The 57,671-nt window shown below is 31.7% G+C and carries 47 protein-coding genes and 5 tRNA genes (2 of these 52 cut by a window edge); 33 read left to right on the top strand and 19 right to left on the bottom strand.

All coding sequences use genetic code 11. From position 1 onward, the window contains the following. Positions 1-803, bottom strand: the 5' portion of a protein-coding gene (locus tag Q0873_RS11065; RefSeq protein ID WP_299107137.1) for a peroxiredoxin family protein. The gene continues 25 nt to the left of window position 1, outside the view; only the first 803 of its 828 coding nucleotides appear in the window; its start codon is at positions 801-803; its stop codon lies beyond the left edge, outside the window. Between the two features lie 130 nt (positions 804-933). Here Q0873_RS11065 and Q0873_RS11060 point away from each other — a divergent pair, with 130 nt between their 5' ends. Together Q0873_RS11060 and Q0873_RS11055 are read left to right on the top strand one after the other, a co-directional pair. After that, positions 934-2,208, top strand: coding sequence for a DUF2851 family protein (locus Q0873_RS11060; RefSeq protein WP_299107135.1), 1,275 nt, complete (start codon positions 934-936; stop codon positions 2,206-2,208). A gap of 52 nt (positions 2,209-2,260) precedes the next feature. Next, a complete protein-coding gene (locus Q0873_RS11055) occupies positions 2,261-3,025 on the top strand; it encodes an SH3 domain-containing protein (RefSeq protein ID WP_299107133.1) in 765 nt (254 codons plus the stop codon). A gap of 56 nt (positions 3,026-3,081) precedes the next feature. Here the strand turns inward: Q0873_RS11055 and Q0873_RS11050 are convergent, their stop codons facing one another. From Q0873_RS11050 to Q0873_RS10995, 12 genes are all read right to left on the bottom strand, one after another. Continuing rightward, positions 3,082-5,535: an alpha-ketoacid dehydrogenase subunit alpha/beta gene (locus Q0873_RS11050; protein ID WP_299107130.1), complete on the bottom strand. Its 2,454-nt coding sequence runs from the start codon at positions 5,533-5,535 to the stop codon at positions 3,082-3,084. A gap of 117 nt (positions 5,536-5,652) precedes the next feature. Next, on the bottom strand, positions 5,653-8,478 hold the full coding sequence (locus Q0873_RS11045; RefSeq protein ID WP_299107128.1) for an aminopeptidase: 2,826 nt from the start codon (positions 8,476-8,478) through the stop codon (positions 5,653-5,655). A 52-nt stretch (positions 8,479-8,530) separates the two neighbouring features. After that, positions 8,531-9,247, bottom strand: a complete 717-nt coding sequence (locus Q0873_RS11040; RefSeq protein ID WP_299107126.1) for a TIGR00730 family Rossman fold protein — start codon at positions 9,245-9,247, stop codon at positions 8,531-8,533. 93 nt (positions 9,248-9,340) lie between these two features. Then, on the bottom strand, positions 9,341-10,630 hold the full coding sequence (locus Q0873_RS11035; RefSeq protein ID WP_299107123.1) for an HlyD family efflux transporter periplasmic adaptor subunit: 1,290 nt from the start codon (positions 10,628-10,630) through the stop codon (positions 9,341-9,343). Positions 10,631-10,699: 69 nt separating this feature from the next. Continuing rightward, on the bottom strand, positions 10,700-10,873 hold the full coding sequence (locus tag Q0873_RS11030; protein WP_299107120.1) for a hypothetical protein: 174 nt from the start codon (positions 10,871-10,873) through the stop codon (positions 10,700-10,702). Positions 10,874-10,934: 61 nt separating this feature from the next. After that, a complete protein-coding gene (locus Q0873_RS11025; RefSeq protein WP_299107118.1) occupies positions 10,935-11,120 on the bottom strand; it encodes a hypothetical protein in 186 nt (61 codons plus the stop codon). Positions 11,121-11,130: 10 nt separating this feature from the next. Then, positions 11,131-11,325, bottom strand: a complete 195-nt coding sequence (locus Q0873_RS11020) for a hypothetical protein (RefSeq protein WP_299107115.1) — start codon at positions 11,323-11,325, stop codon at positions 11,131-11,133. Positions 11,326-11,337: 12 nt separating this feature from the next. Further along, on the bottom strand, positions 11,338-11,538 hold the full coding sequence (locus Q0873_RS11015; RefSeq protein ID WP_299107112.1) for a hypothetical protein: 201 nt from the start codon (positions 11,536-11,538) through the stop codon (positions 11,338-11,340). Between the two features lie 127 nt (positions 11,539-11,665). Beyond that, positions 11,666-13,852, bottom strand: coding sequence for a peptidase domain-containing ABC transporter (locus tag Q0873_RS11010; protein ID WP_299107110.1), 2,187 nt, complete (start codon positions 13,850-13,852; stop codon positions 11,666-11,668). A 91-nt stretch (positions 13,853-13,943) separates the two neighbouring features. After that, the gene (locus Q0873_RS11005; RefSeq protein ID WP_299107108.1) at positions 13,944-14,102 is read right to left on the bottom strand and encodes a hypothetical protein; all 159 of its coding nucleotides are present in this window, start codon (positions 14,100-14,102) and stop codon (positions 13,944-13,946) included. A gap of 75 nt (positions 14,103-14,177) precedes the next feature. Further along, positions 14,178-14,369, bottom strand: coding sequence for a hypothetical protein (locus tag Q0873_RS11000; RefSeq protein ID WP_299107105.1), 192 nt, complete (start codon positions 14,367-14,369; stop codon positions 14,178-14,180). A 135-nt stretch (positions 14,370-14,504) separates the two neighbouring features. Further along, positions 14,505-16,091 carry a vitamin K epoxide reductase family protein gene (locus tag Q0873_RS10995; protein WP_299107103.1) on the bottom strand — a complete coding sequence of 529 codons (1,587 nt, stop codon included), beginning with the start codon at positions 16,089-16,091 and terminating at the stop codon, positions 14,505-14,507. A gap of 253 nt (positions 16,092-16,344) precedes the next feature. Here Q0873_RS10995 and Q0873_RS10990 point away from each other — a divergent pair, with 253 nt between their 5' ends. From Q0873_RS10990 to Q0873_RS10980, 3 genes are all read left to right on the top strand, one after another. Next, the gene (locus Q0873_RS10990) at positions 16,345-18,198 is read left to right on the top strand and encodes a histidine kinase (RefSeq protein ID WP_299107101.1); all 1,854 of its coding nucleotides are present in this window, start codon (positions 16,345-16,347) and stop codon (positions 18,196-18,198) included. Positions 18,199-18,201: 3 nt separating this feature from the next. Continuing rightward, the gene (locus Q0873_RS10985; protein ID WP_299107099.1) at positions 18,202-18,936 is read left to right on the top strand and encodes a LytTR family DNA-binding domain-containing protein; all 735 of its coding nucleotides are present in this window, start codon (positions 18,202-18,204) and stop codon (positions 18,934-18,936) included. Between the two features lie 104 nt (positions 18,937-19,040). Next, positions 19,041-19,757, top strand: coding sequence for a hypothetical protein (locus tag Q0873_RS10980; RefSeq protein ID WP_299107096.1), 717 nt, complete (start codon positions 19,041-19,043; stop codon positions 19,755-19,757). A 322-nt stretch (positions 19,758-20,079) separates the two neighbouring features. Here the strand turns inward: Q0873_RS10980 and Q0873_RS10975 are convergent, their stop codons facing one another. From Q0873_RS10975 to Q0873_RS10960, 4 genes are all read right to left on the bottom strand, one after another. Further along, positions 20,080-22,677: a CHAT domain-containing protein gene (locus Q0873_RS10975; protein ID WP_299107094.1), complete on the bottom strand. Its 2,598-nt coding sequence runs from the start codon at positions 22,675-22,677 to the stop codon at positions 20,080-20,082. A 71-nt stretch (positions 22,678-22,748) separates the two neighbouring features. Continuing rightward, a complete protein-coding gene (locus Q0873_RS10970) occupies positions 22,749-23,231 on the bottom strand; it encodes a hypothetical protein (protein ID WP_299107092.1) in 483 nt (160 codons plus the stop codon). 133 nt (positions 23,232-23,364) lie between these two features. Continuing rightward, positions 23,365-26,094: a CHAT domain-containing protein gene (locus tag Q0873_RS10965; protein WP_299107090.1), complete on the bottom strand. Its 2,730-nt coding sequence runs from the start codon at positions 26,092-26,094 to the stop codon at positions 23,365-23,367. Between the two features lie 13 nt (positions 26,095-26,107). Further along, positions 26,108-26,659 (bottom strand): hypothetical protein, encoded by a 552-nt coding sequence (locus Q0873_RS10960; protein WP_299107088.1) that lies wholly within the window; start codon positions 26,657-26,659, stop codon positions 26,108-26,110. Positions 26,660-26,762: 103 nt separating this feature from the next. Here Q0873_RS10960 and Q0873_RS10955 point away from each other — a divergent pair, with 103 nt between their 5' ends. Both Q0873_RS10955 and Q0873_RS10950 read left to right on the top strand, forming a co-directional pair. Then, complete coding sequence (locus Q0873_RS10955; RefSeq protein ID WP_299107085.1) at positions 26,763-27,329, top strand: sigma-70 family RNA polymerase sigma factor; 567 nt, start codon at positions 26,763-26,765, stop codon at positions 27,327-27,329. Next, positions 27,320-28,114, top strand: coding sequence for a CDC27 family protein (locus Q0873_RS10950; RefSeq protein WP_299107082.1), 795 nt, complete (start codon positions 27,320-27,322; stop codon positions 28,112-28,114). Before Q0873_RS10955 ends, Q0873_RS10950 begins: the two co-directional genes overlap by 10 nt. Before the next feature lie 66 nt (positions 28,115-28,180). Here Q0873_RS10950 and uvrA read toward each other — a convergent pair whose 3' ends face one another. After that, the gene (uvrA, locus tag Q0873_RS10945; protein WP_299107079.1) at positions 28,181-31,006 is read right to left on the bottom strand and encodes an excinuclease ABC subunit UvrA; all 2,826 of its coding nucleotides are present in this window, start codon (positions 31,004-31,006) and stop codon (positions 28,181-28,183) included. Positions 31,007-31,117: 111 nt separating this feature from the next. Here uvrA and Q0873_RS10940 point away from each other — a divergent pair, with 111 nt between their 5' ends. The 25 genes from Q0873_RS10940 (at position 31,118) to Q0873_RS10820 (ending at position 53,849) form a co-directional block, all read left to right on the top strand. Then, entirely contained in the window at positions 31,118-31,345 is a 228-nt protein-coding gene (locus Q0873_RS10940) for a PspC domain-containing protein (RefSeq protein ID WP_299107076.1), read from the top strand. After that, on the top strand, positions 31,345-32,346 hold the full coding sequence (locus Q0873_RS10935; RefSeq protein WP_299107074.1) for a potassium channel protein: 1,002 nt from the start codon (positions 31,345-31,347) through the stop codon (positions 32,344-32,346). The genes Q0873_RS10940 and Q0873_RS10935 overlap by 1 nt, the downstream gene beginning before the upstream one ends. Beyond that, a complete protein-coding gene (locus Q0873_RS10930; protein ID WP_299107071.1) occupies positions 32,346-33,245 on the top strand; it encodes an SDR family oxidoreductase in 900 nt (299 codons plus the stop codon). The genes Q0873_RS10935 and Q0873_RS10930 overlap by 1 nt, the downstream gene beginning before the upstream one ends. A gap of 87 nt (positions 33,246-33,332) precedes the next feature. Continuing rightward, complete coding sequence (locus Q0873_RS10925; RefSeq protein WP_299107069.1) at positions 33,333-34,919, top strand: alanine/glycine:cation symporter family protein; 1,587 nt, start codon at positions 33,333-33,335, stop codon at positions 34,917-34,919. An 11-nt stretch (positions 34,920-34,930) separates the two neighbouring features. Then, positions 34,931-35,650, top strand: a complete 720-nt coding sequence (locus Q0873_RS10920) for a helix-hairpin-helix domain-containing protein (protein ID WP_299107067.1) — start codon at positions 34,931-34,933, stop codon at positions 35,648-35,650. A gap of 28 nt (positions 35,651-35,678) precedes the next feature. After that, positions 35,679-36,845 carry an acyl-CoA dehydrogenase family protein gene (locus tag Q0873_RS10915; RefSeq protein ID WP_299107064.1) on the top strand — a complete coding sequence of 389 codons (1,167 nt, stop codon included), beginning with the start codon at positions 35,679-35,681 and terminating at the stop codon, positions 36,843-36,845. A 359-nt stretch (positions 36,846-37,204) separates the two neighbouring features. After that, complete coding sequence (locus tag Q0873_RS10910) at positions 37,205-38,593, top strand: alpha-amylase (protein WP_299107062.1); 1,389 nt, start codon at positions 37,205-37,207, stop codon at positions 38,591-38,593. A gap of 120 nt (positions 38,594-38,713) precedes the next feature. Continuing rightward, positions 38,714-38,911: a 30S ribosomal protein S21 gene (gene rpsU, locus Q0873_RS10905; RefSeq protein ID WP_299107060.1), complete on the top strand. Its 198-nt coding sequence runs from the start codon at positions 38,714-38,716 to the stop codon at positions 38,909-38,911. Between the two features lie 92 nt (positions 38,912-39,003). Next, a complete protein-coding gene (locus tag Q0873_RS10900; protein WP_299107058.1) occupies positions 39,004-39,888 on the top strand; it encodes a tyrosine-type recombinase/integrase in 885 nt (294 codons plus the stop codon). Between the two features lie 13 nt (positions 39,889-39,901). Next, positions 39,902-40,210, top strand: a complete 309-nt coding sequence (raiA, locus tag Q0873_RS10895) for a ribosome-associated translation inhibitor RaiA (RefSeq protein WP_299107056.1) — start codon at positions 39,902-39,904, stop codon at positions 40,208-40,210. Between the two features lie 98 nt (positions 40,211-40,308). Then, positions 40,309-40,382, top strand: a tRNA-Thr gene (locus Q0873_RS10890). A 42-nt stretch (positions 40,383-40,424) separates the two neighbouring features. Beyond that, positions 40,425-40,507 (top strand) — tRNA-Tyr (locus Q0873_RS10885). Positions 40,508-40,528: 21 nt separating this feature from the next. Continuing rightward, positions 40,529-40,601: transfer RNA gene (locus Q0873_RS10880), tRNA-Gly, on the top strand. An 11-nt stretch (positions 40,602-40,612) separates the two neighbouring features. Continuing rightward, positions 40,613-40,685 (top strand) — tRNA-Thr (locus tag Q0873_RS10875). A 77-nt stretch (positions 40,686-40,762) separates the two neighbouring features. Next, on the top strand, positions 40,763-41,950 hold the full coding sequence (gene tuf / locus Q0873_RS10870; RefSeq protein ID WP_299107054.1) for an elongation factor Tu: 1,188 nt from the start codon (positions 40,763-40,765) through the stop codon (positions 41,948-41,950). A 61-nt stretch (positions 41,951-42,011) separates the two neighbouring features. After that, positions 42,012-42,084 (top strand) — tRNA-Trp (locus Q0873_RS10865). Between the two features lie 54 nt (positions 42,085-42,138). Then, positions 42,139-42,330, top strand: a complete 192-nt coding sequence (secE, locus tag Q0873_RS10860; RefSeq protein WP_299107051.1) for a preprotein translocase subunit SecE — start codon at positions 42,139-42,141, stop codon at positions 42,328-42,330. A gap of 2 nt (positions 42,331-42,332) precedes the next feature. Further along, a complete protein-coding gene (gene nusG, locus Q0873_RS10855; protein WP_299107835.1) occupies positions 42,333-42,881 on the top strand; it encodes a transcription termination/antitermination protein NusG in 549 nt (182 codons plus the stop codon). Positions 42,882-42,945: 64 nt separating this feature from the next. After that, complete coding sequence (gene rplK, locus Q0873_RS10850) at positions 42,946-43,386, top strand: 50S ribosomal protein L11 (RefSeq protein WP_086030475.1); 441 nt, start codon at positions 42,946-42,948, stop codon at positions 43,384-43,386. A 20-nt stretch (positions 43,387-43,406) separates the two neighbouring features. Next, positions 43,407-44,099, top strand: a complete 693-nt coding sequence (rplA, locus tag Q0873_RS10845) for a 50S ribosomal protein L1 (protein ID WP_299107048.1) — start codon at positions 43,407-43,409, stop codon at positions 44,097-44,099. Positions 44,100-44,120: 21 nt separating this feature from the next. Further along, positions 44,121-44,636 carry a 50S ribosomal protein L10 gene (gene rplJ, locus Q0873_RS10840; RefSeq protein ID WP_299107046.1) on the top strand — a complete coding sequence of 172 codons (516 nt, stop codon included), beginning with the start codon at positions 44,121-44,123 and terminating at the stop codon, positions 44,634-44,636. A gap of 50 nt (positions 44,637-44,686) precedes the next feature. Continuing rightward, positions 44,687-45,061 carry a 50S ribosomal protein L7/L12 gene (rplL, locus tag Q0873_RS10835; RefSeq protein WP_299107044.1) on the top strand — a complete coding sequence of 125 codons (375 nt, stop codon included), beginning with the start codon at positions 44,687-44,689 and terminating at the stop codon, positions 45,059-45,061. Between the two features lie 239 nt (positions 45,062-45,300). Beyond that, positions 45,301-49,110, top strand: a complete 3,810-nt coding sequence (rpoB, locus tag Q0873_RS10830; protein ID WP_299107043.1) for a DNA-directed RNA polymerase subunit beta — start codon at positions 45,301-45,303, stop codon at positions 49,108-49,110. Positions 49,111-49,208: 98 nt separating this feature from the next. Continuing rightward, complete coding sequence (gene rpoC, locus Q0873_RS10825) at positions 49,209-53,483, top strand: DNA-directed RNA polymerase subunit beta' (protein ID WP_299107042.1); 4,275 nt, start codon at positions 49,209-49,211, stop codon at positions 53,481-53,483. 57 nt (positions 53,484-53,540) lie between these two features. Then, positions 53,541-53,849 (top strand): DUF3467 domain-containing protein, encoded by a 309-nt coding sequence (locus Q0873_RS10820; protein ID WP_299107041.1) that lies wholly within the window; start codon positions 53,541-53,543, stop codon positions 53,847-53,849. Positions 53,850-53,925: 76 nt separating this feature from the next. Here Q0873_RS10820 and Q0873_RS10815 read toward each other — a convergent pair whose 3' ends face one another. After that, complete coding sequence (locus tag Q0873_RS10815) at positions 53,926-55,080, bottom strand: hypothetical protein (RefSeq protein WP_299107039.1); 1,155 nt, start codon at positions 55,078-55,080, stop codon at positions 53,926-53,928. Positions 55,081-55,340: 260 nt separating this feature from the next. Here Q0873_RS10815 and Q0873_RS10810 point away from each other — a divergent pair, with 260 nt between their 5' ends. After that, positions 55,341-57,671, top strand: partial view of a hypothetical protein gene (locus Q0873_RS10810; protein ID WP_299107037.1) — the 5' portion only. Its footprint extends 957 nt past the window's final position; only the first 2,331 of its 3,288 coding nucleotides appear in the window; its start codon is at positions 55,341-55,343; the stop codon falls past the right edge of the window.

Genomic DNA, 57,671 nt, shown 5'->3' with positions numbered 1-57,671 from the left:
CTTAGAAAAGTTGCCGGTTCTGGTCGTACACGATAGTTATCTGTTAGGTCAGCAAAGATTATTTTATCGTTTTTGTCAGTAATAATTACAGTAGGTAATACGACATCTGATTCATATCCTAATACTTGAAACCCTGCTGGAAGTCCGTTTTCATGAATAATTTTTAATTGCTTGGCAACTCTGTTATCGATATCTCTTAGAAAATGAAAGGGTACTTGGTGTTTTTTGGCTAAGCTCTTGGTAAATTTATGAGGCTGAGAACTTATTAATAACATATCTACCTTTCTTTTTTCAAGCTCTTTGTATTCACGTACTACTTCTTTTATTTGAGCCATACATAACGGGCACCAATTACCACGATAGAAGATGAAAATTTTAAAGTCACCTGTAAAAGAGTTACTGTTAACCATTTCGTTCTCTGTGTTTTCAAGTGAGAATTCTGGAAGTTTTTTTCCAAAGTCTAAAACAGACATATCTCTTGAGTTAAAAGTAGAGTACCAAGTTAAATAAGCTAACCAGCCTAAAGCAATTGAAAGCGGAATTAATAAAGAATCTCTATTGAAATCTAATAGGTTTAATACAAAACCAATACTTATTAAAGCTGAGTAAAAGGTTAATGTTTTGGTAGTTCTGGCAACTGGTTTTATAAAGAGCATTGAGAAAAATAATACTACTGCAATTGACGAAACAAGTACTCCAATATTATGCAATGAAAAGCTATTTGTTAGGAGTGTTTTGGTAAAAATAACCAAGGCATATACTGGAAATGCACTAATGAAGAGAGATTTAATGAAATTTTTCATAACTTAAAGGTCGACAAAAATTGAGTGAATTTACAAAAATATTCAAATGTTATGATGTGCTATGGTCATAACGTACTACCCATTTTTATGTTTTCTAGTGAATCGCATCTGATACTAAATACAAATACAGATGAAAGAGAACTTTTTACATTTTATATGGAAACAGCAACTGTTTGATTTTAAGAAGCTAACTACTGTTCAAGGTGAAAGAGTGAAAATATTGAAGCCTGGAACGTTGAATACCAATGCAGGTCCAGATTTTTTAAATGCACAAATAAAAATTAATGAGCTACTATGGGTTGGTACCGTAGAGATTCATGTAAAATCCTCCGATTGGTATGTACATCAACATGAAATAGATACGAATTATGACACAGTAGTTTTGCATGTGGTTTGGGAACATGATACCAATGTGTTTACAAAAAGCAATAGACCATTACCTACTTTAGTACTGAAAGATTTTATTGATAAAAGTGTATTACATAATTATTATAAGCTTTTTATTAAGAACGAAAATTGGATTCCTTGTGCATCGCAAATTACGGAAGTAGATTCTTTTATATTAAACAATTGGTTGGAACGATTGTATTTTGAACGTTTAGAACGTAAAGCTCTTTTTGTACAAAGCCTATTGGAAGAAATAAATAACGATTTTGAAGCTGTCTTTTTTCAATTGTTAGCAAAAAACTTTGGACTCAATGTAAATGGTGAAGCTTTTTTGAGTTTAGCGCAATCTTTTGAATTTTCATTAATAAGAAAAGTTAGACATGATAAAACAATATTGTCTGCTTTGCTTTTTGGCCAGGCAGGATTTTTAGAGGATGTTGGAGAAGAGCCTTATTTTTTAAAGTTAAAGACAGAATATCAATACCTCAAAAGAAAATTTCAATTGCGACCATTGTTTAACGGACAGTTTCAGTTCTTTAGAATGCGTCCATCTAATTTTCCAACTATCCGTTTGGCACAATTAATAGCCTTGTATCATAAATATGCTAATTTGTTTATTGATGTAATGAACATAAATAGTTTAGAGGAGCTATATACTTATTTTTCTGTGGAAGTAGATTTGTTTTGGAAAACACATTACACATTCGAAAATTCTTCTAAAAAATCGAATAAAAAACTCACAAAGTCATTCATAGATTTATTGATTATCAATACCATTATCCCATTAAAATTTATTTGGAAAAGAAGTAGAGGAGAAGCCTTAAATGAGGACTTGTTTGCCATTTTGAAAGAAATAAAGCGTGAGCAAAATACGATTATAACGAAATTTTCAGAAGTAAAGATTGTTGCTCAAAACGCCTTTGATACCCAAGGGTTACTGGAATTAAAGAGTCAGTATTGTAATTCAAAAAAATGTATGAAATGTGCAATTGGTAATTTTCTATTAAGGAAAGTATAATTAATGGTCTTGTGTAATTGTAAAAAATTATATTTGTTGAAAATTTATTAAAATGAAAAGAATATTTATTGCTATTATTTCAGTATCGTTTTTCTTTACAAGCTGTAAGGAAAATGGAAAGTCAAATGAAACTAAAGAAAATCTTGCGAAAGAGAATAAGGTTGAATTGCATGAAAAAGAAACAGAACAAGCTAATAACGCTATTTGCTTGATAGAAAAGTTGTCTATCAGAGAAACTCCAGAACCAAAAGGAAAATGGATTACTTCTATGAGTTTAGGTGAGAAAATTACCTTACTTGGAGAAGAAACTACCAACGAAAAGACAAAAAAGCTGTATTATAAAGTAAGACTTATTGATGGTAAAGAAGGATGGACTAGAGCAAGCCTTTTAGCTGTTAATGGTGAGGTAGGGGCATTTTTAGAAGATGCAATGGTTTATAAAAGACCTGATCTATTAACCAAAACAGATAAGAAATACAGTGTAATGGATATCGTTGCTACTATTGAAAATAGTGGAGATTGGATTAAGGTAAAGGGAAAAAGAGCTGACGGCGAATATATTGAAGAGGGATGGGTTAAATCATCGAATATATCGACAAATGCTGTAGATATAGCTTCTGCTAAGTATGCTTTGTTAGCTAATGAAAAAGCTACCATGACAGAAAGAATTCAGGCACTACAAGAAATCGTGGATAACTCAGATTTATCAGAATCTGTATTTATTGAAAATATAAAGAATAAAGTGAAAGATTATCAATCTAAGAATACAGAGATTGATGTTCAGGATGTAAAAGCTGAGGTTGAAAAATCAGAATAAACAATACTTATAAAATAAAAAAAAGCGACTTTCAAAAAAGTCGCTTTTTTTTGTGCTTAATATAAGCTTTTGAATTTTTGAGGATTAGCTTCATGCATAATCTCATATACTTTTTCAAAAATATCTTCAGCAGATGGTTTAGAGAAATAATCTCCATCGGTACCATATGCAGGTCTATGTGCTTTTGCAGTTAATGTTTGTGGTTTGCTATCTAAATGACGGTAACCATTTTGATTTTCTACAATTTCTTGTAATAAATAAGCAGAAGCTCCACCTGGTACATCCTCATCAACAACTAATAAACGGTTTGTTTTAGCAACCGATTGTACAGTGTCATGGTTAATGTCAAAAGGTAATAAACTTTGCGCATCTACAATTTCTACAGAAATTCCAACTTGCGCTAAATCTTTAGCAGCTTCTTCAACAATTCTTAGTGTAGAACCATAAGAAACAATGGTAATGTCGGTTCCTTCTTTAATAGTTTCTACTACTCCAATAGGTGTTTTAAATTCTCCTAAGTTTGTAGGTAGTTCTTCTTTTAAACGGTATCCATTTAAACATTCAACAATTAAAGCAGGATCATCACTTTCTAACATCGTGTTATAAAAACCAGCGGCTTTGGTCATGTTTCTAGGAACTAATACATGAATTCCACGAATGTTATTAATAATTCCACCCATTGGTGATCCCGAATGCCAGATTCCTTCTAATCTGTGTCCACGAGTACGAATAATTAACGGTGCCTTTTGCTTTCCAAAAGTACGGTAACGAAGTGTTGCTAAGTCGTCACTCATTATTTGTAAAGCATATAAAAGGTAATCTAAATATTGAATTTCAGCTATTGGACGTAATCCACGCATTGCCATTCCAATACCTTGTCCTAAAATTGTTGCTTCACGAATTCCTGTGTCTGAAACACGTAGTTCTCCGAATTTCTCTTGTAATCCTTCTAAGCCTTGGTTTACATCTCCAATATGACCAGCATCTTCACCAAAAACTAAAGCATCTGGGTGTTTTTCAAAGATGGCATCAAAATTATCTCGCATAATAATACGAGCATCTACCATGTTTTTTTCTGATGCATAGGTAGGTGCATTTGCAGAAATATTTTGAGCAGCTTTATCTGATTCACTTAATAAATGCGCTGAGTATTTAACAGCAGCATTATCAATAGCGCTTTTAATAAAATTTTGTAGTTCTATTTTTTCAGCAAAGTTTTCTTCTTTTAAATGACGTAAACTTTTACGTGCTGCAACTAAAATATCTTTTCTAATAGGTTCATCAATAGCCCCTAAATCGTTTTTGTATTTTGAAATAAACGTACCATTACTACTTTTTTGAGCAACTCTTTCTAATAAATCAATAGCACTAGATACTTCTGATTTTATTTCATTTGTAAAAGCTCCCCAAGCATCACGCTTTGCTTTGCTTACTTCTTTTTTAGCTGCTTTATCAATGGCAATTAACTCTTCTTCTGAATCAATAAATTTTAAAGTAGCTCCATTTTCATCTTCAAGTTCGAACTCTAAAATCCATTTTCTCATTTGAGCAATACAATCAAATTCTTGCTCCCATTGTAAGCGTTCTTTTGATTTATAACGTTCGTGAGAACCAGAAGTAGAGTGTCCTTGAGGTTGTGTTAATTCTTTTACATGAATTAAAACAGGTACATGCTCTTCTCTAGCTACTTTTGCAGCTTTATTATAAGTGTCGATTAATTCAACATAATTCCAACCATTAACAACAAAAATTTCATATCCGTTATTTTCATCGTCTCTTTGGAATCCTTTTAATATTTCTGAAATATTTTCTTTAGTAGTTTGGTGGCGTGCATGTACAGAGATTCCATATTCATCATCCCAAACACTCATAACCATTGGTACTTGTAAAACCCCAGCAGCATTGATGGTTTCAAAAAACAAACCTTCACTCGTACTTGCGTTACCTATCGTTCCCCAAGCAACTTCGTTTCCTTTATTAGAAAAGTTGGTGTGATTTTCTAAACCTTTTACATTTCTGTAGATTTTAGAAGCCTGTGCCAATCCTAACAAACGCGGCATTTGCCCTGCGGTTGGAGAGATATCTGCAGAAGAGTTTTTTTGCGCAGTAAGGTTTTTCCAGTCACCATTTTCATCTAAAGAATGAGTAGCGAAATGACCTCCCATTTGACGCCCAGCAGACATAGGTTCTATATTAATATCTGTATGTGCATATAATCCAGCAAAAAATTGTTGTGGATTTAATTCACCAATAGCCATCATAAAAGTTTGATCACGATAATACCCTGATCTAAAATCTCCATTTTTAAATGCTTTGGCCATTGCTAATTGAGGTACTTCTTTACCGTCACCAAAAATTCCGAATTTAGCTTTTCCTGTTAAAACTTCACGTCTTCCGAGTAAACTACATTCACGACTTATACGAGCAATGCGATAGTCGTTTAAAACTTCATTTTTAAAATCTTCAAAAGAAAGTTGTTGAGTGTTAGCTAGTTCGGTATTCTGCGTCATAATCTACTATTTTTGATACGCTTACAAAGATAGTTTTTTTAATTGATATTTAAAAATTTTAGTTATTATTGAGAATAATTCAAAAAAAAGCAAAAAAATAGATTTTTATTGAATGTTTTATAAAATTCCTCTTCGAATAAAATTATAAATCTGGTCTAGATTCGTTGTAATTATAAATTTAATCTTGGCTGGATATGCTTCTTTAGTGATATCAAAACCTTGATTTGTGTATATTGGGAAGTAAAATTCAAAGATATTTGGTACAAAATTTAGGCGAATTCCATTTTCATAAAAGAACTTTGCATTGTCACCTCTATTTTTTAATAAAGCAAAGTCATTATATACTTCTGCCCATTTCCATATACTCACACTTGTATTAACAGAAGCAATAAATTGATTGGCAAAGTATGGTTTGTCAAAATTAGATTTAAACCCACCATCTGCAACTACAAATTGTTGACTAAATATTCCAGAACTCTCAGATCTTCCAAATAAATTTTGTTCAAATAAATAATCTGTACCTCTGTTTAGACCAAAACTAAAATAGTCTCCCTCGGTATTGTTATGAGTAAAAACCCCACCAAAAAAACGAACATCAAAACTTCGTTGTAGATCAAAAAACTGACGATATCTAATATCTGTAGATAGTTTTGAAAAGTTAGTAGCAAACTCTGCGTTTACTGCATATTGTAATCTATGTATTACATTGGGTTTACTGTGAATGTATCTTAAATTAAATATTTTATAGTTATCTCTATCAGTTTTAGGTGTGTTTGGAGCAACTTCTTTATTTACATATACAAGTCTTCCTAATATAAATTGAGACCCAACATCTCTTAGAGTATTTCTTCTAAATTGTAGTGTAATAAACGGATAAAAGGTATTATAGCCTAGCTCTGGAGCATAATGAAAGTTACTACCGCTAATACCATATCTAATTTTGTAAATTTTCGATTTTTCAAAAAAGTGATTGTACGCGAAAAGATAGGACCCCGTAAAATTTTGACTTTTGGTACTATAGGTTGGTGTAATTCTAAATTCAAAATTACGTGTAATAATGGGTTGATTGTTAAAAGTAACTCCCATGATAAGGCCATCATATAAATTGTATTTAAAATCAGGGAAATAAAATATCTGATTGTAATAGGGATTTTCTACATCTTTGAAAAAACGCAATTGCAAGGGTTTGCTTATGATGCTATTGTTTACATTTCTGAAGTTATCAAGAAAGTTATGTTCAGGATATATTTGCTCATAGTTTAAGGCGAGCTTATTAAAACTTCCAAGCTTTATTTTTACTGTTTTGGTAGAATCGATACCTGGAATCCATGTTTTGGTAACAATATTTTTCTTTTGAATACCATATAAAGCAATAGGAGCTGTTACATTTCTTTTATTTTTTATAGTAACTAATAAAGAATCTCTGTTCTTTGAAAATCTTACTTTTTTAATTTTATAATCTATCTTTTTATCTGTTTTTACATAATCATTTATAAACCAATCTAAATTTTTAGAAGTGTTTTCTTGAAGAATATCTGTAAATAGATTACTGTACGTTGTTTTAAAGTTTTCTTGTTGATAAAACTGTTTTAATGTTTTTCTAAAAATACTGTCTCCTATAAAGCCTTGTAAATATTTAAACCCTAATCCAGCTTTGTATTTGCTTACTACTTTTCTATTAAAGTTAGATAAGGAGTCGGCTCTTGTATTTAAAGGTTGATCAAAAAACTTTCTTGCACTAAATTGATAAATAAAAGGGTATTTATCATTTTGTTTTAATTGAGCCAAATTATACGTCTTAATAGGCCAGTATTTTGAATATTTTCCTAAGATGGTAATATCTGGATAGTATTTTTTCATATACTCCATCATTAAAAAAGTTTCTAAACCATCTGCAAACCAATAATCTTTTCTCCTATTAAAATTTAACGCATCATCGATATATTTTTTCGTTAAAGCTTTAAAGAAACTTACTTCCCATCTAAAGGCTTTTGGAAAAGGTTTTAACCAACTAGGTAAACCATACAATTCTCTAAGTGAGTTTTTATTGACTGTTCTTGAGTCTATAAAAAATTCGGTGTGCGGATTTTTACCTAAATAGTTTTCAATAAATTTTAATTGTTGATCTATTATGGCGGTTATTTCTTTTTTGGACAGTTTTCCATTAAAAGCATCTGTTTTTATTTCTTTATTATGGGTTCGAAAGGAAAAGAATCTTGAAGGTGTATTTATGCTTAAAATAATATCTTTCTTTTCCGTTCCTATTAAATAATAACTATTAATTCCTTCTTTCTTAGTGTGGTATTGATATAGGTTGCTTTCTAATGAAAGATTTTCAGGAATGTCTATTTCAATTTTATAATTGGTTGGTTCTTGAAACAGATCATCCATGTTAAGGTTGCTCATAGTATTCCAATCTCCGTCATATACAGCTGGTGTCAAATACCAGAATCTTAAATGATAACCGTTTTTTGTTTTACCGTAACTCGTAAAATTGGCGTTTGGAATTTTTACAACATAAGAAGTACTAATTACAACACTGTCTTTTGGATATAGTTTTTTGTTTAGGAGAACTTCAAGAATATCGGGTTTGTTTTTAACTTCCTTAAAAGATGTTGGCTCGTAGTTAACGGTTAAATTGTTAATTTCCGAATAACCACGGTCTTCTTCTTTAGAAAAATAAAAGTTCATTCTATAGTCTTCCATAAAACGTTTCCCTAAAGGTGTATCGTTATTCTTAAAGCTATTTGCCCAATTGTGTAAGAAGATATTGGTTAAGGTATCTTTAGAATTATTGTAAAACACCGTTTTTTGAAGTATAAATAATCGTTGTTTATCTTCAAGGAGTTTTGCCTTGATTTCAATAGTATTTGTTTGTGCTGTTAAGGAAAAACAATACAGACAAAATATGAAAACTGTTATAAGAGATTTGTGTAACTTCAAAGTTTTAAATAAAAAAGCTCGTTAACATAACGAGCTTTAAATATAATAATTTTTAGAAGTTTGGCTTTAATTGATATTTAGCGTAGAATTTATTGAAATGTTCTACAGCTTCTTCAGCGGTATCAACTACTCTAAATAGGTTTAAATCTTTTTCGCTGATATTGCCTTCTTCTAGTAATGTATTCTTGATCCAGTCTAATAAACCACTCCAGAATTTTCGTCCAACTAAAACAATAGGGAATCTTCCTATTTTGTTTGTTTGAATTAAAGTGATTGCTTCAAAAAGTTCATCTAAGGTTCCAAAACCACCAGGCATTACAACAAAACCTTGAGAATACTTTACAAACATTACTTTACGAACAAAGAAGTAATCAAATTCTAAGTTTTTATCATGGTCAATCCAAGGGTTATCGTGTTGCTCAAAAGGAAGCTCGATGTTTAATCCTACTGAGGTTCCTTTTCCTCTGTGTGCACCTTTGTTACCCGCTTCCATAATACCAGGACCTCCTCCTGTAATTACTCCAAATCCGTTTTGAGTTAATTGAAAAGCTACTTCTTCAGCTAACTTATAATAAGGGTGATCTGTCTTTGTTCTTGCAGAACCAAAAATAGAAACACATGGTCCAATTTTACTTAATTTCTCATATCCTTCAACAAATTCAGACATGATTTTGAAAATAGCCCAACTGTCATTTGTTTTTATCTCATTCCAAGTTTTTGGGTGTAATTTTTCTTTTATTTTTCTGTCATCATTAGGACTCATACTCATATATCTTTTTAGTTAATTAACAATTTGAATTGCTAAAATTACTTTTTTAGCAAGCCTGCTAATTTAGTGTTTTTTAAGATATAGGAATGCATATTATTTAATAATATTTTTAAGTTGATAGAAAAAACGTTCTATCAATCGTAAGTCTTCGGTAACAATATCTGCCGTTCCTTGCATTTCTTGTCTAAATGCTATTTGTTTACCATAGGTAGTTTTTAAGTCCTGTGGTAAATCTACATTTATTAAATATTTTCCTTCTTCATCTGGAAGTAATGAAATAGATTGTACCTTTCCATTAATCTCACCAAATTCATCCGAGGGATAATTCAATAACTTTATTTGTACTTTTTGTCCTTTTTTGATTTTTCCAGAATTTGCCGCCGGAGCTTTTATTTTACCAATATATGAAGTGCTTTTTTCTGGAATAATGGTAAAAATTAACTTTCCTTGTTGTACCGTTTGGTTTTTATTCCAATACGATAAAAATGACACCTTACCATCAATGGAAGTGGTTAAACCGTATTGTCTTTGCCAATCTTTAATAGCATTTCTTAAATACAAAAATGATTGCACGGCCTTTTTTTGTAAACGTACATCGTTTTGTGTTTTTCGAATAGAGGTTCCTTCTAAATTTTTATTAGAATTGCTAATAAGTTCTCTCATCTGAGAAATAGAACTTTCTAAACTTTGGTAAGCTCTTTTAGCTTGTAAAGATTCAATTTCTTTTAATTCTTTTTCTTTGGCTGAAATAACTCCTTTTTCAAACATTTTACGACTTCTATTCAAGTCATTCTCTTTAAAAACAAGTTCTTTTTTATTGAGTTCTCTTTGAGATAATAAGATTTGTAGTCTTCCCTTAGCTTCGATTACTGACATTTGGTTGGCTAAGTTCTCCGACTTAAAGGGAGTTAGCTTTTTGTTTAATATATACTCAGAATAATCGTTTTCAAACTGAGAATAACTAGACGTGATATCTCCTAAAATCATCGGAGGCATTTTATCTATTGGAAATACAAATTCTTCGTTATGTGTAGGTATGGTATCTATAATGCTTTTTAAAAGCAATACATCCTTATAAGAAGCACTGTTTTCAATTACTGCTAATACATCACCTGCTTTTACTTGGCTGCCTTCACTGGTTAAAAACACATCAAATCTACCTCTAGCATTGGCATATAATTTTTCAGGAGGAGAAGAAGTGGTTACCATTACTTGTGAAGAAATAACATCTGGGTATCTAACAAACCAAGAAATGAACAATAACATTAGTATCAATAGAAGGAATAAGGTATTTCCCCAACGTATCATCCAATTAGGTACATGACTTAAGATTTCTTGTACTTCTTCACTACGAATTTCTATTTCCGAATTACTCTGTGGCATATATAATGTTTAAAAGATGCTCGTATCACTTATACGAGCATCAAAATTTAATTTTTCAAATAAAGTAAATTATAAACTAATCCAACGACACAAAAAATGTGTTTCTGGTAAGCATGCATTATGCATACAACAGTTACCAGGAGGACAGTCTGCTATTGTGTTACAATACCTTTTTCCTCCGTTTATAGCTTTTTGTTCTAGTTTACTTAAGTTTTTTCCTAAGTTTAAAATTGATTTTTTCATTTTATATGATTTAAAATTTAGTTACTATTTTTTTATTTATAAAAAATAGATGGATTTGGTTTTAACAAGGAGCAAAGTGTGGAGAGTTTGGTCCACAATAGCATCCATACCACTGACATCCTCTTTTTCGGTTACAACTAGAACTGTCTGTAATGTCAAAACAGTTATTAGTGAAAAAACCTCCATTGATGTTCTTTTGTTCCGTTTTATTTAAACTTTTACCTAAAGTTAAGATTGATTTTTTCATAATGTATATTTTATAAACAACATTGTCCGTTAACAATAGTACCTCTATTAGCACCTCCTAATCCATTAGGAATAGCACATGGATCACCTTCATCACAGTTAAAAGCGCAAAAGAAAAGAGAAGCACAACGACGCATACCTCCATTAACAGCTTTTTGTTCACTCTTATTTAATGTTGTTCCTAAGTTTAAAATTGATTTTTTCATCTTATAATTTTTTTAAATTCCAAAACAATCTACACTTACTAAAACTCTCATTTTGCAATCACGAGGAAGTGCATGGTATTCTGCACATGTACCACATTGCATTGTGTTAATTCCATAACAAATAGGACTAGAAGGACAATTCATTCCTCCGTTAATAGTTTTTTGATCAGCTTTGTTTAAAGCTATTCCTAAATTTAAAATTGATTTTTTCATCACTTTAAGATTTAATTAATTTGATTAAATCCTTGAACTATTTAGAGACACTCAAGGATTGTGTCTATTCTTCGCGAAAAATATTTTGATCATTAAGCGTTTATAGGCTTATATGACTTTGTATGTTTTATTTACCTAGGTCTAATTGGTTTTTAACTAGATGGTAATAACTTCCTTTTAGTTTGATTAACTCTTCATGAGTTCCTTTTTCTATGATTTTTCCTTTGTCTAACACCACAATTTGATGTGCATTTTTTACAGTACTTAATCTATGGGCAATAACCACTGCTGTTTTGTTAGCAAAAAAGGTATTTAGTTTCCCCATAATTACCTTTTCATTGTTGGCATCTAATGCACTAGTAGCTTCATCAAAAAATAAAAACTTCGGATTTTTATACACAGATCTAGCAATTAACAAACGTTGTTTTTGTCCTGTACTAAGTCCGTTTCCTTCACTTCCTATTTTGGTATTGTATCCTAAAGGAAGACTTTCTATATAATCTGAGATATTAGCTACATCTATCGCATGTGCTAATTTTTCTTTATCTACATAATCTTCACCTACCGCAATGTTTTTAGCAATAGAATCATTAAAAATGTATCCTTCTTGCATTACCACTCCACAGTTTCTTCTCCATTCTTTTTGTGAGATATTTCTTAGATTAAAATTATTAACCATAATATCTCCTTTGTCTACCTGATAAAACCCTAATAAGAGTTTCATAAGGGTTGATTTTCCACTACCACTTACTCCTACAATAGCAGTAGTTTTATTTGCAGGTATTTCTAAGGATAAATCCTTTAACACAGGTTCTAATCCTCCTGTATATCTAAAGGATATGTTACTTAGTTTGATAGCAGCATCTTCTGGAATTTGAGTTACTTTCTCATCCTCTGGTTTTTCTTCATCTTCCATATTGTGGATTTCTCCTAATCTATCTACCGATATCTGTGCATCTTGTACATCTCTCATAAAACTAATAAGCTGGGTAATAGGACCGTTTAATTGTCCTACGATATAACTAATGGCCATCATCATACCTAAGGTGATGTTTCCATCAATAACCAGTTTGGCAGAGAGTATGGTAATGAACATGTTTTTTAGCTCATTGATAAAGTTAGAACCTACACTTTGTGTTTGTTCTAAGGCTAAACTCTTGGTAGCAACTTTAAACAATCGGGCTTGTACATATTCCCAATTCCAACGCATACGTCTTTCTGCATTATGTAGCTTTATTTCTTGCATTCCATTGATAAGCTCAATTACTTTACTTTGTTCTTGACTTACTTGAGAGAAACGTTTGTAATCGAGTTCTTTTCTCTTTTTAAAGAAGAACAAAACCCATCCGAAATACAGTACACTTCCTAATACAAATACTCCAAAGATTTGTAAACTATAATATCCAAGTACTAAACTGAATATAATTAGGTTAAAAAAGGAAAAAAGTACCGTTAGTGAAGACGTTGTTAAGATTCTTTCAATACGTTTATGATCATTGATTCTTTGTAATAAATCTCCTGTCATTCTCACATCAAAATAAGAAATAGGTAATTTCATTAACTTGATGAAAAAATCGGATATTAAAGAAATATTGATTCTTGTACTAAGATGTAATAAAATCCAACTTCTTATAATCTCTAAAGATGCTTTTCCTATAAACAAAAACAGTTGCGCAAATAGAATAAGGTATACAAAGTTTAGGTCTTGATTTTCAATACCTACATCTACCACACTTTGGGTTAAAAAGGGTAGGATTAATTGTAATAAACTCCCTGCTAATAACCCTACGATTAACTGTGTAACAAATTTTTTGTACTTAAATAAATACTTGAAAATAAATCCAAATCCAAACTTCTCATCCTCTTCAAATTCCTCACTATAAAACCTAGGAGTAGGTTCTATAAGTAAAGCAATTCCTTCCTCTGTATTTTCATCGGCATTATTACCAATCCAATGCTGAATAAACTCTTCTTTCGTAAAGGTTATTAATCCATGTGCTGGGTCAGAAATGTATACGGTATCTTTTTTTATTTTATAGAGTACCACATAATGATTCTTATTCCAATGGATAATACAAGGAAAAGGCGCTTCTTTTAATTTATTAAACGCTAGTTTTATTCCTAAAGATTTAAAACCAATTGATTCAACTGCTTCACTTAACCCTAATAAACTACTACCTTCTCGTGTAGTTTCACTTAGTTTACGTAGTTGTTGAGTGTTGATAGTCTTACCATAATGCTTGGCAATAATCTTAATACAAGTAGGTCCACAATCTTTGGCCTCTGTTTGCTTATAATTTGGAAATTTTTTCAAAGAAGAAAGGTTTAAAGAAAAAGGAGAATATTTTCAATTCTCCTTTTATAAGTTTAATAGCTTTTCTATGAAGAAGTGCTATCCTAAATTTTTATTGAAGTATGAAACGACAATAAAATTCAGCACATTGTCTTCCAAAGTCTTCACATTCGCCATCACGGTTAGCGTCACATTGCTTACGCCCACCATTAACTTGTTTTTGTTGTACTTTGTTTAATACTGTTCCTAAATTTAAGATTGATTTTTTCATAATTTTTGATTTGAAAAATATCTCTTTGAGATACTTAAAGTTGTTTTTTTAATTGAATTGTGTATTTACAGATTTTTAGCCAAATAAGCTACCGTCACATAAAAGGCCTCCAGTGTTTGGAGCTCCAAATACTTGACAAAAACGAGCAGTATTGCAACATCCTGTACCACAATCTTCATGTGATTCACAGTATTTACGACCTCCATTAACTTGTTTTTGTTGAGCTTTATTTAAAACCTGTCCTAAGTTTAGAATTGATTTTTTCATAATAAAAAATAGTTAAAGTTATACATGAGGTGAACATTTAAAGACACTCACCATTTATGTCTATTCTTCGCGAGATATATTATTAGTTGTAGCAACTTTCCCAGAAACGAGTTTCTCTAAATAGCAATTAGGATACTATACGGTTGTCAATTCCTGAGCATTTTCTTCTAAATCTTCAATAAACAAGATTAAATCTGTTCTGTTATATTCTTTAGGGAATGATCTTCCATTCACTAAGATTTCTGGTGTGAAATTAATAGCATTGTTAGTACACCACTCTTTTTCTCTTTCCAGTTCTGCTATATATACTTCTTGTTGAGTACATGTTCCATAAGTTTCTAACCACTTTGCTGGTTTTTCACCTCCATAAATAGCATCCATTGCCTTTAAACAAGCTTCACTTCCTTGCGTATGGTATATTTCTATAAGTCTACTAGTTATCTTTACGGCATCACCATCTTTATTTTCAGTATTTATGTTAAATCTTATCTTGATCCTTACATTATTAGCATAACGATGTAAAATCTCATCAATATGCTCATGCACTGGTTTACAATGACCACAAAAAGGATTGGTAACAATGGTAAGCTCTAAAGCTGAGTTAGGATTTCCAAATACAATCTCCTGACTGTTTTCTATCTGTGTATATAACTGTGGGGATTTGTGTAATAAACTATTTAATAATGTAAAGTTTCTCTTGAATTTTACACTTTCTATTTTATCTTTTCTTAATTCAGTTACTTCAGCTACTAGTGGTTTGATAAAATACCAAGTCAACCAAGTTAAAGAAGCAACAATACCAAAAGCAACAAAACTTGTAGGAACAAATGTTGTTATATAGGTATTGGTTATTAAAGGTACAGCTGCTTGTAACCATAAAACCCCTACAATACTCAAACACAACATACACCATTTCTTTACTATGGCATATTGATAATATATAGAATATAAAGTAACCGGAATGGCTAGTAAGCTAATCGTATAAGAAATAGCTGGATTTGCAATCTGAGCTAAGGTTAATAAAGTAAGCCCAGAGAAATACAACACACTTAAATCACTCAGTTTATATCCTTTTATAATTTCTGCTCCTTTTGAAGTTAATACTGCATCACAATCTTTCTTATCATCAGCTCCCGAACAAAAGGCATTTCCTATAGATGTTTTTAAACCTAATTCTTGTTTTACAATGGCAACACTGGTAATAATTCCAACAACAGACAATACTAAGTATGCCAAGGTATATAGATTAGTAGTGTTTTGATATAATGTAAATCCTGTTAAACCAATTAACAATCCAATAGCTAAAAACTTAGCAAAGTTCGATTTTTTCTCTGGTTGTAAACTTTCTTCAGTTTTTTCAACCGCTACAATAATACCTGTAAATTTTTCTATGAATTCTTGTTCGGTATGCTTTTGTTTTTTGTTTTCAGAGTTATAAACAAAATAATCTTGCTTTTTTCTATCAACAATCACCAAATCCTTTCCTTTTTCGGTATTGATTTGTGCTAAGAAGCAGTCTGGTAATTGTACTAGAGTTTCTTTATTGGCTGGAACATCAGCAGCAACATTTTCTATATTAAAATGATCTAACACACCAGTAATGGCATGTAAACTAGGATAAGATGGGTGACTTTGAATTTGAAAAGCCAATTCATCTTTATCAAAAGAGATCTGATTGCTCTTTAATAATCTTTGAACAAGATTTTTTAATGAGTATTCCATAAAATTAGTAGTAGGTTATCAATTGTATGGACGAATATAGGAGTAGAAAATGTTTCTTTTAAGACCAATTCATATCTGTGAACTATAAATTCAAAATTGACGAGACTTAATGATTATTTGTTTTATGGATAGGTTTTTATATGTTTTACTTGTTTAAGTATAAACGGAAATAGATATTAAAATCTTCAAGATTTAAATAAATGAATGATATACAAAGAAAATAACTAGTTTTGTTAAATTATTTTCAATTCATATGAAAAGATTACTACTACTATCGCTACTATCTTGTCTTTTTACAGTTATTGGGTGCAAAAAAAATGTTGATACTTCAGAAGAATTTAGGTTGCCTCATTTTTTTGAAACTAAACTTAATTTAGAAACAGACTCCTTAGCATATTATTTAGAAGAGCTACAAAGTATTCCAAAAGGGAAGTTGTCTGATTCATTAAAAAGAGAATATTCTTACATGTCTTCTCGAATTAATTATAGATTGGGAAATTTTGATAGCGTTCTCGATACATTAACGTATGTGGTTTCTTTTACTAAAGAAAAAATAAAGTCAGATAGGGAACTTTTATATTTTAGAGCATTAAGGGATGTTTATTTTTTAAGTAAAAATGATTACCTCAATGCGGAGAAAATAAATGAAAAATTACTTTCATTACTTGATGATGAGGATTATGCATATAAAGCACATGTATATGATTTTAAAAACCAATTAAAAGTAGCTTTAGAAAAAAACAGAGAGGCTTTAGAAGCTGGTATTATAGCAGCAAATATGTTTTTGAAAGCAGGCGATACTGCAAATTATGCAACTTCATACATTGCTAATGCAGTCATGTATAGTAGTTTGGGGAATCAAGAGAAAGCATATGACATGCTGTCTAATTTTAAGTATGAAAACCACCTAGAAACAGTTGGTAAAAATCAGTTACATGCGTCTTTAGGGTATTATTACAATACTAATAAATTGTATAAAAAAGCCATCGTTTCGTTTAATAAAGCATTGTCTTACACGAAAGTTTTACCAGAAAAAAATTTAATAAAATCTAGGCTCATTAATAACTATATAAATTTGTCAGACTCGCATATTGGATTGAAAAAGTATGATGTAGCGCAAAAATATATAGATTCTATATTTAGTTTAGGCTTGGATAATGTTGAATATGATAATCAGCGAGCAGCTTTAAAAAATAGTTTGGTAACTTCTTATCTTAGAAAAGAAAATTTGACTAAGGTAGTTGGGCGCTTGGATTCTATATTTAAATACCAAGATAAAAACTATGTAGAAAGAATTGAAAGTGAGTTGAAAGCTTCCAAAGTTGCATTTGAGAAAGAAATTGCCCTGGAAAAGGAAAAGAGGGATATAGAAACAGAGAATTTTATTTATGAAAGAAATCAATATATTTTAGTCGTTCTTTTATTGGTAGCTTTGGTGATTGGAGTGTTGGTATTGAATTTTTATAGGCAACGAAGATTTAAAATAGAACAAGATAACTTTTTATTGCATCAAAGATTGTTACGATCTCAAATGAATCCACATTTTACATTTAATAGTTTGAGTTTGATTAAAAACAATATAGAAGAAGATAAAGAACAATCCATTAAATACATTCAAAAATTTTCAAAATTACTTAGAGGAGTTTTTGAGAACTCTACTAAAAATTATGTCCCTATTGAGGATGAGTTGGAATCGTTACAAAACTATATAGAATTACAGCAATTTAGATTTGAAGGGAAGTTTAACTATACCATAGAAAACAATATTGAAGATGAAGATGAAGATGAAGATGAAGTTTTAATACCACCTATGCTATTACAACCATTTGTTGAGAATGCTATCATTCATGGATTTGGTAAAAATGGGAGAGAAGGAAATTTAAATATTCGTCTTAATTTAAAAGAAAAATATATTAATTGTGTGATTGATGATGATGGAATAGGTATTGATGAGAATGGTTTGAATAGAAAATCTTCTGTAAAATTAATTGATGAGTTTTTAAAGAAAATGACCGGAAAAGGAATAGTTATTGTTAATAAAAAAGAATTGAAAAAAGGAGAAACCGGAACAAGAGTTGAGTTAAAAATTCCATATAAATTATTTTAAGAGATGTTAAAAACATTGATTGTTGAAGATGAAAGACATATTCGAGAGAACTTGAAGAAAAAGGTCTTTCAAGATTTTAGAAATGAGTTGACAATTGTTGATGAAGCGATTTCTGTAAAAGAAGGGATTGAGAAAATTAAAAGATATCAGCCGCAATTGGTTTTTATGGATGTTGATCTTGGTGATGGTACAAGTTTTGATATTTTAGCATCCTTAGAAGAAGTTAATTTTAAGGTAATATTTGTTACTGGATTTGACTCTCACGCAATCAAGGCAATACGTTTGGGCGCTTTAGATTATTTATTGAAACCTATTGATGATGATGAATTTAAAGAAGCAGTTAATAAAGCTATAAATACAATAGAGAAAGAGAATACAACAGGCAGTTCAGTAAATATTGCAAATCATTATTATCGAGAAGGAGAACATCGTAAAATTGTGTTGAAGACTTTGGATACACAACATTTAGTGTCTTTTGATGATATTTTATATTGTAAATCCGAAGGAAACTATACAACATTTTATCTCTTTGAAGAAAACATAGTAATATCTAAACCAATGAAAAAAGTGGAGGAGTTACTTGATAAAAAGAGATTTATAAAATGTCATCAATCGTTTATTGTAAACAAGGCCTATATAACAAAATATACAAACGAAGGGTTTCTTATTACTAAAACAGGAGTTCAAATACCAGTAGCTACAAGAAGAAAAGACTTGGTACTTAAGGATTTATTCTAAAGTTGAAAAGCGAATTTGAACTAAGTGTAAGCGAATATGAACTGTGATGTTAATACCTCAAGTTCCTTTGTATTTTTGACACTAGAAATATTAAAAAGTAATTTATGAAACTTTTAAAATTAATTTGTGTAGGTCTTGTATTTTGTACTTCTTGTACACAAAACAATGAGGAATTAGAAATTGTTCAAAAGTTACAAAAGGGGGAAAAAAGAGAATTATCTATTAGTGAGTCTCAAACTAATGTGGTTAAGAATGAAAAAGAGCGTATAATGTTTATGACATCTTTTTTAGTAGGGAAAACACTTTTAGAGAACAAGGAAGCAAGAGACTATTTTTATTTAAAAATTGCATCGCAAAATATCACTAAAATAGATTTAAGTGATGTGCTAGACTCAGATAAAGAAGATAACCCTTTTGAAATAGCTTTTCAAGAGCAGTTTAACTCATATAATTGGCATATTAGTCCAAGTGCAGGAGCTCCAATACCTCCTCCAAAAACTACAAGCCCTAATTCAATTCGATGGGGTGGTATTCTAAGTTCTAATATGTACTATTATCAATATTTAATTGAAATATTAGAGAACAGTAAGTTAGAATTGTATTTTCCTAATAAAAATACATATGTGAATGAGATTCAAGATTTTTCTACTTACTTTGAAAACTATAATACACTTTCATGTTTGTGGAGTTTAGACAATTTTGTTTTGTTTAGTGATGGTTTAATCTTAAATACAAACGGAGAAGGAAGTTATTTACCAGAGAACTTTAATCCTAATAGAGCAAAATCATTTGTGTTTATTTTACGAGATAGAATGTTATGATAAAATACGAGAGATTGTCTGTACAGACAATCTCTCGTATTAATAAACTTATTTTAAATAAGTTTGGAATAGCAATTTTCCCAAATGAGACGACGAACTTCAATATTTAAACCTAAAATTAATTCCAACGTAAGAGCTTTTATACAACTAAACGTGTTAATTCAATTATTTCCTTTTTCTAATGAGTACAATTGTAGTGGATAACTTTGGGAGACTTGTTTGGTATAAAGCTTTCCATTCTATGAGAATTACGTTGATTAATATGAATTATTTTTTTTTAAATAAAGGTTGTTTTCTAAACAGTTCCTATTCTATCTTTTTGTTACCCTCTTTTTTTGAAAAAAAATAAAATAATAGAAATAGCTATCACAAAGCCTAGAGAAAAATACAGAAAGTAATTAGTAGAGAAGGTGTTAGAAGTGTCACCAATTAATACAAAAGAAGCCCAATAGTACGGCGATTTCTCTGCTAGAGAATGATTTTTTAAATACTTTCTTTTAGCATTGTTTAAAGCTTCACTTTTAGACTGATGTTCTTTCAAGTTTTTATAAAAGTCAGTCATTATACTTGTGGTAGCTTTATCATTTACATTCCATAATGAAGAAATTACTGATTTTGTTCCAGAGAAAAAGAATCCGCGTGCTAAGCTAAACACTCCTTCTCCCTGCTTGATTTTTCCTAAGTTGGTTTCACATGCGCTTAAAACAACCAAGTCTGCATTGTTTTTATGAGAATACACTTCATTAAGACTCATTTCTTCATCGTAAAAGTAAATATGAGGAGTACTTGTGTTACCGTTAGCATGAGTTGCTAAATGAATGATTTTAGAATTAGAACTATTGTCTATAAATTGTTGTTTAGAGGCTTTTTCATACAAAAAAGCATTACCATTTAAAATTTTATTAATAGTATTAATTTCTTCTTTAGTACTTTCTAATGTAACTTTATTAGAAGAAGAAAAGTCTACCGGAGCAAAACCAATAAATTCTTGATTGGTATTTCTTTCTATTAAGTTATTGTAAGAATTAAAAGAATTGGAATAAGAATAATGAATATTACTTTTTTCTATTAAATAAGTTTTAACCGTATTATCTATAACTAAAGATTCGAAAGGAATATTAGACAGTTTATTGTCAGGAATAATAGTGATATTTTTATTTAATATCAATTGCCTTAATTTCTCAGTAGGGAAAAGTTGTGTATATAAACTGTTTGAAATTCCGTAAAAGGAATCAAGCTGTTTTTTAGTGGTTAAAGGAATTCTAATTAATTTTTTATACCTATTTAGTGTGTTTTTAAGGTTCTGAAAATTTATTCCATTTAAAACAACAGTTTCACTATGTTCTTTGGTTGTAAAGAGAATAATAAGAGCTTCTTTTTTATCTAAAAAAGTATCCCAGATAAACGATATGTTAATCTCTTCAGAGTCAAGGCTTTTTTGAAGGGAAGCCAATGGGAGTATATCAAAGCTTAAATAACTATTATAGTGTAATGGATAAGCTATTTTTAAAGAATCTTTAAAGTTTTTAAATGTAGTTTTAAGATCAAATAAAGAGTCTTTTAATTTCTTTTGAACATTTTTTTGTTGCTTGTAAAGGGCGTCTTCAATTCTTAAAATGTCATTGTTGAAGTTTTGGACACGATTAACTACAGTAGATGGTAATTTAGATAAAGAGGTGTTGTTTAAAATATTTTCAATTAATAATAAAGCTTTGTTTTTTTCAACAAAATAAGAAACCAGTTCATTTTTTTTAAGTAAGCTAGCCGTATAAGCTCCTTTAAGATAAGCTTCTGAAGCTTGTTTTCTCCAGAATAACTTGGTGTTAGTTTCAAAAAAGTTTGGATTGTCTAATATTATTTTTATAACATCATCTATAGCTTGTACGTTAAGAATGATTTGTTCTAAATATTCTTGCTTATTTTGTTCTAAATATAACTTGTATAGTATGTCTGCTTTCTTCTTTAAACAATATATAAGAAGTTCTTTATCTTTAGTCTCTAATAGAGAGTTTTTTGAAGGAATGGTAGAAATGTCAAAATCCACTTCTATATTTACTTCTAAGGCTCTGTGAATAGCTTCGAGAGCATTTTGCTTTTGATCTTTTAATAAATAAAAACTTGCATAATTATCTAATAAATTGGATTTAGTTATTGGTTTTGAAACATATTGTAATCCTTTTTGAACAAAATATTCTGTGCTATCTCTTTTTTCTTTTAAATATAAAAAAGCCAAGTTATTATAAGTAGTAGCTAAATCTGACGAGTCTGGAGTAGTAATATTTTTAAGTAAATATGTTTTAGCATTTAAAAAATTATAAGCAGAATCATTAGTATAAGTCAAGGCTATTTGATTATATAAAGAAAACTTAGCGTTACTTTTGAAGTTTTTTTCCTCTAATATTTTTTCAGCTTTTTTTAAAACTTCTAAAGCCGTGGCTAGATGTTGTTTTGTGCCGAGGTATTTGAGAACAATGGAATAGTTTATATACCTAGTGAATAATGTTTTATATAAACCTTCCCCTTCTAGTTTTTTAATGCCTTTCTGGTAGTAGTTTATAGATTCTTCATATAACCCTAACTCTCTATATATAAGACCGATTCCACAATAAGCTTGCCCAGTTTTTTTTGGATAAACAGCTGGATGTTCAACAAGCTTCTTATAATATTCTATAGCTTGAGGAAGAGAATCTGTTTTAGATAAAATATATCCGATTTTATAAAGTGAAACTATATGTTTTTTATCTATAGAATCTTTGTTTAGGTTTAAATCTATTTTAGCATATTTTAAGGCTCTGGGATAGTCACGTTGTCTAATGAGACTATTAATGTAGTTTTTTAAGGTTTTGAGCTTGTTTTTTTTTGATGAATAAGTTAATATGCTATCAACTTGTTTTTGAGTAAGCGTATTTTGAGCTAACAAGTTTTGGCTATTCACTAAAAAAATGAATAGCCAAAATAAAAGGGGTAATATTTTTTTTGTGTTATGAATGATTAACGTTCGTTAATTTTTACAGAATTCTTTCCAGAATCATTAACTGTAAGAGAACTTAACCAATCATCAATGCTTGCGTTTTGAAAAATCATAATCTGCACAACATTAGTATTGGTATATAATGGAGTATAATTAATAGTGGTAAAAGATTTAGGTTTGTCTAGGTCTTCATCACTGTCTTCTTGTGCGGTTTTGTTGTCCCCTTTAGGATCAAAGCCTGAATCAGATAACAACCAAGATTCTTTGTTACCATGGGGATGAGCTATATATTGAAAATCAATTTGAGAATCTAAACTGTTTTTAAAGTTTTCGCGAATTGTAGTAATTTCGTCTAAAGTCAATTCTGGATCAAACGTAATTACAACTAATTCTCGATAAGGCTCGTTTACTGTAGTTGTTGCATTATTCTTTGTAGTAAAGCTAAATGCAACAAAAGCAAAAATAAACAATAGGGTTTTGTGTAGTAGGTTTAAATGTTTCATAAAATTTTAAATATTAAATTATTTCTCTTCTTCTTTGTTCAATATTTTTAAAAATGTTACCTAAATAAATTTATCAAATTTTTTAGGAGACAAAAAAACGAATAAAAAATGAGAGTGCATTATTTTTTAAGTACTACTTATTGTCTTTTCTTAAATAAAAAGAAAAAAACAATAGAAGAATTATCAATATTATACCTATATACCTCCAGGTATAATTATTAAATACAGGTTTGGTATCTCCAATTAGTACAAAGGAAGCCCAGTAATAAGGAGATTTTTCGGCTAAAGAATGATTTTTTAAATAATTTCTTTTAGCGTTGTTTAAAGCTTCGTTTTTAGATTGATGATTTCTTAAGTTTTCATAGAAGTTATTCATTATTTCCGAAGTACTCCCATCATTAACCTTCCATAAGGTGGAAATAACTGAATTTGCTCCAGCATTAAAAAACGCTCTAGCTAAACTCAATGTTCCTTCTCCTTTTTTTATTTCTCCCAGATTGGTTTCACATGCACTAAGTATAACTAAATCTGCATTGTTTTTATAAGTATATATTCTTCTAAGTGGAAGAATAGAATCTGAAAAATAAATAACTGGATTACTACTTGCATCGGCATGTGTAGCAAGATGGATAATTTTAGAATCAGAACTTTTGTTTAAAAAATTATACTTAGAAGCTTCGTCATATTCAAAAGAGTTTCCGCTAACAATGTTACCGATATTTTTGATTTCATCTTTAGTATATGCTAACGAAGATACTTTTGAAGAATTAAAATTGATAGGAGCAAAAAGTGTAAGATCGTTATTCGTACGTCGTTCAATAGTATTATTAAACTCTAAGAAAGAAATTGAATACGCATAACTAATATCAGTATGTTCAATTAAAAATTTAAGATTAGATGTATCTGTATTTAGTGCTTCAAAAGGAATGTTTTCAAAACTAATATCAGGTATAATGGTAAGATCTTTGTTTTCAATTAACTTCTTTATCTCATTTGTAGGAAAAAGTTGATTATACAAGTTATAAGATACTCTTTTAAAAGTATCAAATTCATTTTTCGTTTTTAAAGGAACGGTTATAAGTTTTTTATACTTATTAAGTGTACTTTTAAAAGTATCTATATTCTTTATTTCAAAACTGATATTCTTATTTTTAGAGATAATCAAACCGAACAAAGTATCATCTTTGAGATTTTCTTTATTTAAAATGTAAGAAACAATTACAGATTGATTGTTTAGTTTTGGTTTAAGCTGGTCTAATGATACAATTTTAGCTTTGTTATTAAAAACTGCAGGATGATGTTCTTTTATGGAATCAGTAAAAGTTTGATATTCCTTTTTTATCTTGAATAATGAATCGTTTAATTTAGAATATTGAGCTGTATTTTGTTTAATCGAGTCTTCTAGTTCGAAAATATTTTTATAAAAAATTTCTAATTTTTTAGAGGTTCTTTTTGGAAGACTAGTTTGATTGGTGTTTTGTTGAAGACTTTCAGTTAATAAAACAGCTCTGTTTTTTTCGGTAAAATAAAACATATTGTTTAGGTCACCTAAGAGGTGAGCAGCTTTAGCACCATGTATATAGGCTTTCGAAGCTTCATTCCGCCATAAAAACTTAGTGTTTAAATCATAGTTACTTTGAATGGATATGTCAATAAGTCGATCAATGATTTTTATGGTCTCGATGGCATTTTTTAGATAGTCCTTGTTTTGCGTTTTTTGAAATAGAGAAATTAAAACTTCAGCTTTGGTTGTCAATTGTAAAATCGTTTGACTTTTATACTTTGTTAAGAACAATTGCTTGTCAGAAGGAATAAAGTTTTTTTTATCCTCATTTACTGAAAAATTGACATTAATAGCCTTTTCAATATATTCTAAAGCCAGATTAGGATTACTTTTTAAATAATAAAAAGCAATGTTGTTATAGCTTAATGCTTTATTATAGCTACTACCATTATTGAACTTAAGACTTTGTTTATGATAGTACAAAGCACTGTCTTTTTCATAATTGCTATAAATTTCTCCCAAATTGATGTTTATCAAGGATATATTACTTGAATCATTAGTTTTTTTTGCGTATTCCAGAGCTTTTTCAAAGAATAACTTACTTTTATTAAAATAGGTTGTTTTTAAAGAGTCAGATTTATAATTTAATCTTAATAAATTGGAAAATACATTTCCTCTGTTAAAGTTTAATCTATAATATCTTTTTGAAGTTTGAATGCTCTTGTTTTCCTCAAGTAAATGTTCAAGTTTATTTAGTAGAAGTATATTGGATAACGTAGATTCTTCTGTGTCTATCTGATTGTTAATGTTAACTAAATAAATAAAAGAGTTGTATATGTATATTGTAGAGTTGGTTAAAGAAAGGGTGTTTAAGGCTTTGGTAAAATAACTTTTTGCTATAAAATAATCTCCTTTATCTCGATAACACCTTCCAATTTGTATTAAAGAGACCTTAGATTTTAATGGAGAAATGTCTAATTGAATTACCTCGTCAAAGAGTGCGATCGCTTTGTCATACTCTTTGTTGTAATAATAAAATTTACCCAAGTTATAAACTACATTTTCATATCCATAGTTTTTAAGACCTAGCTTCTTATAAAAATTAACTTCGGTTTGGGCATATTTAATAGCCAAATCATTTTTTCTCTTTTTTCTATAGTAAATAGAAAAATAATCGGCAATTCTAATTTGTGTTTTTATACTATCATTACAAGCGGTAAGTAAGGAATCTACTTTAGAAGAAGCTATAACAGGAGTGTCTTGATACTTTTTTAAAAAAGTATTAAGACACTCTTGGCTATTTACAGAAGTATTTACTCCGATAAATAAAAAAAGAATAATAGAAATAAGTCGAATCATTCAATTACCAATGTTATATACATTCTATTTGTTTGGTTTTAGAATCCACTTCGGTACACTCTACCTCATCTGGATCTGTACCATTTCCACCTCCAGCAGGACCAATCCTTATCTTAATGAAGTCTTCCATGGCTTGAACAGGATCGTTAGTAGTTGCATCAACATAGTTTGCCTGTTCAATTCTTAAAGTCCAAAACTCTAAATTAGGTCTTGTAGTACATTTTTCAGAGTAAAACAGCTCCCAACCTTTTAAAATTCGAGGGTATATCGAGAAATGCGATCGAATTTCCGCTTTTTGTTGTTCTGTTGTATATGATGGAAATGATATTTTAATTAAGGTGTATTTCCATACAACACTTTGGTTGTTTGACCCGTTATTTTCTAATCCAACATCATCATGAGTAGTTGGATCAAGGTCAGAATCACTAACTCCCGAAATTGTACTTTGTTTTACATTAGATGTTGAAGTTGTTTCTGTTTTCTGATTAGGAACTACTTCTTCGTTTGTTTGACAGCTTACAATAAAAGCTAAGGCTAACAAGCCTAATAAAAATAATTTTTTCATTTTGTTTTCATTTTGTTTTCTTCTTCTTCTTTATTCAACATTTTTTTAAATGTTACCCGCGCAAAAATATAAAAACTTTATTTTTGTGTGTTAACTAAGAATAATGAAAGATATTTTTTTTTTAAAAGCGCTGGTAGAAGAAGATAAAAGGGTATTGCTTACTATTTACAAAAACAACCTTCCAAAGGTGAAAAGCTTTGTGTTAAAAAATAATGGGAATATGGAAGATGCTGAGGATATTTTTCAAAAGGCCTTATTGCAAATCAGTATGCGTTATAAAAAAGAAAAGTTTACAATTACAACAAGTTTTGATGGATATTTGTTTACGGTATGTAAAAATTTATGGAGGAGAGAATTAAATAAGCATAAAAATAGGGTAACAAATAGCGAAATTGTTGAACTAGCTAATGAAGATAGAGAAAATTCACTGGCATTGGTAGAACAAAAAAGACAAGAGTTGTTTATAGAAAAAATGAAAGAAATTTCTGAAAACTGTAGACAAATTTTGTTTATGTTTTTTGCTAAAACCTCTTATGCAGAAATTGTCGCTGCTACAGAGTATAATTCTGAAACTGTAGTAAGGCAACGAGTATTTAAATGTAAAAAAAAGTTAACAGAGATTATTAAAGCAGATAAAAGATATAATTCATTAAGAGAGGCATGGGCTTAGAAGATGACATATTAATAGAACGTTTTTTAAGAAGTGAACTTTCTGATGAAGAAAGAAATCAATTTTTGAAAAGATTAGATATTGATGAAGTATTTAAGGAACAATTTATTATAGAGAAGCAACTGTTCGAATCTTTAAATGAGGAAAGTTGGAGTTTTATAGAAAATTTGCAAACGAAAGAAATAGAAGAGTATACACAATTATTTCGTTCTGAGGAAGGAGTAAGAATGAAGAAAACATTTTCTGAGGTTAATGATATTTATAAGAAGGAAAATAAAGTTAAAAAAAGAAGAGTATTTTATATTTCTGGAATTGCTGCGGCGGTACTATTGCTTCTTACCCTTAATTTGTATAACGGATCAGATTCTACAAATTATTATTCTGATTACATTATGATGAATGAGTTGCCTTCGTTTGTAGATAGAAGCGAGACAACAGATAAACAAGATTTAGTAGCCGCTGAAAGCTATTTTAAAGAGAAGAAGTACGAAGAAGCTTTGTCAGTTTTAAATAAGGTTTCATCACCAGAGTTAAAGGATGGAAATTATTATGTGTATAAAGCCATTGCTTTAATGGAGTTGAATAAGTATAAAGAAGCTGAAACAACATTAAATAGTTTAATCAATAGTGATTTGTTAGATGCTCCTAAAGGATATTGGTATAAAGCTTTGTTATTTGTGAAGTCTAAAGAAACAGAAAAAGCAAAGAAAGAGTTAAATACATTAATAGCTAAATCAGATTATAAGCAAAAAGAAGCGAAGGAATTACTAGAAAAGTTAGAATAAGATATTTCTAGTTTTAAGATAAAAAAAGAGGTTTTACTTTTTGTAAAACCTCTTTTCTTTTTATGGTTACTTGCCTAGTTCTCTTTTTAAAAACTTGGCAGTGTAGCTCGTTTTATGTTTGGCAACTTGTTCAGGGGTACCTTTGGTTAAAATTTTACCACCACCTTTACCACCTTCCATACCTACATCAATAATATAGTCTGCTAGTTTGATTACATCTAAATTATGTTCAATAATAAGCACTGTATTTCCTTTATCAGCTAACTTATTTAATACCTCCATTAATACTCTAATATCTTCAAAATGTAATCCTGTAGTAGGTTCATCTAAAATATAGAAAGTATTACCAGTATCTTTTTTTGATAGTTCAGATGCTAGTTTAATACGTTGTGCTTCGCCACCAGAAAGCGTCGTAGATTGTTGTCCAAGAGTAATGTATCCTAGTCCAACATCTTTAATAGTCTTTAGTTTTCTGTAAATTTTTGGAATATGCTCAAAAAATTCAGTAGCTTCATTAATGGTCATGTTTAACACATCCGAAATAGATTTTCCTTTATAACGAATTTCTAAAGTTTCTCTATTAAAACGTTTCCCTTGACAAGTTTCACACTCTACATGTACATCTGGTAAAAAGTTCATTTCAATCACACGAACTCCACCTCCTTGACAAGTTTCACAACGTCCTCCTTTTACATTAAAACTAAACCTTCCTGGTTTATAACCACGAATAGCCGCTTCCGGAGTTTTTGCAAACAAACTTCTAATTTCACTAAATACTCCTGTATAGGTAGCCGGGTTAGATCGAGGCGTACGTCCAATAGGAGATTGATCTATGTCAATGACTTTATCAATATGTTCTAAACCTTCAATTTTTTTATAAGGCATTGGTTTTTTAACACCTCTATATATATGCGCATTTAAGATAGGGTAGAGGGTTTCATTAATTAAGGTAGACTTTCCACTACCAGAAACTCCTGTTACACAAATCATTTTACCTAAAGGAAATTCAACAGAAACATTTTTCAAGTTATTTCCAGATGCGCCAGAAAGCTTAATCACATTTCCATTACCTTCTCTACGTTCCTTAGGAACTTCGATTTCTTTTCTTTTTGAAAGATAATCAGCTGTAAGTGTATCGTGATTTTTTAATTCTTCAAAATTACCTTCACTTACAATTTCTCCACCATGTCTACCTGCACCCGGACCAATATCTAAAACAAAATCGGCATGTTTAATCATGTCTTCATCATGTTCTACTACTAAAACAGAATTTCCAACATCTCGAAGTTTGATTAAAGAATCTATTAATTTTTGATTATCTCTTTGGTGTAAACCGATACTAGGTTCATCTAAAATATATAAAACTCCTACTAGCTGAGAACCAATTTGTGTTGCTAAACGAATACGTTGGGCTTCACCACCAGATAAAGATTTAGAAGTTCTATCGAGGGTTAAATAATCCAAACCAACGTCTAATAAAAATTGAATTCGCGTTCGGATTTCTTTTAAGATTTCTGAAGCTATTTTTAATTGCTTTTCAGAAAGGTGTTGCTCAATATTTTCAAACCAACTAGCCAATTCGGTAACATCCATTTTAGCTAATTCACTGATGTTTTTATCAATGATTTTAAAATGTAGTGCTTCTTTCTTTAAACGATTTCCTTCACAAGTACTACAAGAAACTTCATCCATAAAACCTTTAGCCCATCTTTTAATAGAAGAACTATCGGAATTTTTATATTGACTTTCTATAAAGGCTATAATTCCTTCAAAGTCTATTTCATAGTTGCGAGTAACCCCTAAATTTTTAGATTCTATAGAAAATTTTTCCTTACCACCATGTAAAATAATATCCATGGCTTCTTTAGAAATTTTACTAATAGGATCTGTTAATTTAAAATTATGTCTATCTGCAATGGTTTGCAGTTGTTTGAAAATCCAACTATTCTTTTGTTCTCCTAAAGGAATGATTCCTCCTTTTTTAATAGAAATACTTTCGTCAGGAATAATCTTTTTAAAGTTTACTTCATTGGTAATACCTAATCCATTGCAAGTGCTACAAGCTCCTTTTGGAGAGTTGAATGAAAAAGTATTAGGTTCTGGATTTGGATAGGCGATTCCAGTAGTTGGGCACATCAACTCTCTACTGAAATAACGTGGTTTTTCATCATCAACATCAATTACCATTAAAATATTATCACCAGTATATAGTGCTGTTTTAATGGTTTCTTCTAATCTTTTTTCTGCGGAATCATTTACAACTAGTCGATCAATAACTACTTCGATATCGTGGGTTTTATAACGATCTAGTTTCATGCCTTTTTCAATCTCTCGAATCTCTCCATCAACACGAACACGTAAAAAACCTTGTTTAGAAATTTGTTCGAAAAGTTCACGATAATGCCCTTTTCTCGATTTAATCAATGGAGCTAAAACAGCAATACGTTTTCCATCAAAATCTTTTAAAATTAAATCTTTGATTTGTTCGTCAGAATAACTCACCATTTTTTCTCCTGTGTTATATGAGTAGGCGTCTGAAGCTCGAGAATATAAAAGACGTAAGAAGTCATATATTTCGGTAATGGTTCCCACTGTTGAACGAGGACTCTTGTTGGTTGTCTTTTGTTCAATAGATATTACAGGTGAAAGTCCATCAATTTTATCGACATCTGGACGTTCTAATCCACCTAAAAATTGACGTGCATATGCAGAAAAAGTTTCAATATAACGACGTTGTCCTTCGGCATAAATGGTGTCAAATGCCAAAGAAGATTTTCCGCTTCCGCTTAAACCAGTAATTACAACCAGTTTCTCACGAGGAATCTTAATATCTATGTTTTTTAAGTTATGAGCGCGTGCTCCGTAAACTTCAATATATTCTTGTTCTTTCAAGGCCAGTATTTTACAGAAAGATGCAAAGTTACCAAAACCAAATGTATTTTTATAGAAGATATAAAGAACTCAATCAAAAATAGTATCTTGCATTTAAAAGGAGGATTATTTATGAATTTTATTCAATCAGTTCGTCATTTTTTTGAACGCAATGGATTCAATGTGTCATCACGATTTGCAGATCGATTAGGGATGAGAGCTACCAATGTGCGTTTGTTTTTTATTTATATATCGTTTGTAACTGTAGGCTTATCTTTTGGGTTGTATTTAACATTGGCCTTTTTGTTACGATTAAAAGATATGATTTATACCAAAAGAACTTCTGTTTTTGATTTATAATGAATAAAGTTTTTCAATCAAGATTATATAAAGCTATTTTCTTTTCTTCATTAGTTTTACTAATTGGGGTTTCTGGATATGCATTATTATTTGATTATTCATTTATTGATGCACTTTATATGACGGTTATCACTATTACAACAATTGGTTTTGGTGAAGTACATCCGTTCGGAACAGGAGAAAAGGTTTTTACAATAGGCTTAATATTATCTAGTCTATTTATCTTCGGATATGCGGTATCGTCATTTTCAGAATACTTAATAAGTGGTCAGTTTTTTCAGCAATTAAAAATAAAAAAAGTGCAAAGGATGATAGACAAGTTAAACGGACATACCATTGTTTGTGGTTATGGTAGAAATGGTAGACAGGCAATTGCAAAATTGAAAAGCTATAAGAAAGATTTTGTAGTAGTTGAAAAGGATAAAGAGCTTATAAAAAGGCTAGATGCTGAAGGGATATTAAATATTGAAGGTGATGCTACTACAGACGAAACTTTAATAAAAGCAGGTATATTAAATGCAAATTATTTAATTACAGCATTGCCATCAGATGCTGATAACTTATTTGTAGTATTAACAGCAAACCAATTAAATAAAAAGTGTAAAATAATAAGTAGAGCATCTAAAGAAACTTCTTATAGTAAATTGAAAATCGCTGGAGCAGATAATGTAATTATGCCTGATAAATTAGGTGGAGCACATATGGCTACTTTAGTAATAACTCCAGATGTAATTGAGTTTGTAGATAGATTAACTATTGAAGGAGATACTACCGCAAATTTAGAAGAAGTGGCTATTGATGATTTACCTTCTAAATATGTAGATAGGACTATTTTAGATTTAGACCTGCGAAAAAAGACTGGATGTACAGTTATTGGATATAGAACACCAGAAAAAGAATATATCATAAATCCTGAAGCATCATTGAAGCTAGAAGCAGGATCAAATTTAATTGTGCTTGGCCGTCCTGAGCAAATCATGAAATTAAGAGAGTTATTTTAATGAAAAAAGTACTTATTACAGGAAGCAATGGTTTGTTGGGACAAACCTTGGTGAATCTACTATTGCAAGAGAAAGGTAAGTATGAGGTAATAGGAGTCTCAAGAGGCGAAAACCGAAGTGGAAGAGATGATTTTGAATACATTTCTATAGATATTACTGAAAAAGAAAAGTTGTTGTCAGAGTTACACAGATTTAAACCTGATGTGATTGTAAATACGGCAGCAATGACGAACGTTGATTTTTGCGAGGATAACAAAGAAGCCTGTGATAAACTGAATATTGAAGTTGTTAAATACTTAAAAGAACACTCTAAAAAATATAGTACACACTTAATTCATTTATCTACCGATTTTATTTTTGATGGAGAAAATGGTCCCTATAAAGAAACAGATGTAACCAATCCGCTAAGTCATTATGGAGTTTCTAAATTGAAATCTGAAGAAGTTTTAACAGTTTCAAGTATAGATTATACAATTCTCAGAACCATTTTAGTCTACGGAAAGGTATATGATATGTCTCGAAGTAATATTGTATTATGGGTTAAAAGTTCCTTGGAAGAAGGAAAAGAACTTACTATAGTTGATGATCAATATCGAATGCCAACCTATGTAGAGGATTTAGCATTGGCGTGTAAATTAGTTTTAGATAAAAAGACAACAGGTATTTTTAATGTCTCGTCAAACCAGCTATTAAGTGTATTTGAGATTGCAGAACAGATAGCAGAAACCTTTGGTTTAGACAAAAGTTTGCTAAAACCAATTTCTTCTAAGATATTAAGTCAAAGAGCTAAAAGACCAGCAAAAACGGGGTTTGATCTAACCAAAACAAACGAGGTGTTGGATTTACATCCAAAAACATTTAAAGAAGATTTACAAAGATTTAAAGAAAAGTTGGACTAAAATTTATATTTAACAACGAAAACTTGTCGAAAGTGCATTTTTTTAAGATATTGCGGGCTACTAATTCAAAAAACTAACACAAATATCATGAAGAAAAGACTTCTAACGTTGTTATTTTTAATAGCACCGATGTTAACCTTCGCGCAAGAAAAAGGTTTAGATCAACAAATTGATGAAGCATTTAAACCGATTTCAGATTTCTTTAGTAATGTGATTTTCTTTCCAGTTTTCGGAACTCCATTCGTATTAATTTTATTAGTAGCGAGTGCCGCTTTTTTTACCATATACTTCGGGTTTCCTAATGTACGTCACTTTTTTACAGCTATAAATGTAGTAAGAGGAAAGTATGATGACGTAGATCATGCAGTAGTTGAACCAGCTTATGGAGATGTTACTCCGGGTGGAGATTCAATAGAAACAATTAGAGATGAAAGTCAAGAAGGAGAAGTATCTCACTTCCAAGCATTGGCAACAGCAGTTTCAGGAACCGTAGGAAACGGGAACATTGCAGGAGTTGCTTTAGCAATTGCTTTAGGAGGGCCAGGAGCAACTTTTTGGATGATTGTTTGTGGTTTATTAGGTATGTCAACAAAATTTGTTGAATGTACTTTAGGAGTTCAGTATAGAGATGTGGGAGAAGATGGAACTGTGTACGGAGGGCCAATGTACTACTTATCTAAAGGATTAAAAGAAAGAGGATTTGAAATGTTAGGTAAAATTGCAGCAGTGTTTTTTGCGATTTTCTGTATTGGAGGATCTTTTGGAGGTGGTAATGCTGCACAGTCTAACCAAGCAACTATTGTAATTAAAGAATTGTTAGGCTTAGAAAGTGCTGGAGCTGGAGCAATGATTGGTGTTGTCTTAGCAATAGTAGTTGGAATTATCATTATTGGAGGTATCAAAAGGATTGCTACGGTAACTGAAAAGGTGGTTCCATTTATGGCATTGATGTACTTATTAGCATGTATTTATATTTTGGGAGCTAATTTCTCTCTAGTTGATGATGCTATCGGATTAATTATTAGTGAAGCATTTAATCCAACTGCAATTGGAGTTGGAGGAATTATAGGAGTATTATTAGTTGGATTTAAAAGAGCGGCGTTTTCTAACGAAGCAGGAGCAGGTTCAGCTTCTATTGCACACTCTGCTGTAAAAACAAAATATTCAGCTTCTGAAGGTTTAGTAGCATTATTAGAGCCTTTTATTGATACAGTATTAATTTGTACTATGACAGCTTTAGTAATTATCATTTTTAACTTCGGAGGAGCATTTGAATATGGAGGAGACGGATCAGGGTCTGTATTTATTGATGGTGTAGCGTATGAAGGAGCAGGAATTACATCAAAAGCATTTGCACAGTACATTCCTTATTCAAATGTGTTCTTAACAATTGCGGTAGTATTGTTTGCGGTTTCTACAATGATTTCTTGGTCTTATTACGGATTACAATCTTGGAAATTCTTATTCGGTAGAGGCAAAAAAGCAGATTTAACTTATAAGCTATTATTTTTAACTTTTGTTGTAATTGGAGCAGCAGCAAGTATGAATTCTATTTGGGCATTCTCAGATGCAATGATTTTTGCAATGGTATTCCCTAATATGATTGGATTGTATTTCTTAATGCCAGTTGTTAAAAAGCAATTAAAACGTTATCTTGAGGCTATAAAAAGCTAAGGAAAGATAACATGAAAATATTTAAATCCCATTTCTGGTATAACAAACGCCAAAGAAATGGGATTTTCTTTTTGCTTTTAATTGTAGTCATATTACAATGCGGTTATTGGTATACTGCTAATAGCACGGTAAATGATATGATAGAAGAATCAGAAGAACTTCTCGCTTTTCGTGAGGAAATTGATAGTTTAAAATTACTAGAGATTGAACGAAGAAAACCTAAGATATATCCTTTTAATCCAAACTTTATTTCAGATTTCAAAGGATATAAGTTAGGTATGTCTTTAGAAGAAATTGATAGGCTACATGCATTTAGAAAGAAGAATCAATATGTAAACTCTGCAAAGGAATTTCAGATAGTGACAAAAATTTCGGATAGTCTATTAGCTGTAATTGTCCCTTATTTTAAGTTTCCAGATTGGGTTATAAAGAAGAATAAGCGTTTACAAAGAGAAAAGAAGAGGACAGCGTCAAAAGATATAAAAAGATTAGAAAGAGTAGTTGTTATAGAAGAAGCCAAGGAGGTTGAAGCGATTAAAAAAATCAATATTAACACAGCTACATTTAAAGAAGTTTTAAGAATTCCTGAAATAGATTACGAACTATGTAAAATGATTTTTGAGTATCGAGATGAGGTTGCTGAACTTCAAGATATCTCAGAATTAAGAAATATTAAAGATTTTCCATTAGAAAAATACAACAGAATAATCTTATATTTGGAAGCCAAATAACAAACAACAACAAATTCAAAACAAACCGATGAATAATATGTACTTTACGGAGGAGCATGAAGCTTTTCGTGATAGTTTTAGAGATTTTTTGCAGAAAGAAGTAGTTCCACATATTGAAAAGTGGGAAAAAGATGGAACTGTAGAGCGTTTCATTTGGAAGAAGTTTGGAGAAATGGGGTATTTCGGATTAAATCAGCCAGAGGAATATGGAGGATTAAATTTAGATTTATTCTATACCGTAATCTTCTTAGAGGAATTACAAAAAATTAATTCTGGTGGTTTTGCCGCTAACATGTGGGCTCATGCATATTTAGCAATGACTCATGTGAATAAGGAAGGAGATGAAAGAATAAAAAAAGAATACTTAGTACCAAGTATCGAAGGAGAAAAAATAGGTTGTTTATGTATTACAGAGCCTTTTGGAGGAAGTGATGTGGCAGGTATGCGAACTACCGCGATTAATAAAGGAGATACATACGTACTTAATGGTTCTAAAACTTTTATCACTAACGGAGTATATTCAGATTATTTAGTGGTAGCAGCTAAAACAAACCCAGAAGATAAACATAGAGGGATGAGTATTTTTATTGTTGATAGAGATACTCCTGGAATTTCTTCAACAAAATTGGATAAATTAGGTTGGAGAGCTTCAGATACTGCGGAGATTGCATTTGACAATGTTGAAATCCCAGCAGAAAATTTAATGGGAGAAGAAGGAAAAGGCTTTCCATATATCATGCAACACTTTGCATTAGAAAGATTAGTTATGGGAGTAAATGCTCATGCTAGAGCTGAATATGCGGTAGACTACGTGTTGCAATATATGAGTGAAAGAGAGGCTTTTGGCAAGACATTAGATAAATTCCAAGCTTTACGTCATAAAGTTGCTGAAATGGCAAGTAGAGTAGATATGTGTAGAGAATACAACTATTCTATTACAAAACGTTTAAATGACGGACAATATGTAGTAAAAGAAGCAAGTATGAGTAAATTACTTTCTACTAAAATGGCAGATGAGGTAATTTATGATGCATTGCAGTTATTAGGAGGTTATGGATATATGGAAGAATATCCAATGGCTCGATTGTTACGTGATAGCCGATTAGGACCTATTGGTGGAGGAACTTCTGAAATCCTGAAAGAAATTATCGCAAAAATGGTAATCGACAAGAAAGAATATAAGCCAGCTACTTAAGCTTTCTGGATTAGCTTTTTGCGAAAATACGTTTCCGCATCGCAAAAATGGTAATCGACAAGAAAGAGTACAAGCCAGCTACCTAAGCTTTCTTGATTAGCTTTTGCGAAAATGCGTTTCTGCATCGCAAAAATGGTAATCGACAAGAAAGAATATAAACCAGCTACTTAATTTTTTAAGAAATTATATAAAGTAAAAACCACTCAATAATTGAGTGGTTTTTTTGTGAATTGCATTTTTTTAGTTGATTGTTGTTGAAATATTAATAAGTTTTCAACACGAAAACGATTTCGTCTCTATATCGATTTCGTGGTTTCGTTTTCTCTTGTTAATTTCAAGAAATTTTAAAACAAATAAAGATGAGATCCCTTCTAAAAAAGAGTTGGTATGTCTTACCAATGGTAGCTGTTTTTTTAAGTTGTTCGAATGAGAACCAAATAGAAGAACAGTTAAAAGTAGAATCAGCAAAAGAGAAAAACAATGTTCAATCTGCAAGAGCAGGATTAAAACCAATAGGTTCTGGAGTTATGATGCAGGCCTTTTATTGGGATGTTCCTGCTGGAGGTACTTGGTGGGATACTGTAAAAGGTAAGGTACAAGATTGGAGTGATGCAGGTATTGATGCCATTTGGCTACCTCCCGCTACAAAAGCACAAAATGGAGCATTGTCTATGGGATATGACCCGTTTGATTATTTTGATTTCGGAAAATATAACCAAATGGGGAGTGTAGAAACTCGCTTTGGATCAGAAGACGAGTTAAAAGGGTTAATTACTGAAGCGCATAATGCACAACTAAGTGTAATTGCAGATATAGTAATTAATCATAATAGTGGAGGAGCTAGTGAGTTTAATCCAGTGAGTAATCAGAATTATTGGACGAAGTTTACACCACTTTCAGGAAAGTTTACAAGAGATTATAATGATTTTCATCCTAACCATAATCATGCAAGTGATACAGGAGTATTTGGAGGATTCCCGGATTTATGCCACCACCAGGTAAGAGTTCAGAATGAATTATGGAAGAACTCAGAGTCTGTAGCAAAGTATTATAAAAATGTAATAGGGTTTGATGGATGGCGTTTCGATTATGTAAAAGGTTTTGAACCATGGGTAGTGAAAGATTGGAAAAATGAAGTAGGTGGATTTACCGTAGGAGAATATTGGGATGGAAATGCAGGTACATTAGATTGGTGGTCTGGTCAGGCTGAAGCGAGTGCTTTTGACTTTGCTTGTTACTATAGAATGAAAGATGCATTTGATGGGAATAACTTAAATAGATTAAATGATGATATGTTATGGAAAAGAAGTGCTATGAGAGCGGTAACTTTTGTAACAAACCATGATACAAATGAAATATACCATGGTAAAATGTTAGCCTATGCTTATATATTAACACATGAAGGATATCCTACAATTTTTTACAGAGATTATGAAGAATGGTTGAATAAGGAGAGATTAAATAATTTAATATGGATACATAACAACTTAGCAGGAGGAAGTACCAATATATTATATACAGATAATGATGAGTATGTAGCGAAAAGAAATGGGAATAACAATGCAGGTTTAGTGGTATATATAAATAATGCCGATCACTGGCAAGAGCGTTGGGTAGAAACGAATTGGTCTAATACACGTATTAAGGATTATACAGGGCATTCTAATTGGGAGCCTGTAACTCAAGGTGGACGTTGGGTGAAAATACAAGTACCGCCGAAAAGTTATTCTGTTTGGGCGCCAAAATAATTTCAACTAAATCTTGCTAATTCGAAAACTCTCTGTATCTTTGCAGTCCGAAAATTAAAACAACTAGTAACTTATAGTTACATAAAGATATAAGACTACAGTGAAAGGAGGTGCAAACACATGTTAATCATTCCGGTAAAAGAAGGAGAGAATATCGATAGAGCATTAAAACGTTATAAACGTAAATATTCTAACGTTAAGATCATGAGAGAATTACGTGGTAGAAAGCAGTTTACAAAGCCTTCTGTAGCGAAAAGAGCTCAAAAAATTAAAGCATCTTACGTTCAAAGATTAAGAACTCAAGAAGAATTAGGTTAATCAAATAACCTTATAAAGAATAAAACCTGTATTGTTTCAATACAGGTTTTTTGTTTTTAAAACTTTATTTTTGAAAAAAAACACTTAAATCTATGTTGATTGATTCTTTTATAGATTACTTACAATTAGAAAAAAAATATTCGATTCATACTGTAAAAGCATATGAAGCCGATTTATTAGCGTTTCAGAAGTTTAGTGTCGAAGAGTTTGAACAAGAAAATATAGAAGAACTACACTATAATCAAATTAGAAACTGGATTGTATCATTGGTAAATTTAAATATTACCAATAGATCTATTAATAGAAAGGTGAGTTCATTAAAGTCTTTTTATAAGTTTTTACTGAAAATAGGAGAAATAGAGGTGAATCCATTGGCGAGTCATAAGTCATTAAAAGTACAAGAAAAAGTACAGTTACCTTTTTCAGAAGAAGAAGTATTAAAGGTTTTTGAAGAGATTGCTCAAGAAGATGAATTTGTAGGAGTAAGGAATAAATTGATAGTAGAGTTGTTGTATACTACAGGGATTCGAAGAGCAGAGTTAATTCAAATTAAAGAAGGTGATATAAACTTTAATGATAAGACACTTAAGGTTTACGGAAAAAGAAATAAAGAGCGATATGTGGTGTTATTAGATTTGGTTATAGAAACACTTCAGAAGTACTTAAAGCTTAAAAGACAAATAGATACCGATACAGAAGAGTTGCTAGTTACAGAAAGAGGAAATAAACTCTATGAAACTCTTGTTTACAGAATAATAAATTCGTACTTTAGTAGGGCTTCAACGAAGGTAAAAAAAAGTCCGCACATGTTGCGACATACATTCGCGACTCATTTATTGAACAGTGGAGCATCTCTAAACACGGTTAAAGAATTACTAGGGCATTCAAGTTTAGCCTCAACTCAAGTTTACACACATAGTAGCTTGGAGCAAATTAAAAAAGTGTATAACAAGGCTCATCCTAGAGAGTCGACCTAAAAATTGTAAAATTATGAAGGTATTCACACAATCAATTAACTTCACCGCAGATCAAAAATTATTAGACTACATTGAAAAGAAGATTGGAGGTCTAGAAAAATTTCATGATAAGATTGTAGATGCAGAAGTATTTTTAAAAGTGCAAAAAACTAGTGAGAAAGAAAATAAAATAACGGAGGTTAAAATTAATATTCCGGGAAATGAACTTATTGTAAAAAAACAATATAAAACCTTCGAAGAAGGGGTTAGCGTAGCGGTAGAATCGTTAAAAAGACAGTTAAGAAAATCTAAAGAGAAATTGAAAGATTCTTTAGTATCCTAAAAACATGAAAAAATATTTAAAAAAAGTTTTAGAAATTCGAAATAACTTTTTACATTTGCAGTCCGTTAGAAATAGCGGATTGTTTTTTTATGGCAATAGCCGATATAGCTCAGCTGGCTAGAGCAGCTGATTTGTAATCAGCAGGTCGTGGGTTCGAGTCCCTCTATCGGCTCTAAGAAGACAAAAGTTCATTAAAATATTATAAGATTTTATAGGGGAGATTCCAGAGCGGCCAAATGGGACGGACTGTAACTCCGTTGTCTTTCGACTTCGCAGGTTCGAATCCTGCTCTCCCCACAAAATCTTAGAAATTTTATTGCGGGAGTAGCTCAGTTGGTAGAGCGTCAGCCTTCCAAGCTGAATGTCGCCGGTTCGAACCCGGTCTCCCGCTCTAAATTTGTTGCCGACATAGCTCAGTTGGTAGAGCGCATCCTTGGTAGGGATGAGGTCACGGGTTCAAATCCCGTTGTTGGCTCTATTTTTAGAGTTTATTAAACAACGAGTTTTAAAGTAACACTAAATATATTTAACTAAGAATTAAAATTAATAATCATGGCAAAAGCAACTTATGATCGTTCGAAGCCACACTTAAACGTTGGTACTATCGGTCACGTAGATCACGGTAAGACTACATTAACTGCTGCTATTACTAAAGTATTAGCTGACGCAGGGTTTTCTGAGCAAAGAGATTTCGATCAAATTGATAACGCTCCTGAGGAAAAGGAGAGAGGTATTACAATTAACTCTTCTCACGTAGAGTATGCAACATCTAACCGTCACTATGCACACGTTGACTGTCCTGGTCACGCGGATTATGTAAAGAACATGGTAACTGGAGCTGCGCAAATGGATGGTGCTATCTTAGTAGTAGCTGCTACAGATGGTCCAATGCCACAAACTCGTGAGCACATCTTATTAGGTCGTCAGGTTGGAATTCCACGTATCGTTGTTTTCTTAAACAAAGTTGATATGGTTGACGATGAGGAGTTATTAGAGTTAGTAGAAATGGAAGTAAGAGAATTATTATCTTTCTATGAATATGATGGAGATAATGGTCCTGTTGTAATGGGTTCTGCTTTAGGTGCTTTAAATGGAGAGCAAAAGTGGGTAGATACAGTTTTAGAATTAATGGAAGCTGTTGATACTTGGATTGAAGAGCCACCAAGAGACACTGAAAAAGATTTCTTAATGCCAATCGAAGATGTATTCTCTATTACTGGTCGTGGTACAGTAGCAACTGGACGTATCGAAACTGGTATCATCAACTCTGGAGATCCTGTAGAGATTATCGGTATGGGAGATGAGAAATTAACTTCTACTGTAACTGGAATTGAGATGTTCCGTCAAATCTTAGATAGAGGTGAGGCTGGAGATAACGCTGGTATCTTATTAAGAGGTATTGAGAAAACTCAAATTAAGAGAGGAATGGTAATCTGTAAGCCAGGTTCTATTACTCCACACGCTAAGTTTAAAGCTGAGGTGTATATCTTAAAGAAAGAAGAAGGTGGACGTCACACTCCATTCCACAACAACTACCGTCCACAGTTCTACGTACGTACAACTGACGTAACTGGTAACATTGGTTTACCTGATGGAGTTGAAATGGTAATGCCTGGTGATAACTTAACAATCACTGTAGACTTAATCCAACCAATCGCATTAAACGTTGGTTTACAGTTCGCTATCCGTGAAGGAGGTAGAACAGTAGGAGCTGGTCAGGTAACTGAAATTTTAGACTAATTATAGTTTAATATAAATTATAAGGAGTCTCTTTAAAAGAGAGACTCCTTTCAAATGAAATACGGGTTTAGCTCAGTTGGTAGAGCACTGGTCTCCAAAACCAGGTGTCGGGAGTTCGAGTCTCTCAACCCGTGCAAATCAAAGCGAGTTGTGGTTGTTTTACTGCAACTCGTTAAAAGGATAAAAACATGAATAACTTTATACAATACATCAAGGATTCTTTTGAGGAATTAAATACTAATATGACTTGGATTTCTCGTGAAGAGGCGCAAAAGTCTACAGTGGTTGTAGCTGCATTTACAATTGTTTTTGCATTGGCAGTGGCTGCTATCGATAAAGTTTTTCAAACTGGATTAGATAATTTCTTTAAAATGTTTTAATGATGGCTGATTCGGTAATGAAGTGGTATGTAGTTAGAGCAATTGGTGGTCAGGAGAATAAAGTTAAAACTTATATTGAGACAGAAATTGCGCGTCATGGTTTGTCGGACTTTGTGAATCAAGTAATTGTTCCAACCGAAAAAGTTATTCAAATTAGAAACGGGAAAAAGATAAACAGAGAACGTGTTTATTTTCCAGGTTACGTAATGGTAGAAGCTAATTTAGCTGGAGAGGTTCCTCACGTAATAAAAGCAGTAACAGGAGTTATTGGGTTTTTAGGAGAAACAAAAGGAGGTGATCCTGTACCAATGCGTAAAGCAGAAGTGAATCGAATGTTAGGTAAAGTAGATGAACTTTCTGTAAAAGACGAAAATGTAGTAATACCTTACGCAGTAGGAGAAACTATTAAAGTAATCGATGGGCCATTCAATGGATTTGATGGTATCATTGAAAAGGTAAATGAAGAGAAACGTAAGCTAGAGGTAATGGTGAAGATTTTTGGTAGAAAGACACCTTTAGAGTTAAACTACATGCAAGTAGAGAAAATTTAATTGTTACACCATAGAAAATGTGTTTTTAGCTTCCAATTTTAAATACATTATTAAATTTTAAACAATGGCAAAAGAAGTAAGTAAATTAGTTAAACTACAAGTTAGGGGAGGTGCTGCGAATCCGTCGCCACCAGTTGGACCCGCTTTAGGTGCTGCCGGTGTTAACATCATGGAGTTCTGTAAGCAATTTAATGCTCGTACACAGGACAAACAAGGTAAAGTTTTACCAGTTGTTATTACTGTTTATACAGACAAATCTTTCGAGTTTGTTGTAAAAACACCACCAGCTGCAGTACAATTACTAGAAGCGGCCAAAATTAAGAAAGGTTCTGGAGAACCAAACAGAAAGAAAGTAGCAAGCGTTACTTGGGATCAAATTCGTGGAATTGCAGAAGATAAGATGGTAGATATGAATGCCTTCAAAGTAGAATCTGCAATGAGAATGATCGCTGGTACAGCACGCTCTATGGGATTAACAGTAACAGGTGATGCTCCTGCAGAGTAAACTTAAAAGCAATTTAGAACATGGCAAAATTGACTAAAAAACAAAAAGAAGCTCGTGCTAAAATTGATAGCTCTAAAGTTTACAATTTAACAGAGGCATCAGCTTTAATCAAAGAAATTACAAATGTAAAATTTGATGCATCGGTAGATTTAGCAGTACGTTTAGGAGTAGATCCACGTAAAGCAAATCAAATGGTACGTGGAGTTGTAACATTACCTCACGGAACTGGTAAAGATGTAAAAGTTTTAGCATTAGTTACTCCAGATAAAGAAGCAGAAGCTAAAGAAGCAGGTGCTGATTATGTTGGATTAGATGAATACCTTCAGAAAATTAAAGGAGGTTGGACAGATGTAGACGTTATTATTACTATGCCGTCTGTAATGGGTAAATTAGGTCCTTTAGGACGTGTATTAGGTCCTCGTGGTTTAATGCCTAACCCAAAGACAGGTACGGTAACTATGGACGTTGCAAAAGCAGTAACTGAAGTAAAGGCTGGTAAAATCGACTTTAAAGTTGATAAAACTGGTATCGTGCATGCAGCAATCGGAAAAGCGTCATTTGATGCAAATAAGATTGAAGATAATGCAAATGAGTTATTACAAACACTTATTAAATTAAAGCCAACTGCAGCAAAAGGAACTTATATTAAAAGTATTTTCATGTCTTCTACTATGAGTCCAAGTGTTGCAATAGATGTAAAATCTGTATCGTAAGGCAGTTAAAACTTTTCAATTATGACTAGAGAAGAAAAATCACAAGTAATTCAAGATTTAACAGCACAATTAGCAGATACTAATACTATCTATTTAGCAGATATTTCTGGGTTAGATGCAACAACTACATCTAACTTACGTAGAGCTTGTTTTAAAGCAAACGTACAATTGGCTGTTGTGAAGAATACATTGTTAGAGAAAGCAATGGAAGCTTCTGATAAAGATTTTGGTGAGTTACCAGAAGTATTAAAAGGTAATACATCATTAATGATTGCTGAGGCTGGAAATGCTCCTGCTAAAGTAATTAAAGAATTCCGTAAGAAGTCTGATAAGCCTTTATTAAAAGGAGCTTATGTAGAAGAGGCAGTTTATGTTGGAGATGACCAATTAGACGCTCTTGTTAACATCAAGTCTCGTGAAGAACTTATTGGAGATATCATTACATTATTACAATCTCCTGCGAAGAATGTTGTTTCAGCTCTTCAATCAGGTGGAGGTAAGTTATCAGGTATCTTAAAGACCTTATCGGAAAAATAATTAAGCGCACTAATAAACTAAATAATAAAAATTTTTAAAAACAAATCAAAATGGCAGATTTAAAAGATTTCGCAGAACAATTAGTTAACTTAACAGTAAAAGAAGTTAATGAATTAGCAGATATTTTAAAAGATGAGTATGGAATTGAGCCTGCAGCAGCAGCTGTAGCAGTAGCAGGACCAGCAGCAGGTGGTGGTGATGCAGCTGAAGAAAAGACTGAATTCGACGTAATCTTAAAAGCAGCTGGAGGATCTAAATTAGCAGTTGTAAAGTTAGTTAAAGAATTAACTGGATTAGGATTAAAAGAAGCTAAAGCAATCGTTGATAGCGCACCAGCACCAGTAAAGGAAGCTGTATCTAAAGACGAAGCTGAAGGATTAAAGAAGTCTTTAGAAGAGGCAGGAGCAGAAGTAGAATTAAAGTAAGCTCACTATCCCGAGTTTAACATCGGGAAAAAACAATAAAGGTTTAGGTACTAGAAACTTAGGTTTCTAGGCCTAAACCATTTTGTGTATATATTCGTTCGTTATTTTATAGTATCTTACAAAGAAACTGTAAATCGATTATAAGGCACTGATTTTTAATCAGTAATAGCAATTAAAATTGCAATATTGAACCTGTAGGTTTCAAAAAAAATATTTTTAATTTAAAAATAGTATCTCTTTTGGCAACGATAAACACTACTGAAAGAATTAACTTTGCATCTTCTCGTTTAGGAGCTGATTATCCTGATTTCTTAGATATTCAGGTAAAATCTTTCCAAGACTTTTTCCAGTTACAAACAAAAGCGGAAGAGCGAGGTGAAGAAGGGTTGTATAAAACCTTCATGGATAACTTTCCAATTACCGATACACGTAACCAATTTGTATTAGAGTTTTTAGACTATTTTGTAGATCCACCTAGATATAGCATTCAAGAATGTATCGAGCGTGGATTAACGTATAGTGTACCATTAAAAGCTCGTTTAAAATTGTACTGTACCGATCCTGAACACGAAGACTTCGAAACTATTGTTCAAGATGTGTACTTAGGTACAATTCCATATATGACAAACTCGGGTACCTTCATTATTAATGGTGCAGAAAGAGTTGTTGTATCTCAATTACACCGTTCACCAGGTGTATTCTTCGGGCAATCATTCCACGCAAACGGAACCAAGTTATACTCTGCTAGAGTTATTCCTTTTAAAGGTTCATGGATTGAATTTGCTACCGATATCAATCAGGTAATGTATGCCTACATTGATAGAAAGAAAAAATTACCAGTAACAACGTTATTCAGAGCCATAGGTTTTGAAAGAGATAAAGATATTTTAGAAATTTTTGATTTAGCTGAAGAAATTAAAGTTTCAAAAGCTGGATTAAAAAAAGTATTAGGGCGTAAATTAGCTGCGAGAGTATTAAAAACGTGGCACGAAGATTTCGTAGATGAAGATACAGGAGAAGTAGTTTCTATTGAACGTAACGAAATCATCTTCGACCGTGATACTATTTTAGAAAAGGAACATATTGAGGAAATAATCGAAGCTGGAGCTAAGACTATCTTATTACATAAAGAAGATAACTTGCAAGCAGATTATGCCATCATTCATAATACATTACAAAAAGATCCTACAAACTCAGAGAAAGAGGCAGTAGAGCACGTATATAGACAATTACGTAATGCTGAACCGCCAGATGAGGAAACTGCACGTGGTATTATTGAGAAGCTATTCTTCTCAGAGCAACGTTATAGTTTAGGAGAAGTAGGACGTTTTAGAATGAATACTAAATTGAATCTAAATGAAGATTTAGATCAAAAGGTATTAACTAAAAACGATATCATTACGATCATTAAGTATTTAATTGAGTTAATCAATTCAAAGGCTGAAGTAGATGATATCGATCACTTATCTAATCGTCGTGTTAGAACTGTAGGTGAGCAATTAGCAGGTCAGTTTGGAGTTGGTTTAGCTCGTATGGCACGTACAATTCGTGAAAGAATGAATGTTCGTGATAACGAGGTATTTACACCAATTGACTTAATTAACGCTAAGACCTTATCGTCAGTAATTAATTCATTCTTTGGTACTAACCAGTTATCTCAGTTTATGGATCAAACAAATCCATTAGCAGAGATTACGCACAAGCGTCGTTTATCGGCATTAGGACCTGGTGGTTTATCAAGAGAAAGAGCAGGTTTCGAGGTTCGTGATGTTCACTATACACACTATGGTCGCTTATGTCCGATTGAAACACCTGAAGGACCGAACATTGGTCTTATCTCTTCTTTAGCAGTATTTGCTAAGGTAAATAATATGGGATTCATTGAAACTCCGTATAAGAAGGTAGATAATGGAGTAGTTGCTCCAGAAGAGCCGATTTATTTATCTGCTGAAGAGGAAGAAGGAATGAAGATTGCGCAATCTAACTTACCAATTAACGATGATGGAAGTTTTGGAACAGATAGAGTAATTGCTCGTGAAGAAGGAGATTTCCCTGTGGAAACTCCAGAAGCAATTAACTATATGGACGTTGCTCCTAACCAAATCGCTTCTATTTCTGCATCATTAATTCCGTTCTTAGAACATGATGATGCAAACCGTGCGTTAATGGGATCTAACATGATGCGTCAGGCAGTGCCATTATTAAGACCTGAATCGCCGATTGTTGGAACTGGATTAGAGCGTAGAGTAGCTAAAGATTCTCGTATTTTAATTAATGCTGAAGGAGCAGGAGTTGTAGAATATGTAGATGCTAATAAAATTACAATTAAGTATGATAGAACAGATGATGAGCGTTTAGTAAGCTTTGATACTGATGATAAATCATACGACTTAATTAAGTTTAGAAAGACTAACCAGGGTACTAACATTAACTTAAAGCCAATTGTAAGAGTTGGAGATAGAGTTGAAGAAGGTCAAGTACTTTGTGAAGGATATGCTACACAAAAAGGAGAATTAGCTTTAGGAAGAAATATGAAAGTAGCCTTTATGCCTTGGAAAGGATATAACTTCGAGGATGCAATTGTAATTTCTGAAAGAGTTGTAAGAGAAGATATTTTCACATCTATTCACATTGACGAATATTCATTAGATGTTCGTGACACGAAATTAGGTGCAGAAGAGTTAACGAATGATATTCCTAACGTATCAGAAGAGGCTACAAAAGACTTAGATGAGAACGGAATGATTCGTATTGGAGCAGAGGTTAAGCCTGGTGATATCTTAATTGGTAAGATTACGCCAAAAGGAGAATCTGATCCAACACCAGAAGAAAAATTATTACGTGCTATTTTTGGTGATAAAGCAGGAGATGTAAAAGATGCATCTTTAAAAGCTTCACCATCATTAAGAGGAGTAGTAATTGATAAGAAGTTATTTAGACGTGCTGTAAAAGATAAGAATAAGAGAGCTAGAGATAAGGAAGCAATTGCTACTTTAGAAGCTTCTTATACATCTAAATTTGAAGGATTAAAAGATCGTTTAATCGAGAAATTATTCTTCTTAGTAAACGGAAAAACTTCTCAAGGAATATTTAACGACTTAGGAGAAGAAGTATTACCAAAAGGTAAGAAATTTACTCAAAAGATGTTAAACTCTGTTGACGATTATACACACTTAAGTGGTAACTGGACAACAGACAAAGAGTTAAACAAAATGGTTGGTGAATTAATTCACAACTATAAGATTAAAGTAAACGACTTACAAGGTATGTTACGTCGTGAGAAGTTTACTATTTCTGTAGGAGATGAATTACCAGCTGGAATCTTAAAGCTTGCTAAAATTTACATTGCTAAGAAACGTAAATTAAAAGTAGGAGATAAGATGGCAGGTCGTCACGGAAACAAGGGTATCGTTGCCAAGATAGTACGTGCAGAAGATATGCCATTCTTAGAAGATGGTACACCAGTAGATATCGTATTAAACCCATTAGGGGTACCTTCTCGTATGAACATTGGTCAGATTTATGAAACTGTTCTTGGATGGGCAGGTCAAAAATTAGACCAGAAGTATGCAACGCCAATTTTTGATGGTGCAAATATCGATGAGATTAATGCATTAACAGATGAGGCTGGAATTCCAAGATATGGACATACTTACTTATATGATGGAGGAACAGGTAAACGTTTTGATCAACCTGCAACTGTTGGGGTAATTTATATGATTAAGTTAGGACACATGATTGAAGATAAGATGCACGCGCGTTCTATTGGTCCTTACTCATTAATTACACAACAACCATTAGGAGGTAAAGCACAGTTTGGAGGTCAGCGTTTCGGAGAAATGGAGGTATGGGCACTTGAAGCATATGGTGCATCAAGTATCTTAAGAGAGATCTTAACTGTAAAGTCTGATGACGTATTAGGTAGAGCTAAAACTTACGAATCTATTGTTAAAGGAGAAGCAATGCCAGAACCAGGTTTACCAGAATCATTTAACGTATTAATGCATGAACTTAAAGGTTTAGGATTAGACGTTAGGTTAGAAGAATAAGCACAGTGAAATGTCTCAGAGCTTTGCTCTGAGGCAAATCATTTTTTCAATAGCAGTCTTTTAAAGGCTATTTTCAATTATAATTCGAATCCATTATCATGGCAAGAAAAAACGAAAAATACACTGTTAAGAAGTTTAACAAAATTACAATTGGTTTATCTTCTCCAGAGGCAATTTTAGAAGCTTCTAAAGGAGAGGTTTTAAAACCAGAAACAATTAACTATCGTACGCACAAACCAGAACGTGACGGATTATTCTGTGAGCGTATCTTTGGTCCTGTAAAGGATTATGAATGTGCGTGTGGTAAATATAAGCGTATCCGTTATAAGGGTATCGTTTGTGACCGTTGTGGTGTTGAAGTTACTGAGAAAAAAGTACGTAGAGATAGAGTTGGTCACATTAATTTAGTAGTGCCAGTAGCACATATTTGGTATTTTAGATCATTACCAAACAAGATGGGATACTTATTAGGATTACCATCTAAGAAGTTAGACATGATCATTTACTATGAGCGTTATGTTGTAATTCAACCAGGTATTGCTAAAAATGCAGAAGGAGAACCATTACAAAGAATGGATTTCTTAACTGAAGAGGAATACTTAGACATCGCTGATGAACTTCCACAAGATAACCAATATTTAGACGATTCTGATCCAAATAAGTTTATCGCTAAGATGGGAGCAGAGTGTTTAGAGGAATTATTAGCTCGTATTGATTTAGATGAATTATCATATCAATTACGTCATAAAGCAAATACAGAAACTTCTAAGCAACGTAAGAATGAAGCTTTAAAGCGTTTAAATGTTGTTGAAGCATTTAGAGATTCTCAAAAGAATAGAGAAAACAAACCAGAATGGATGATTATGAGAGTAGTTCCGGTAATTCCACCAGAATTACGTCCATTAGTTCCATTAGATGGAGGTCGTTTCGCTACTTCTGATTTAAATGATTTATATCGTCGTGTTATCATCCGTAACAACCGTTTAAAGCGTTTAATGGAGATCAAAGCTCCAGAAGTAATTTTACGTAATGAAAAACGTATGTTACAAGAATCTGTAGATTCATTATTTGATAACACACGTAAAGCTTCAGCAGTAAAAACAGAATCTAACAGACCATTAAAATCATTATCTGATAGTTTAAAAGGTAAGCAAGGACGTTTCCGTCAGAACTTATTAGGTAAGCGTGTTGATTACTCTGCACGTTCGGTTATTGTTGTTGGACCTGAATTAAAATTATACGAATGTGGATTGCCAAAAGATATGGCAGCTGAATTATACAAACCTTTCGTTATTCGTAAGTTAATCGAAAGAGGTATTGTTAAGACAGTAAAATCTGCAAAGAAAATTATAGATAGAAAAGAGCCTGTTGTTTGGGATATCTTAGAAAATGTAATTAAAGGACACCCAGTTTTATTAAACCGTGCCCCTACCTTACACCGTTTAGGTATTCAAGCATTCCAGCCTAAGTTAATTGAAGGAAAAGCGATTCGTTTACACCCATTAGTATGTACGGCATTTAACGCCGATTTCGATGGGGATCAAATGGCGGTTCACTTACCATTAGGACCAGAGGCTATCTTAGAAGCGCAGTTATTAATGTTAGCTTCTCACAATATCTTAAACCCTGCAAACGGTGCTCCAATTACAGTACCATCTCAGGATATGGTATTAGGTTTATACTATATGACGAAAGAGCGTAAGTCTACACCAGAAGTGCCAATCAAAGGAGAAGGGTTAACTTTCTATTCACCAGAAGAAGTAACAATTGCTTACAACGAAGAGAGAGTAGACTTAAATGCAGGAATTAAAGTAAGGACTCAAGACTTAAACGAAAACAAAGAGTTAGTAACTAAGATTATATCAACAACTGTAGGTAGAGTATTATTCAACGAAGTAGTACCAGAAGAAGCAGGATATATCAACGAGGTATTAACTAAGAAGTCTTTAAGAGGAATTATTGGAGGTATCTTAAAAGTAACGGATATTCCATCTGTAGGTAGATTCTTAGATGCTATCAAAGGAATGGGATATAAGTTTGCATTCCAAGGAGGATTATCATTCTCATTAGGAGATATCATTATTCCAGAAGAAAAACACACCATGATTGCTGAAGCTAACAAAGAAGTGGATGGAATCGTGATGAACTATAACATGGGTATGTTAACGCAAAAAGAGCGTTATAATCAGGTAATTGATGTTTGGGGATCTACCAACAACAGATTAACTGAATTATCTATGAAGCGTTTACGTGAAGACCAGCAAGGATTTAACTCGGTATTTATGATGTTAGATTCTGGAGCTCGTGGATCTAAAGAGCAGATTCGTCAGTTAACTGGTATGCGTGGATTAATGGCAAAGCCTAAAAAATCTACTGCAGGTGGTGGAGAAATTATTGAAAACCCGATTCTTTCTAACTTTAAAGAAGGGTTATCAATTTTAGAATACTTTATCTCTACGCACGGTGCTCGTAAAGGTCTTGCCGATACAGCATTAAAAACTGCCGATGCAGGATACTTAACACGTCGTTTAGTAGATGTATCTCAGGATGTTATCGTAAACGAAGAAGATTGTGGTACTTTAAGAGGTTTAGAAGTAAGACCATTAAAGAAGAATGATGAAATCGTTGAGCCATTAAGCGAAAGAATTTCTGGACGTTCAGCATTATATGATGTATATCACCCAACTACAGATGAAGTATTAGTAGGAGCTGGAGAGTTAATTACACCTAAATTAGCAGATGTAATTGAAGAAGCAGGATTAGATAGAGTAGAAGTTCGTTCAGCATTAACTTGTGAAGCTAAGCGCGGAATTTGTGCGAAGTGTTACGGACAAAGTATGTCGAATGCTAAGAAAGTTCAAATTGGTGAAGCAGTTGGTGTAATTGCAGCACAATCGATTGGAGAGCCTGGTACGCAGTTAACATTACGTACATTCCACGTTGGAGGGGTTGCAGGAAATATTTCAGAAGAGAATAAATTAATAGCGAAATTTGACGGTAAGGTTGTTATTGACGATTTACGTACAGTAAAAGGAAAAGATAACAATGGTGAAGAAGTAGATATCGTTATTTCTCGTACTGCTGAAATCAAAATTTTCGATAAGAAAACAGATATTACCTTAAGTACGAATAATATTCCTTACGGATCTATCATTTTCGATAAAGATCGTAAGTCTATTAAGAAAGGAGAAGCTGTATGTCAGTGGGATCCATTTAACGGAGTTATCGTTTCTGAGTTCTCAGGAAAAGTTAAATTCGATAATTTAGAGCAAGGAATTAACTTCTCTGTAGAAATCGATGAACAAACTGGTTTCCAAGAGAAAGTAATTACAGATTCTAAGAACAAGAAGATTATTCCTTCTTTAATTATAGAAGATGCTGATGGTAACGCATTGCGTTCATACAGTTTACCAGTGGGAGCACACTTAATGGTAAGTGACGGAGACAAAGTAGAGTCTGGTCATACTTTAGTTAAGATTCCTAGAAAATCTGGTAAAGCAGGGGATATTACTGGAGGTTTACCACGTGTAACAGAGTTATTCGAAGCTCGTAATCCTTCTAACCCAGCAGTAGTTGCTAAAACAGATGGTGTAGTATCATTTGGTAAAATCAAGCGTGGTAATCGTGAGATTATTATTGAATCTAAAACTGGAGAGATTAACAAGTACTTAATCAAGTTATCAAACCAAATCTTAGTTCAAGAAAATGACTTTATCAAAGCGGGTATGCCATTATCTGATGGAGCTACTACTCCTGTAGATATTTTAAATATTAAAGGACCTTCTGCAGTGCAAGAGTACTTAGTAAACGAAATTCAAGAAGTATATCGTTTACAAGGGGTAAAAATTAACGACAAGCACTTCGAAGTTGTTGTACGTCAAATGATGCGTAAAGTTAGAATTATTGATTCTGGAGATACATTATTCTTAGAGAATCAATTAATTCATAAGAATGACTTTATCGAGCAAAATGATGCAATGTTCGGAATGAAAGTTGTTGAAGATGCTGGAGATTCTGAAAACTTAAGAGCAGGTCAAATGATTTCTGCACGTGAGTTAAGAGACGAAAATTCAATTTTACGTAGAGCAGATAAAAACTTAGTAATAGCACGTGATGCTCAACCAGCAACTGCTGAGCAAGTATTACAAGGTATTACAAGAGCTTCGTTACAAACGAAGTCGTTTATCTCTGCGGCGTCATTCCAGGAAACAACTAAAGTATTAAATGAAGCTGCCGTAAACGGTAAAGTAGATACTTTAGAAGGATTAAAAGAAAATGTAATTGTTGGTAAGCGTATACCTGCAGGTACAGGAATGAGATCTTACGATAAGTTAATCGTAGGGCCAAAAGATGAAATTGAAAACAGTTTATAATTTCAAATAGAAAAGACCTCTAAATTTTAGAGGTCTTTCTTTTTTAAAACTATTTACATGGAAGAAAAAAAAGAACCACAATTAAATATAGAGTTAGATCAAGAAATTGCTGAAGGAACGTATAGTAACTTAGCAATTATCAATCACTCAGTATCGGAGTTTATTGTAGATTTTATTAATATTATGCCAGGAGTACCTAAGGCAAAAGTAAAATCGAGAATTATCTTAACTCCACAACACGCGAAGCGTTTATCAAAAGCGTTAGCTGAAAATGTGCGTAAATTTGAACAGGCACATGGTGAAATAAAAGATTACGAGCAACCTCCTATACCAATGAATTTTGGTGGAACCACAGGAGAAGCTTAAGCATAAAAAAACCGAAACGATCATCGTTTCGGTTTTTTTATTAATTAATGAGTAATGTTTTTTGAGGATAAATTTGTTACAGAGCAATACAATTCCCTGTAATTATTTGTTCCTTAAAAATACCAGAAAGTCTAGTTAAACCTAACACATTTCCGTTTTTAAGAATATCGGTAAGTACACAAAAGTCTTTAAGAATAGCATTATCCCTTAATTCTAAATTACCAACCACAACAGTTAGTTTACTCAGTTGCGTAATATCCTTTAACAAAGGATTAAAATTGATTTCTAAATTGCCACCTACTTTATGAAGGTTATTTAACCCTTCTAAGCTTGTTAACTTTGGGGTAGAGGATATGATGAGATTCTTTTCTACAGTTACTAAAGACTTCAAACTAACTACACTATTTAGTTGAGGGTTATTTATAATGGAAATGCCGGTCTTAACATAATCTAACTCTTTCAAGTCTAATGAAACAAGAGATTTGTTGTAGCCTATATAAGCGCCGTTAATTGTATATACGTTTTCTAAACCTTTTAAGTTAATTAGGGCATCATTGTTATCAATATTTATATTTTCTAATATTTGTAACTTAGAAAGTGCATCTATATGAACTAAAGTTTTATTATCTCTTAGGTACAAGTTGTTAATAGCTATACCTTCTAATCCGTTTAAATTCGTTAAAGAAGGATTATGATCAATGTCTAATGTAGTTATAAAAAGATATTTGTTAAAGGTAGTTAAGCTATTCAATTCATTGTTATTATCGATACGAATATCTAATATGGTACCTGTTAACTGTTCTAAACCTTGTAAGTTTTTAAGCTTAGGGTTAAACTGAATAGTTAATCGATCTAATTTTTTAATTTGCCTTAAACCTTGAATGTTTTCAAGTTTTGAATTGTTGCTAATAATTACACTACCACCAATGGACTTTAAGTTCTCTAATCCATCGAGATTGATAAGGTCATGATTGTAGTAAAAGGATAAATTTCCTCCAATGGTTTTTAAAGTTTTTAATCCATTAAAGTTTTGAGTATAGACATGAGATATGCTTAAGTCGCCTGTAATTGCCTCATATTCACTAGCTATAAAGGAATTATACTCATCTATGTTTTTTAACACTACATTTCCTTCATATACCTTAGGAGGTTGTTCTATAACTTCTGTTTTGTCATCATTACAAGAAATTCCGAATGCGAGAACCGCAATCAGCAATACTATCTTTTTCATAAAAAATGTTTTAATTTTTGGTGGACAAAAGTACATTTTTAAAACTAAAGATTATTGGTTAAAGAATACTTCCTTTTGAAGGGTTAGACTTAAAACAAATAAAAGACAGACTTAGGTATGTCTTTTTGTTTTCGGTGTAAAGTGGTATTTGAGAGTTTCGAATTAGATTAACTACGAAGATCATTTTCTAAATTATAACCTTGTCTACAAACTAAATTAAAGCTCTTGTTCTATTTTGTTAAAAACAGTACTTTTACTGAATGAAAAAAATATTAATTGCTATACTCTTCTTTGGGAAAATAGGCTTTTCTCAAGAGAAAATTCCTTTTATTGATTATTCAGAAATAAGCTCACTAGCACAAGAAAGTATAAATGCAGGTGATTTTGAAAAAACAGTTGAATTACTGAGTAGAATACCCAAAAATGATTCAACTTATTATTCTGCAATGAAAAGTAAATCATATTATTTACTACAACTGAAAAAATATGAGGAAGTAATCAAAATCGCAAACGAAGGAATAAAAAATCATCACAATCATTCAAAAGATGCTTATTATGTTAATAAGGGAGTTGCTTTAACTAATTTAAAAAGATATAGTGAGGCAATGGATACCTATGATGAGGCTTTAAAAATCTATCCTAAAAGTTATTTAATATGGTATAACAAAGGAATCGTTGCAACATCAATGGGTAATTTAAATGATGCAATTTCTTTTTATAAGAAATCTATAATACTAAATCCATTCTATAGAAATCCTCATTTCCAGCTTGGAAATATATTTTATAAACAAGAGCGCCTAACTCAGGCTTTAATGTGTTTTAACGTTTATTTATTGCTAGAACCAGATGCTAATAACGCATTTGATGTATTAAAATCTCTTAACAATGTAGTTAAGGCAAATAACTTAAATAAAAGAGATCTTAATATTGAACTATTAGAAGCAGATGATTCTTATGAAGAGATTGATTTAATATTAGATAGTAAAATGACTTTAAATAAAAGTTACAAGCTAGATAATGAAATAAATGTGGCTCTGACTAGACAAAACCACGCATTAATTACCCAATTAAGAGATTTTGAAGGGAATGATGGATTTTGGAGTGAGAAATATTTACTGTTGTACAAATGGATTGCTGAAAACAATTATTTTGATGATTTCACGTACACTTTATCATATTCTATCGAGAATGAAAATTTTAAAAAAGTAATACAGAAAAACAAGAAAAGAGTTATTACATTCTTAGGTAAGTTTAAAACAAAATGGGCTTCATTAACCTCAAAAAACAAGATCCTTTTTAATGGAGAAAAACAAGAAGTCACATTTGATTATGATAAGAATTATACAAATGCCGTTGGTAGAATGGAAAATAATATTCAGATTGGTTATTGGGAATATTATGATGAAGATGGAATGTTAATAGCCAAGGGAGATTTTGATAAATTAGGAAAGAGAATTGGAAAATGGACATGGTATACAGGTTTAAATGAAGTAAAAGAAACTGCATTTTATGTAGATGGGAAATTAAATGGTAAAAACTTAATGCTCCATAAAAATGGGAATACCTATGTTAGTGCAAACTATAAAGAAGGAAAGTTAGAAGATGAGTATAAATATTACAATTCTAACGGAGCTTTAATTCAACATAAATATTTTAAAGGTGATACATTAGATGGAATCTACAAGTCATATTTTAAAGTCGGGGAAGAAATTTTAGAATTTAATATTCCTTACAAAAATGGATTAATATATGGTGAGGCCACTGAATATTATTCGAATGGTCAAATTTATTCGAAAACAAATTATTCTGGTGGAAAGATAACTGGAGTGCAAACCCAATATTATATAGATGGTGGTATTTCTTCTGAGATAAACTATAACAATGGCGTATATGAAGGTAGTTATAAAACGTACCATAAAAATGGTGAAGTGAGTCAACTTGGGCAATGTAAAGAGGGTGCATATGATGGAAGTTGGAAGCAATATTATCCTAATGGTATTTTGCAAAGTGAGTTTAGTTATAAAAATGATAAATTAACAGGGGTATCTAAAAATTATGATACGGATGGTAAATTATATTACGAATTTAATTATCGAAAAGGAAATATAATTTCATACCGTTATTATGATAAACAAGGTAAAGTTATTAAGGAAGGGGAAAAAAAAGGGGGTGAATTTTTATACGAAGGAATGTCTCCATTAGGAGTAAAAATTACCGAAGGTTTGTATGATGTTTCTGGAGGAAAAAAAGGAAAATGGAAATATTTCACAAATAATGGAATACAATACAATGAGGGGGAGTATGTTGATAATAAAGCTGAAGGAAATCATATTGAATTTTATAAGAATGGTGTTAAAAAAAGTATAACACCTTACAAAAATGATATTATTGAAGGATATTATACTGCTTATCATTTAAATGGAAATCTTAAAGTTCAAGGATGGTATAAAAAAGGAGAACAACATGGCGTTTGGAAGTATTATTATTTAGATGGTACGAAACAGGCTATTAACTTTTTTCATAAAAGTAAATTGCACGGTAATCAAATATATTATGGAGTAAATGGAAAAGTTTTTTCTGAAGAAAAGTAT

It is taken from the genome of uncultured Tenacibaculum sp. (assembly GCF_947498805.1).
GTDB lineage: Bacteria > Bacteroidota > Bacteroidia > Flavobacteriales > Flavobacteriaceae > Polaribacter.
The sequence above is the reverse complement of the archived record's forward strand: the minus strand, read 5'-3'. Positions and strand labels throughout refer to the sequence as shown.

Coding starts and splice junctions, on each gene's coding strand:
- Q0873_RS10910 (WP_299107062.1), top strand. CDS start 37,205: ATGAGATCCCTTCTAAAAAAGAGTTGGTATGTCTTACCAATGGTAGCT.
- Q0873_RS10955 (WP_299107085.1), top strand. CDS start 26,763: ATGAAAGATATTTTTTTTTTAAAAGCGCTGGTAGAAGAAGATAAAAGG.
- Q0873_RS11040 (WP_299107126.1), bottom strand. CDS start 9,247: ATGAGTATGAGTCCTAATGATGACAGAAAAATAAAAGAAAAATTACAC.
- raiA (WP_299107056.1), top strand. CDS start 39,902: ATGAAGGTATTCACACAATCAATTAACTTCACCGCAGATCAAAAATTA.
- rpsU (WP_299107060.1), top strand. CDS start 38,714: ATGTTAATCATTCCGGTAAAAGAAGGAGAGAATATCGATAGAGCATTA.
- tuf (WP_299107054.1), top strand. CDS start 40,763: ATGGCAAAAGCAACTTATGATCGTTCGAAGCCACACTTAAACGTTGGT.
- Q0873_RS11025 (WP_299107118.1), bottom strand. CDS start 11,120: ATGAAAAAATCAATCTTAACTTTAGGTAAAAGTTTAAATAAAACGGAA.
- Q0873_RS10980 (WP_299107096.1), top strand. CDS start 19,041: ATGAAACTTTTAAAATTAATTTGTGTAGGTCTTGTATTTTGTACTTCT.
- nusG (WP_299107835.1), top strand. CDS start 42,333: ATGGCTGATTCGGTAATGAAGTGGTATGTAGTTAGAGCAATTGGTGGT.
- rplA (WP_299107048.1), top strand. CDS start 43,407: ATGGCAAAATTGACTAAAAAACAAAAAGAAGCTCGTGCTAAAATTGAT.
- Q0873_RS10990 (WP_299107101.1), top strand. CDS start 16,345: ATGAAAAGATTACTACTACTATCGCTACTATCTTGTCTTTTTACAGTT.
- Q0873_RS10935 (WP_299107074.1), top strand. CDS start 31,345: ATGAATAAAGTTTTTCAATCAAGATTATATAAAGCTATTTTCTTTTCT.
- Q0873_RS10965 (WP_299107090.1), bottom strand. CDS start 26,094: ATGATTCGACTTATTTCTATTATTCTTTTTTTATTTATCGGAGTAAAT.
- Q0873_RS11020 (WP_299107115.1), bottom strand. CDS start 11,325: ATGAAAAAATCAATTTTAAACTTAGGAACAACATTAAATAAGAGTGAA.
- Q0873_RS10920 (WP_299107067.1), top strand. CDS start 34,931: ATGAAAATATTTAAATCCCATTTCTGGTATAACAAACGCCAAAGAAAT.
- Q0873_RS11035 (WP_299107123.1), bottom strand. CDS start 10,630: ATGCCACAGAGTAATTCGGAAATAGAAATTCGTAGTGAAGAAGTACAA.
- rplK (WP_086030475.1), top strand. CDS start 42,946: ATGGCAAAAGAAGTAAGTAAATTAGTTAAACTACAAGTTAGGGGAGGT.
- rplL (WP_299107044.1), top strand. CDS start 44,687: ATGGCAGATTTAAAAGATTTCGCAGAACAATTAGTTAACTTAACAGTA.
- secE (WP_299107051.1), top strand. CDS start 42,139: ATGAATAACTTTATACAATACATCAAGGATTCTTTTGAGGAATTAAAT.
- Q0873_RS11055 (WP_299107133.1), top strand. CDS start 2,261: ATGAAAAGAATATTTATTGCTATTATTTCAGTATCGTTTTTCTTTACA.
- Q0873_RS10940 (WP_299107076.1), top strand. CDS start 31,118: ATGAATTTTATTCAATCAGTTCGTCATTTTTTTGAACGCAATGGATTC.
- Q0873_RS10995 (WP_299107103.1), bottom strand. CDS start 16,091: ATGGAATACTCATTAAAAAATCTTGTTCAAAGATTATTAAAGAGCAAT.
- rpoC (WP_299107042.1), top strand. CDS start 49,209: ATGGCAAGAAAAAACGAAAAATACACTGTTAAGAAGTTTAACAAAATT.
- Q0873_RS10930 (WP_299107071.1), top strand. CDS start 32,346: ATGAAAAAAGTACTTATTACAGGAAGCAATGGTTTGTTGGGACAAACC.
- rplJ (WP_299107046.1), top strand. CDS start 44,121: ATGACTAGAGAAGAAAAATCACAAGTAATTCAAGATTTAACAGCACAA.
- Q0873_RS10900 (WP_299107058.1), top strand. CDS start 39,004: ATGTTGATTGATTCTTTTATAGATTACTTACAATTAGAAAAAAAATAT.
- Q0873_RS11005 (WP_299107108.1), bottom strand. CDS start 14,102: ATGAAAAAATCAATCTTAAATTTAGGAACAGTATTAAACAAAGTACAA.
- Q0873_RS11050 (WP_299107130.1), bottom strand. CDS start 5,535: ATGACGCAGAATACCGAACTAGCTAACACTCAACAACTTTCTTTTGAA.
- Q0873_RS11000 (WP_299107105.1), bottom strand. CDS start 14,369: ATGAAAAAATCAATTCTAAACTTAGGACAGGTTTTAAATAAAGCTCAA.
- Q0873_RS10970 (WP_299107092.1), bottom strand. CDS start 23,231: ATGAAACATTTAAACCTACTACACAAAACCCTATTGTTTATTTTTGCT.
- Q0873_RS11060 (WP_299107135.1), top strand. CDS start 934: ATGAAAGAGAACTTTTTACATTTTATATGGAAACAGCAACTGTTTGAT.
- Q0873_RS11030 (WP_299107120.1), bottom strand. CDS start 10,873: ATGAAAAAATCAATTTTAAACTTAGGAAAAAACTTAAGTAAACTAGAA.
- Q0873_RS11015 (WP_299107112.1), bottom strand. CDS start 11,538: ATGAAAAAATCAATTTTAAATTTAGGAATAGCTTTAAACAAAGCTGAT.
- Q0873_RS10985 (WP_299107099.1), top strand. CDS start 18,202: ATGTTAAAAACATTGATTGTTGAAGATGAAAGACATATTCGAGAGAAC.
- Q0873_RS10925 (WP_299107069.1), top strand. CDS start 33,333: ATGAAGAAAAGACTTCTAACGTTGTTATTTTTAATAGCACCGATGTTA.
- Q0873_RS10950 (WP_299107082.1), top strand. CDS start 27,320: ATGGGCTTAGAAGATGACATATTAATAGAACGTTTTTTAAGAAGTGAA.
- Q0873_RS10815 (WP_299107039.1), bottom strand. CDS start 55,080: ATGAAAAAGATAGTATTGCTGATTGCGGTTCTCGCATTCGGAATTTCT.
- Q0873_RS10820 (WP_299107041.1), top strand. CDS start 53,541: ATGGAAGAAAAAAAAGAACCACAATTAAATATAGAGTTAGATCAAGAA.
- Q0873_RS10915 (WP_299107064.1), top strand. CDS start 35,679: ATGAATAATATGTACTTTACGGAGGAGCATGAAGCTTTTCGTGATAGT.
- Q0873_RS10960 (WP_299107088.1), bottom strand. CDS start 26,659: ATGAAAAAATTATTTTTATTAGGCTTGTTAGCCTTAGCTTTTATTGTA.